This is a genomic window from Prevotella sp. E15-22, from assembly GCF_023204875.1.
GTDB lineage: Bacteria > Bacteroidota > Bacteroidia > Bacteroidales > Bacteroidaceae > Prevotella.
In genome coordinates this window covers 865,072-922,742 of sequence record NZ_CP096247.1, presented here as the reverse complement: position 1 = coordinate 922,742, position 57,671 = coordinate 865,072, and the positions used below count along the sequence as shown (strand labels likewise).

At 48.1% G+C, this 57,671-nt stretch carries 50 protein-coding genes, 1 other RNA gene and 1 pseudogene (2 of these 52 only partly in view); 25 read left to right on the top strand and 27 right to left on the bottom strand.

The genetic code is table 11. From position 1 onward, the window contains the following. From rfbC to M1D30_RS03440, 13 genes are all read right to left on the bottom strand, one after another. Positions 1-389: the 5' portion of a dTDP-4-dehydrorhamnose 3,5-epimerase gene (gene rfbC, locus M1D30_RS03500; protein ID WP_248506325.1), read on the bottom strand. The gene continues 184 nt to the left of window position 1, outside the view; 389 of the gene's 573 nt are visible here — the first part of the coding sequence; it begins with the start codon at positions 387-389; the stop codon falls past the left edge of the window. 78 nt (positions 390-467) lie between these two features. After that, on the bottom strand, positions 468-806 hold the full coding sequence (locus M1D30_RS03495) for a hypothetical protein (protein ID WP_248506324.1): 339 nt from the start codon (positions 804-806) through the stop codon (positions 468-470). 172 nt (positions 807-978) lie between these two features. Beyond that, a complete protein-coding gene (locus tag M1D30_RS03490) occupies positions 979-1,299 on the bottom strand; it encodes a hypothetical protein (protein WP_248506323.1) in 321 nt (106 codons plus the stop codon). A gap of 509 nt (positions 1,300-1,808) precedes the next feature. Continuing rightward, complete coding sequence (locus M1D30_RS03485) at positions 1,809-2,231, bottom strand: hypothetical protein (RefSeq protein ID WP_248506322.1); 423 nt, start codon at positions 2,229-2,231, stop codon at positions 1,809-1,811. Positions 2,232-2,289: 58 nt separating this feature from the next. After that, complete coding sequence (locus M1D30_RS03480; protein ID WP_248506321.1) at positions 2,290-2,715, bottom strand: hypothetical protein; 426 nt, start codon at positions 2,713-2,715, stop codon at positions 2,290-2,292. A 129-nt stretch (positions 2,716-2,844) separates the two neighbouring features. Beyond that, on the bottom strand, positions 2,845-3,345 hold the full coding sequence (locus M1D30_RS03475) for a hypothetical protein (protein WP_248506320.1): 501 nt from the start codon (positions 3,343-3,345) through the stop codon (positions 2,845-2,847). Between the two features lie 12 nt (positions 3,346-3,357). Then, positions 3,358-4,218 (bottom strand): ComEC/Rec2 family competence protein, encoded by an 861-nt coding sequence (locus M1D30_RS03470; protein WP_248506319.1) that lies wholly within the window; start codon positions 4,216-4,218, stop codon positions 3,358-3,360. Positions 4,219-4,241: 23 nt separating this feature from the next. Beyond that, positions 4,242-5,024: a hypothetical protein gene (locus M1D30_RS03465; protein WP_248506312.1), complete on the bottom strand. Its 783-nt coding sequence runs from the start codon at positions 5,022-5,024 to the stop codon at positions 4,242-4,244. After that, entirely contained in the window at positions 5,005-6,333 is a 1,329-nt protein-coding gene (locus tag M1D30_RS03460; RefSeq protein WP_248506310.1) for an AAA family ATPase, read from the bottom strand. The genes M1D30_RS03465 and M1D30_RS03460 overlap by 20 nt, the downstream gene beginning before the upstream one ends. 120 nt (positions 6,334-6,453) lie before the next feature. Further along, complete coding sequence (locus tag M1D30_RS03455; RefSeq protein WP_248506308.1) at positions 6,454-7,449, bottom strand: AbiH family protein; 996 nt, start codon at positions 7,447-7,449, stop codon at positions 6,454-6,456. Between the two features lie 35 nt (positions 7,450-7,484). Then, the gene (locus tag M1D30_RS03450) at positions 7,485-8,876 is read right to left on the bottom strand and encodes a UDP binding domain-containing protein (protein WP_248506306.1); all 1,392 of its coding nucleotides are present in this window, start codon (positions 8,874-8,876) and stop codon (positions 7,485-7,487) included. 17 nt (positions 8,877-8,893) lie between these two features. Next, complete coding sequence (locus tag M1D30_RS03445) at positions 8,894-9,769, bottom strand: FimB/Mfa2 family fimbrial subunit (protein ID WP_248506304.1); 876 nt, start codon at positions 9,767-9,769, stop codon at positions 8,894-8,896. A gap of 11 nt (positions 9,770-9,780) precedes the next feature. Continuing rightward, positions 9,781-10,308 carry a UpxY family transcription antiterminator gene (locus M1D30_RS03440; RefSeq protein WP_248506302.1) on the bottom strand — a complete coding sequence of 176 codons (528 nt, stop codon included), beginning with the start codon at positions 10,306-10,308 and terminating at the stop codon, positions 9,781-9,783. A gap of 382 nt (positions 10,309-10,690) precedes the next feature. Here M1D30_RS03440 and M1D30_RS03435 point away from each other — a divergent pair, with 382 nt between their 5' ends. After that, positions 10,691-10,996, top strand: coding sequence for a hypothetical protein (locus tag M1D30_RS03435; RefSeq protein WP_248506298.1), 306 nt, complete (start codon positions 10,691-10,693; stop codon positions 10,994-10,996). Here the strand turns inward: M1D30_RS03435 and M1D30_RS03430 are convergent. The 4 genes and pseudogenes from M1D30_RS03430 to ssrA all read right to left on the bottom strand — a co-directional run. Beyond that, positions 10,993-11,844, bottom strand: a pseudogene (locus M1D30_RS03430) (IS3 family transposase); the annotation flags it as partial. The gene M1D30_RS03435 and the pseudogene M1D30_RS03430 overlap by 4 nt on opposite strands. Then, positions 11,829-12,335 (bottom strand): helix-turn-helix domain-containing protein, encoded by a 507-nt coding sequence (locus tag M1D30_RS03425; RefSeq protein WP_371874186.1) that lies wholly within the window; start codon positions 12,333-12,335, stop codon positions 11,829-11,831. The gene M1D30_RS03425 and the pseudogene M1D30_RS03430, both read right to left, overlap by 16 nt. Before the next feature lie 451 nt (positions 12,336-12,786). Beyond that, positions 12,787-14,106 carry a FimB/Mfa2 family fimbrial subunit gene (locus M1D30_RS03420; protein WP_248506297.1) on the bottom strand — a complete coding sequence of 440 codons (1,320 nt, stop codon included), beginning with the start codon at positions 14,104-14,106 and terminating at the stop codon, positions 12,787-12,789. Positions 14,107-14,138: 32 nt separating this feature from the next. Next, positions 14,139-14,540: a transfer-messenger RNA gene (gene ssrA / locus M1D30_RS03415) on the bottom strand. A gap of 196 nt (positions 14,541-14,736) precedes the next feature. On the opposite strand from ssrA, the gene M1D30_RS03410 reads away from it, so the two are divergent. The 14 genes from M1D30_RS03410 to M1D30_RS03345 all read left to right on the top strand — a co-directional run bounded on the left by M1D30_RS03410 (position 14,737) and on the right by M1D30_RS03345 (position 32,665). After that, positions 14,737-17,343, top strand: a complete 2,607-nt coding sequence (locus M1D30_RS03410) for an SLBB domain-containing protein (RefSeq protein ID WP_248506296.1) — start codon at positions 14,737-14,739, stop codon at positions 17,341-17,343. Positions 17,344-17,402: 59 nt separating this feature from the next. Next, positions 17,403-18,461 carry a chain-length determining protein gene (locus M1D30_RS03405; RefSeq protein ID WP_248506295.1) on the top strand — a complete coding sequence of 353 codons (1,059 nt, stop codon included), beginning with the start codon at positions 17,403-17,405 and terminating at the stop codon, positions 18,459-18,461. Positions 18,462-18,474: 13 nt separating this feature from the next. Next, positions 18,475-19,689: an EpsG family protein gene (locus M1D30_RS03400; RefSeq protein ID WP_248506293.1), complete on the top strand. Its 1,215-nt coding sequence runs from the start codon at positions 18,475-18,477 to the stop codon at positions 19,687-19,689. Positions 19,690-19,699: 10 nt separating this feature from the next. Beyond that, positions 19,700-21,034 (top strand): lipopolysaccharide biosynthesis protein, encoded by a 1,335-nt coding sequence (locus M1D30_RS03395; protein WP_248506291.1) that lies wholly within the window; start codon positions 19,700-19,702, stop codon positions 21,032-21,034. Between the two features lie 12 nt (positions 21,035-21,046). Next, a complete protein-coding gene (locus M1D30_RS03390) occupies positions 21,047-21,892 on the top strand; it encodes a hypothetical protein (RefSeq protein ID WP_248506289.1) in 846 nt (281 codons plus the stop codon). Between the two features lie 5 nt (positions 21,893-21,897). Next, entirely contained in the window at positions 21,898-22,752 is an 855-nt protein-coding gene (locus tag M1D30_RS03385) for a glycosyltransferase (protein ID WP_248506287.1), read from the top strand. Between the two features lie 5 nt (positions 22,753-22,757). Further along, complete coding sequence (locus tag M1D30_RS03380; RefSeq protein WP_248506285.1) at positions 22,758-23,711, top strand: glycosyltransferase family 2 protein; 954 nt, start codon at positions 22,758-22,760, stop codon at positions 23,709-23,711. Between the two features lie 3 nt (positions 23,712-23,714). Beyond that, positions 23,715-25,937, top strand: coding sequence for a glycosyltransferase (locus M1D30_RS03375; RefSeq protein WP_248506283.1), 2,223 nt, complete (start codon positions 23,715-23,717; stop codon positions 25,935-25,937). A 69-nt stretch (positions 25,938-26,006) separates the two neighbouring features. Continuing rightward, positions 26,007-27,128 (top strand): glycosyltransferase family 4 protein, encoded by a 1,122-nt coding sequence (locus tag M1D30_RS03370; RefSeq protein ID WP_371874185.1) that lies wholly within the window; start codon positions 26,007-26,009, stop codon positions 27,126-27,128. Continuing rightward, positions 27,116-27,706 (top strand): sugar transferase, encoded by a 591-nt coding sequence (locus tag M1D30_RS03365; RefSeq protein WP_248506279.1) that lies wholly within the window; start codon positions 27,116-27,118, stop codon positions 27,704-27,706. The genes M1D30_RS03370 and M1D30_RS03365 overlap by 13 nt, the downstream gene beginning before the upstream one ends. 10 nt (positions 27,707-27,716) lie before the next feature. Then, positions 27,717-29,222, top strand: a complete 1,506-nt coding sequence (locus M1D30_RS03360; protein WP_248506277.1) for a capsule assembly Wzi family protein — start codon at positions 27,717-27,719, stop codon at positions 29,220-29,222. Then, positions 29,206-29,586, top strand: coding sequence for a hypothetical protein (locus M1D30_RS03355; RefSeq protein ID WP_248506275.1), 381 nt, complete (start codon positions 29,206-29,208; stop codon positions 29,584-29,586). Before M1D30_RS03360 ends, M1D30_RS03355 begins: the two co-directional genes overlap by 17 nt. Positions 29,587-29,722: 136 nt before the next feature. Continuing rightward, positions 29,723-31,645: a nucleoside-diphosphate sugar epimerase/dehydratase gene (locus M1D30_RS03350; RefSeq protein ID WP_248506273.1), complete on the top strand. Its 1,923-nt coding sequence runs from the start codon at positions 29,723-29,725 to the stop codon at positions 31,643-31,645. Positions 31,646-31,837: 192 nt separating this feature from the next. Continuing rightward, positions 31,838-32,665 (top strand): hypothetical protein, encoded by an 828-nt coding sequence (locus M1D30_RS03345; protein ID WP_248506271.1) that lies wholly within the window; start codon positions 31,838-31,840, stop codon positions 32,663-32,665. A gap of 33 nt (positions 32,666-32,698) precedes the next feature. On the opposite strand, the gene M1D30_RS03340 is transcribed toward M1D30_RS03345, so the two are convergent. Genes M1D30_RS03340 through M1D30_RS03330 form a run of 3 tightly spaced genes read right to left on the bottom strand, consistent with a single transcriptional unit; the run spans position 32,699 to position 34,874 of the window. Next, a complete protein-coding gene (locus tag M1D30_RS03340; RefSeq protein ID WP_248506269.1) occupies positions 32,699-33,214 on the bottom strand; it encodes a histidine phosphatase family protein in 516 nt (171 codons plus the stop codon). Then, on the bottom strand, positions 33,211-33,825 hold the full coding sequence (udk, locus tag M1D30_RS03335) for a uridine kinase (RefSeq protein ID WP_248506266.1): 615 nt from the start codon (positions 33,823-33,825) through the stop codon (positions 33,211-33,213). The genes M1D30_RS03340 and udk overlap by 4 nt, the downstream gene beginning before the upstream one ends. Continuing rightward, positions 33,825-34,874: an endonuclease/exonuclease/phosphatase family protein gene (locus M1D30_RS03330; RefSeq protein WP_248506257.1), complete on the bottom strand. Its 1,050-nt coding sequence runs from the start codon at positions 34,872-34,874 to the stop codon at positions 33,825-33,827. The genes udk and M1D30_RS03330 overlap by 1 nt, the downstream gene beginning before the upstream one ends. Positions 34,875-35,035: 161 nt before the next feature. Here M1D30_RS03330 and M1D30_RS03325 point away from each other — a divergent pair, with 161 nt between their 5' ends. The 3 genes from M1D30_RS03325 to M1D30_RS03315 are packed head-to-tail and all read left to right on the top strand — an operon-like array spanning position 35,036 to position 40,335. Continuing rightward, positions 35,036-37,603: a TonB-dependent receptor gene (locus M1D30_RS03325; RefSeq protein ID WP_248506255.1), complete on the top strand. Its 2,568-nt coding sequence runs from the start codon at positions 35,036-35,038 to the stop codon at positions 37,601-37,603. 22 nt (positions 37,604-37,625) lie between these two features. Beyond that, positions 37,626-38,537 (top strand): DUF5689 domain-containing protein, encoded by a 912-nt coding sequence (locus M1D30_RS03320; protein WP_248506253.1) that lies wholly within the window; start codon positions 37,626-37,628, stop codon positions 38,535-38,537. A gap of 31 nt (positions 38,538-38,568) precedes the next feature. Continuing rightward, a complete protein-coding gene (locus tag M1D30_RS03315; protein ID WP_248506252.1) occupies positions 38,569-40,335 on the top strand; it encodes a hypothetical protein in 1,767 nt (588 codons plus the stop codon). A 64-nt stretch (positions 40,336-40,399) separates the two neighbouring features. On the opposite strand, the gene M1D30_RS03310 is transcribed toward M1D30_RS03315, so the two are convergent. Continuing rightward, positions 40,400-41,395: a transposase gene (locus tag M1D30_RS03310; RefSeq protein WP_248506250.1), complete on the bottom strand. Its 996-nt coding sequence runs from the start codon at positions 41,393-41,395 to the stop codon at positions 40,400-40,402. A 475-nt stretch (positions 41,396-41,870) separates the two neighbouring features. Here M1D30_RS03310 and M1D30_RS03305 point away from each other — a divergent pair, with 475 nt between their 5' ends. The 5 genes from M1D30_RS03305 to M1D30_RS03285 all read left to right on the top strand — a co-directional run bounded on the left by M1D30_RS03305 (position 41,871) and on the right by M1D30_RS03285 (position 46,791). Beyond that, positions 41,871-42,125, top strand: coding sequence for a type B 50S ribosomal protein L31 (locus M1D30_RS03305; RefSeq protein WP_248506248.1), 255 nt, complete (start codon positions 41,871-41,873; stop codon positions 42,123-42,125). A 91-nt stretch (positions 42,126-42,216) separates the two neighbouring features. Next, positions 42,217-43,182, top strand: a complete 966-nt coding sequence (locus M1D30_RS03300; protein ID WP_248506246.1) for a DNA/RNA non-specific endonuclease — start codon at positions 42,217-42,219, stop codon at positions 43,180-43,182. A gap of 36 nt (positions 43,183-43,218) precedes the next feature. Next, complete coding sequence (locus M1D30_RS03295; protein WP_248506244.1) at positions 43,219-43,770, top strand: glutathione peroxidase; 552 nt, start codon at positions 43,219-43,221, stop codon at positions 43,768-43,770. A gap of 31 nt (positions 43,771-43,801) precedes the next feature. Further along, entirely contained in the window at positions 43,802-44,728 is a 927-nt protein-coding gene (trxB, locus tag M1D30_RS03290; RefSeq protein WP_248506242.1) for a thioredoxin-disulfide reductase, read from the top strand. A 392-nt stretch (positions 44,729-45,120) separates the two neighbouring features. Next, on the top strand, positions 45,121-46,791 hold the full coding sequence (locus M1D30_RS03285; RefSeq protein ID WP_248506240.1) for a response regulator: 1,671 nt from the start codon (positions 45,121-45,123) through the stop codon (positions 46,789-46,791). Here the strand turns inward: M1D30_RS03285 and M1D30_RS03280 are convergent. Continuing rightward, the gene (locus tag M1D30_RS03280; protein WP_248506239.1) at positions 46,733-48,193 is read right to left on the bottom strand and encodes a sodium:solute symporter; all 1,461 of its coding nucleotides are present in this window, start codon (positions 48,191-48,193) and stop codon (positions 46,733-46,735) included. The genes M1D30_RS03285 and M1D30_RS03280 overlap by 59 nt on opposite strands. Before the next feature lie 122 nt (positions 48,194-48,315). On the opposite strand from M1D30_RS03280, the gene M1D30_RS03275 reads away from it, so the two are divergent. Next, complete coding sequence (locus M1D30_RS03275; protein WP_248506237.1) at positions 48,316-49,677, top strand: TrpB-like pyridoxal phosphate-dependent enzyme; 1,362 nt, start codon at positions 48,316-48,318, stop codon at positions 49,675-49,677. Positions 49,678-49,741: 64 nt separating this feature from the next. On the opposite strand, the gene M1D30_RS03270 is transcribed toward M1D30_RS03275, so the two are convergent. Both M1D30_RS03270 and mscL read right to left on the bottom strand, forming a co-directional pair. Then, positions 49,742-50,167 (bottom strand): Hsp20/alpha crystallin family protein, encoded by a 426-nt coding sequence (locus M1D30_RS03270; RefSeq protein WP_248506235.1) that lies wholly within the window; start codon positions 50,165-50,167, stop codon positions 49,742-49,744. Between the two features lie 167 nt (positions 50,168-50,334). Continuing rightward, on the bottom strand, positions 50,335-50,733 hold the full coding sequence (gene mscL / locus M1D30_RS03265; protein ID WP_248506233.1) for a large-conductance mechanosensitive channel protein MscL: 399 nt from the start codon (positions 50,731-50,733) through the stop codon (positions 50,335-50,337). A gap of 245 nt (positions 50,734-50,978) precedes the next feature. Here mscL and gap point away from each other — a divergent pair, with 245 nt between their 5' ends. After that, complete coding sequence (gene gap, locus M1D30_RS03260) at positions 50,979-52,004, top strand: type I glyceraldehyde-3-phosphate dehydrogenase (RefSeq protein WP_013063865.1); 1,026 nt, start codon at positions 50,979-50,981, stop codon at positions 52,002-52,004. 210 nt (positions 52,005-52,214) lie between these two features. Here gap and M1D30_RS03255 read toward each other — a convergent pair whose 3' ends face one another. The 3 genes from M1D30_RS03255 to M1D30_RS03245 form a co-directional block, all read right to left on the bottom strand. Then, a complete protein-coding gene (locus tag M1D30_RS03255; protein WP_248506231.1) occupies positions 52,215-54,431 on the bottom strand; it encodes a glutamine synthetase III in 2,217 nt (738 codons plus the stop codon). Between the two features lie 102 nt (positions 54,432-54,533). Further along, positions 54,534-56,393, bottom strand: coding sequence for an amidophosphoribosyltransferase (locus tag M1D30_RS03250; protein ID WP_248506229.1), 1,860 nt, complete (start codon positions 56,391-56,393; stop codon positions 54,534-54,536). A 6-nt stretch (positions 56,394-56,399) separates the two neighbouring features. After that, positions 56,400-57,671: the 3' portion of a CTP synthase gene (locus tag M1D30_RS03245; protein WP_248506227.1), read on the bottom strand. Its footprint extends 324 nt past the window's final position; 1,272 of the gene's 1,596 nt are visible here — the last part of the coding sequence; its start codon lies beyond the right edge, outside the window — the gene reads right to left on this strand; it ends in the stop codon at positions 56,400-56,402.

The following is a 57,671-nucleotide window of genomic DNA, read 5'->3' as shown; positions in this document are numbered from 1 at the left end:
TGGAAAACTGCCGTTTCGCTCAGCACGGCAAAGCCGTGTGCAAAGCCCCTCGGTACAAAGAACTGACGGTGGTTATCCTCAGTAAGTTCTACAGCCACATGCTGACCATACGTAGAACTACCTTTACGAATGTCAACAGCAACATCAAGCACAGCACCTTTTACGCAACGAACCAACTTGCTCTGAGTAAAGGGGGGGCGTTGAAAATGCAGTCCACGCATTACTCCATAGGATGATTTACTCTCGTTGTCCTGTACAAAATTTACCCTCCCCACTTTCTCATCGAATTCACGCTGGGAGAATGACTCAAAGAAATACCCCCGGGCATCCTCGAAAATCTTTGGTTCGATGATTAGGACGCCTTCTATTGCTGTTTTTATTATGTTCATTTTAAAAGTTAGAAGACAAATGTTAAAAAACTATCTCTATATAGCAAACTATTTTCTATTATCAAATATATACGATATTCAAATATTTGCAAAGAACTGCTTAACCTTTGAAATCGAAGTTTGGTTATCGAAAGATTCTATCAGTTCGCCATTATGTCCACCCTCATGACATTCTATCTTACCCGTCTCGTGGTTAAACTTGAAGCAATATCTATTGTCACCCACATACATCCAAAGGATGTTTGCAGGCGCACCACCGTATTGCTTAACCTCAAAGTTTCCTTCTGCTCGCCAAATCACACCGCCAATCAATGCCAACACTATCTCGTTTACATCATCTGCATGATGGTCTGCTCTGTTCATCACGCCATTGAAATATTCCTTCAGTATTTCTATTTGATTTATCTGTATTGCCATAATTCTAAATGTTTTTGTTATTCAATACCTTATTTTTCTAATCACCCTAAACAAAGGAATTCTCTGAAAGTATACTTCTCCAGGTCTCCTCCTGTCAAAATGGAAATCTGACTCGTAGTTCTCTAAGATATGTATCAACCCTTCAGGTAATATCCTATTTAAAGTCTGCCTATTATCGACTGACAACATAAACATAGAATGGCGGAGTATCTGCCAAATTATCTCCTATGCTATGATCTCCATCTTTCTTATTGTCGCATTGAGGATCATCTATAAAAGTATTTATCAGTTCTGACTCAGCAAAACTGCACAATTCCTTACTATTTGATTCATATACTGGTTCAATCGAAGTATAATCATCTTTGTAATCAGGCTCATTGAGCCTCGATTCAAGAAGCATACCTGTTTTGCCAATCTTATATGACGTACAGCTCTGGCGTATCTCATTTATACGAGCAGCCGCCTTTTCTAATAGGTTGGTGAATATTGCCATATTATGTGTATTATCGATTTATGCAATTATAATTCAAACAAAACTTATTGGTTCCAATTGGCAGTATCGAACTGCATCGTTATGCGACCACCTGTGCAATCAGATATTTGTTTCAAGTCATTAGCCAGAAGTCAAACTCCTGTCATTTTACCACCGTCTTTGTTAGAGAATGTTTATTATTGTGAAATTTTGTTTTCTAGTTAAACAAGGGTCTTTTCAACTTCTCTCGGATTATCTCAGAGCAGTCCGAACCCTGATTTTTCTCGATTTTCTCTCATTTTCCCCTCAAACGCCCCTTTTGTCATCTCAACCAGTCTTTCTTAAATTAACATTTCTTTACTCTTAATGGATAAGAAATCTTAACGCTCTTGCGTATTCGGGTAAAAAGTAGTAATTTTGTATAGAAATGAGCGGAAAAGGCTCAATTTCCCGGATGTCTGATGAATGTCTGATGAAACAGGAAACGGTGTTTTCGTTTTACACTCAGTATCAGGCTGTTATGCGGAAGTTCACATTAGCTGGGAAATCTTGTTGCGGTATAGCTGAAAACGCTCAACCTCTTCGAACTCTTCTTTTTTTAGTGACGTAACGCTATGTTTCTTAAGGTGGTTCTTCAATTTTTCAAAGTCCTCAACCTTCAGCGTTTTGTTTTCGTAGTGGCGAATGATATCATCCTCCTTGAGTTCCTTCTGGGAGCTCTTAAGCACGCCCTTGATGCCATCCCTCCGAATCACCACAGCCCTTACTGCCAACTCCAGCGCAATCTGCAGTTCAGCACAAGTCAGCGTCAGCAATTCCTTGTCGATCTTGCCGTTCCCTTCCGCATCGCGCTCCAGCAAACGCCCCAGCGCCTCCTTCAAGAACAGGAACGCATTGTACGTCACCGCATCGTATATCTTCCGCTCAAAGTCAGTCATCTGGACTCGTGTCATGGACAGAGGGGACCTGTCCCCCCCGGTCCCTGGCATCGCACTTAACAACTCGTCTGGACTAGAAATCACCACTAATTCGTTCCTCTATCATATCTACAACGCGAGTAGCATATTTCTTGTTCAGTACCACTTGCATTGCTTCATCATCAGATTTGTCATTCTGGGCAAATATAACCTGGTAGCCATTATTTGCCAACCCATATACAGCATCGGTCGTATCTCCGTAAGACCGACAGGCGCACACAATGACATCACAACCCAATTCCACGAACTTCTCCAAAGAGTCAAATATACGAGAACCAGGATCGCCTTGACTCTCCAAACCTACCAGAACATCCCCAATCTTAATGGTTGCCATAATATCACCATAGTCAATATAGACATTTGCAGGATATTTGGCAGCAAGAATATTGAACACCTCTCGGATAGAAGATGTTTTCCCTTGCTCTTTAGAGCCTCTATTTGCTATTACAAGTTTCTGCATATCGATACAGCTATATTATTGCAATCTTCATCAATGTTCCGAGCATCAAATATCGCCTCATATTGTGGATTAAGTTGAATCATCGCTATTGGCAAATCTCTTCCATCTACCTTAGAATAGAAATTCGACTTACGACTGACTCTTTATTATATGTTCTACTCGCTTGCGTATAAAAGAAGACTGCTTGCGGTATGAAAACACAAATAGCATCAACATTAGGAAAATCATAACGACAACTGCCCATGGTGTCCTCAACCATCCTTTAACATTTGGAATCATGCAAATGCCAAATAGAATTAGCAAGAATAGAAACATCGCAACAAATGTGCGGAACATATTGCTTTCTGACAACAAAGTCGAAATCTTCGAATCCCTTGCTTCTGCATCAAGAAAATCCTTATATTGTGCATACTTTACTATCTTCCACTTCTTAAACCATGGTTCGATTATAACAGAGCCTACTCGACTCAAGACCATACCTGCAAAATAGCCTCCAAAAAGCATCAGCAATATATTTTTCTCCTCAATGGGCGCAATATCAAAGGCATCTACCAATACCAAGAATAGTACACCTGGGATGAGATAATTCAGTATGTTATAAGATGATAGCCTATCAAGTAAATTCTCCATGAGTCTATAGTACTAAGCATGAATAGTAACAGAAAGAACATTTTTAAAATTCGGGTCGTTACTCTCTCCAAACTCGATTTCAATATTTCCATCACTTCGAGTCGTTAAGCAATAACGTTTTTCATCCTTGCCTTTATTCTTATTATGAACATCCCAACCGCGACTCGCATTTGTATATTTTGTCTGAGCGGTTGTTGATGATTTAGATGTATCAGATATTATTGTCAAACGTGGGTTCACTTTGTCAACAAAATCCTTATAATAGCCAGTTTCGCGACCATGATGGGCCGCTACGAGAATATCCGCATCACTAACAGCGTCTGTAAAACCTGTTTGATTCATCAATTTTTCAAAAGAGGCCGTTTCATTGTCACCACATATAACAACTTTAATGCCACTCAAACAAACAATCGTTACTGGACTGAAATTATTAAAGTTTGATTTATCACAAAGCACTGTAGCATATTTAACTACTGTCATTCCATCAAAGGGAGTTTCAGTAGTTGGATCTTCATCCGAACTAATAGCGCGGCTAAACCTATCGTTAATTTCACAATACTTTTCAAACTTAGGCTTATCACAATCACGAACATCCTCCATCACCTCGTCATTTGTGATAGCAGTCGCTCTCCAAAGAACCGTAGGTGTATTATTGTCAAATTGAAGGATGTCATCTATATGGTCTAGATGTGGGTGTGTGATTATCATATAATGAATATCCTTATAGCGCAACAGTGACAAAGGGGATGTATTACCACTCTCCCAGTTGCCGGTACCCATGTCAATAACAAGGTATTTTCCATTAGGAGCCTTGATATGGATTGCCAACCCAAGTTGTACATCCCACACTTTCATAGTTGCCTGTTTTGCCATAACTGTATTTTGGGAAATCGTGTTTATTTCAGAACTGTTTCAATGTCTTCATCGACAATAAGAGCATTCAGTTCATCATCGTCATCAATAATCGGACAATTCGCACGAAAAGCACTCCACCACTTTGTTAGCGTTTCTTTAAGACTATCGTATTCATAGATATTACCATATCTCAATTCTCCTGCCAGTTTTATCCAAAACGACATCTTTTCACACAATTTATTCCAGGACTCATCATCAACCAACTTATTCAACTCTTCGGAAATTGAGTTTGGATTATATTGAGGGACATACGGTATATCATCAACAGACAATATATTATTATGAAATTCCTGCACTGAATATGCTTTGCAAAATCGAATCTCACCACCCTCATGTTTTTGGGATTCTACCCAATGACGTGCCTGAGGTGCTACCTTTTCTGAAAAAACAAATATGCTGTAAGTATCAACTGGCAATTCCGTGCCTAATAATTCCTTTGTATGCGTAACCTTGTTTTCCAGTTCATCTTTGCGTAAATTTTTAGGAGATTTAAAGTCTATTCGTAATTCAACTATCTGGAGACGATGACCACTTAACACCTTATTCTTGCAGGCGCTAATACCAATTACTGCATCAGCCGTACAACCGCGTTCTCCATGACTATGTTTACACTCATATGTATCAATATCTAAACATTCAATCTCCGGATTGAAATAGTTTTTTCCTGGGTAATCGCGTTCTGAAACAGTATTTAAGGTACTTAAACAACATTCTATCAAAGGGTGATGCCGTAGGAATTCGTTATTATAAACTACTGGTTCCATATGACTCAATTCTTGAAAGCGCTATATTGAAAGATTTAAAGATCTCACTCACATCTCCACCTAAATCCTTGTAATCATAACCATATGAGTTCTCTGAAGACTTTGCAATATAGAAATGTGTCTTATCAAGAACCTGCTCACGCTCAGCAATAGATTTTAGTGCAGCTACCATATCAGGATTATGTGTGGCAACCATAATCTTTAATCCCAGCTCTTTATGTAAAAGAACCAAGATACGAGCATACTCCACAATCCACTGAGGATGTAAATGAGCTTCAGGCTCATCAATCAACAGTAAACATTTATCACCGAGGAAGCCATTTTCCAATAGACGCTGAAGATATGTGAAAGTCTTAAATCCTGTGGCGGCCTTCTCAATTTCAATATTGACCTTACCATCATCACTTACAAATCTCAATTCTTCTTCATCAAAAGGAGAATCTACTTTAACCATTTTGGCTTCACCATGGAGAATATTTTTAATTCTACGTAGAAGTTTTTTCTCAGGAAGCCCCAATTCCTGCTTAGATTGTTGCACCAAGTTTCTCAATTCTCTCCAAAAAACATTTTCAGCATAGTCATTTGTCAATGCCATAGGAGTATCAACATAAATGGCACGTTGAAGACTAAATAGAGATGAAACTCTTCCGTCATCAATCAAATCAACATCATCCTCAAATAAATGCAAAGACTGTGGAGGATTATCATCTTCTTCATATTCATGACAAATATTCTTCATCAAACACTCAAAAGAACGTTTTTCCAAATCAACATATAACTGATCAGAAAATTTTCTTAATAGACGCAGATTTTTATCTACAAAGTTTTCTGCGACCTGATGCGAATCCATCATAGCTTCATTAGCATCGATCTTAAGGTACGCCAAAATACGATCACGGCGAACACCCGACTTTGTGTTATTCAGGAAATCTACGATTAAATCACTTAGATTATGAATAGACAGAGCAAAGTTCTCTTGACATTGCTGAATAATATCTTCATCAGAGTCCGAGGTTTTAAATTGCTTAACAGAATTATACGAAATATCGCTTATACTTCTATTTGAAGAAGTATCTCTACTCTGAATATAATAGCGCATTTCTCTTGCAGCCATTCTCTGCTGACGAATCAGTCGTTCAACTTTTTCCACGTAATCTTTAATTACGAGTCTATCAAATTGTTGAACTCCATTAACAAGATAATATAACCAACGAGATAGCGTTGATTTTCCACATCCATTTTCACCAGCCAAGATCGTAAGACCATCAACAACAATGTCCGCTGAACGGACTGCATGATAGTCTGACATCTTATATTTATAAGTACTCATAAAAGAATAGTTTACTTTTTTGCTTACAAAGATACAACTTTTCTATATAATCGTTTTAAAGCATGTAATTTTTAATATATTTTAACCGTAAAGTTCGTTTCATCGTGTCATTACAGTTTTTTGTGCATCCTTGCTGATATTAAACAGGCGTTTATTGAAAGCAACACAGATTCTGGAAGCTAATACTTTATCATCGAGCTGTATAGCGAACTTCTCCTTTATTTCGCGGACGCTTTGCATTACCCATCGTCTCAGGTGGTTGGGCTCTGCTGCTTGGTCTTTCTTTTCGTCATAAGGAAGGAACACCAATAAAGGATAGTTGTTTTCAAGACTCATTCTTTGCCCAATGAGCTTCCACCATTTTTCATCAGACTTACCTAAAGAGGTGCCATAAAGTACGATAAGATCTGCTTTACGGATAAGCGATTCGCATACTTTGTTTTTGTTATTCATGCAGGCATCGTTATACTCGGGTTTAACGAAATCTTCCATCACATCCTCATCTGTATTAAAAGATGTATTGGCAATCTGGTCGGAATCGTTCACCCCCATTACCATCATGTTGTCTAACACCCCATGTACATGTTGTATGGACTCTAACCATGTATTAGGAGCAAGTGCCTTAGCTCCACCGGAAAAATCAAACAACCATTCCAATGTAGACGTGTAATTAAATGTCATAATATTGACATCTAATCGCTTGTTTGATGCAAAACGACCTACATAATAATCATATCGGCTTTTGGGTTCTGGATCCAAGAAAGAACCCAGATTTAAGAAACTTGATGTAGACTTAAGCGAATACCCTGTGATTTTCTCGGATTCTTTCTGAAGGTATGTCTTTAGATTCGATTTAATATCTAACAAACATCTCAGAAACTCACCTTTGTTAATGCAATGGGATGAATATTGCCCCAGACCTATCTCTAAATCTGCCCAAGTCTCATATCGATGACTCTTGATATCATGCTTCATCGAATCGATTTTATAATCATCTGATGGAAGAGCAAGATAATATTTGAAGAAATCCTGATAGGACGTCTTCATATGATGGGCTATGTCTAAGCCATTACCTATGATGTACAGGATATTCATTAATTCTATTTATGCAATAAGATTCATAGATACTATTAGTCCCTCTTGAAAATATCACGAGTATACACTTTGTCGTGTACGTCGTCCAAGCAGGCATCGTAGCGATTGGCAATGATAGCCTTGCTAAGTGATTTGAATTTTTTCAAATCGTTCACCACCTGAGATCCGAAGAAGGTTGTTCCATCTTCGAGGGTTGGCTCGTAGATAATTATATTGGCTCCCTTGGCCTTGATGCGCTTCATGATGCCCTGGATGGCGCTTTGGCGGAAGTTGTCGGAGTTGCTCTTCATGGTGAGACGATAGACACCGATAGTGACGGGCTCCTTACTGCCATCGTACTGGTTATCAGTGCTGTAAGCGTACCAGCCGGCCTTACGAAGGACTTCGTCGGCAATGAAGTCCTTACGGGTGCGGTTACTCTCGACGATGGCGGTCATCATGTTCTGGGGCACATCGGCATAGTTAGCCAGGAGCTGTTTGGTGTCCTTGGGGAGGCAGTAGCCGCCATAACCAAAGCTGGGGTTGTTGTAGTGGGTGCCGATGCGGGGGTCGAGGCCCACGCCAGAGATGATAGCTTGGGAGTCGAGACCCTTGACCTCGGCATAGGTGTCGAGCTCGTTGAAGTAGCTGACACGCAGGGCAAGGTATGTATTAGCGAAGAGTTTCACGGCCTCTGCTTCCGTCATTCCCATGAACAGGGTGTCGATATTTTCTTTTATCGCACCCTGTTGAAGCAGGCTGGCGAAGGTCTTGGCCTTGGCTTCTGCCTCGGGATTGCCAATGGCGGCAATGGCGGCATTTTCCTCGTCCCACTTCTTATTTCTGTCGGCAGGCAGAACCTTGGGATAGCCCACGATGATACGAGAGGGATAGAGGTTATCGTAAAGGGCTTTGCTCTCGCGCAGGAACTCGGGGGAGAAAAGCAGATTGAACGTCTTTCCTTTCAATGCAGGGTCGGTCAGGAACTTCAAGGCGTACTTGACGTACAATGAGCGGCAATAGCCCACGGGGATGGTGCTCTTGATGACCATCACGGCATCGGGATTGACACTCAAGACGAGGTCGATGACATCCTCGATATGATGGGTGTCGAAGAAATTCTTTTGGGGGTCGTAGTTGGTGGGGGCCGCAATGACGACGAAGTCGGCATCCTTATAGGCTGAAGCGCCATCAAGGGTAGCTATTAAAGACCCTCTCCCGGCCTCTCCCTGTTGAGGGAGAGGAGTAGATGCCTCTCCTACGCAAGGAAGAATGAAGGTATCTTTTAGGTACTTTTCTATGTATTCGTCCTGAATGGGTGAGATGCGATTATTGATCTTCTCGACTTTCTCGGGAATGACATCCACGGCTGTGACGTGGTTGTGCTGTGCCAACAGAGTGGCGATACTCATACCGACATAGCCGGTGCCTGCTACTGCAATTTTCATATCTTTTGTTTTTGTTCTTACTGAAAGGTGACGTTGTATTCACCATCCCACTGGGTGTTGATGGTGATGCCCACAGAAAGGCTTTCATCGGTGGTGCCGCCTCCCCCATTGCCGCCAAAGAAGGGACCTGAGAACCTGGTGATCTGGCGTTGGGCCATGGGCACCTGGAACTGGCGCTGGTGGGCTATGATGCCGTTCTTGTCGATGGCTGTGACTTGAAGGTCGATGGTGTCTTCCTCACTGTGGAGAAAGGTATAGAGGTCGAACTCTTTGCGGTCTTTGGTGACTTCGACTTCCATGGCCTGACTGCTGTTCACACTGCCAAGGCCGGTATGGGCATCGAATGCGCCTGAGCCTCCGGTATAAAGAAAATGGAGCTTGGCAACATTCTGGGGATAGGTATCGGTGACGACAAACCGACAGAGGGAGACAATGCGCTGGGGACTGACATCAAGGGTCTGACTCTGGGTGGTTACTTCCACGGTATCGACGGCCAGAAAGGTGTCGGTATAGCCCTGGGCATTGGTGAACTGTATCTTGCCAAGGTTGGTCATCGTGGGGTTGCCATTACTGCTATGGGCCACCACTACCAACTGATAGGTGCCGGGGGTTAACAGGAAACGGGCTTGGCCATAGTCGGCATCGCCTGACTTCTGATTGATTTGCTTCACGCGCTCGCCTTCCATGTCGTAGGCGGCAAAACTGATGCGTGTGGGCATGTCCTGCTGGTTCCTGGTGAACTCGCTGAAGGGGGTCTGCTCTATCTGGAAGATGCTGACCGTGAGGTTGCTCTGCTTCTTGTCGTCTTGGTCGTCGGCTTCGTTCATCTGGGGTTTCTCGCAGGATGCGAAGAGCATCAGAAGCAGGAACAGAAGGGATGGGACAAGGCGCATGGACTATGGAGCTACTCTTCGATGGGCTGGAGCCAGACTGTGGGCACAAAGGTGATGGCTACGGCAGCCACGCCTTTGATCTCGACGACCACACGCTTGTTACTCTTGATGCGCTTGATGACGCCTTCGGCATCCTTGAAGTCGCCATCGGTGATGCGCACGCGCTTGCCGGGGGTCTTCAGATAATCGGCATTGGGGTCGAGGTAATACAGACGATCGTCCTGGACAGAGGCCACGCGGATGAAGTTGTTCATCTGGCGTTCGGGCACCGTGAGGAGATAATCGTCATCGCTATGGGAAAAGGGGTTGGTGATGTAGCGCAAAGGATGACAGGCCTTGTTGTACATCTTCAACTCGGTGATGCGCTCCTGGGAGGCATAGACAAAGATGAGATTGCGAATGGCGGGCTGAAGGTTTTCGTGGGGCTCGCCGGAGTCGTCGACCCAGCCGCGCAATCGCTGCATGGGGAGAAAGGTGCGCACGCCTAACTCATTTAAAACGTCGCGAATGGCCTCCTCACGACCATAGGTGACTCGCATGGGGTACCAAAAAATTTGCGCCCGACGGGGCGTCGGGGCATCATTGGACATCATACGAGAAAGACAAAAGGAGGGGGTCACCGCATAAGGATATTGCGGGGACGTTTAAGGGGTTAGTTTGTGAGCTTCTCATCTTATGCGCTGATTTCCAGCTACATGCATGATTTGCATATTATTACCTTAGCGGAAAAGGGCCTGTTTTCAGGTGCTTTGCCGATGCAAAGGTACAAAGAAATTTCCACATAATACAAGAAAAGTATAGAATTTTTTAAAACATCATTTGAGAGAGGGAAAAGAATGTGGGGCCAAGGCCCCTGAGAGATGGAAAAGAATTGGAAACAATGAGAAAGAATTGGGGCCAAGAATGGGAAAGAAATAATTATTGTTTTTAATTGTTGGGAAGAATTTTTTCCTATTCTTGCTTATTCTTTTCAAATCAGGAAAGAAGGGGGCCCTAAGGGCCCGAGAAGGAAAAGAATTGGAAAGAATTAGAAAAAATTGGGGCCAAGAATGGGAAAGAATTAATTATTATTTTTTATTGTTGGGAAGAATTTTTGCCTATTCTTGCTTATTCTTTTCAAATCAGGAAGGAAGGGGGCCCAAAGGGCCCGAGAAGGAAAAGAATTGGAAAGAATTAGAAAAAATTGGGGCCAAGAATGAAGTGAACCCCAAAGTTTGGACGAATTAAACAATCGAAGCAGTAAGCATCTTCCTGTATTGTACGGGCGACATGCCATTAAGCCTCAGTTTTATTCTCTCGTTATTATAATATTCCATGTATTCTACCAGGTCTTTGATGAAGGTGTCTGCTGATGTGTACTTTCCAGAATACAGCAGCTCTGACTTCATGAGACCAAAGAAATTCTCCATCATGGCGTTATCCAGACAATTTCCCTTGCGAGACATGCTTTGGATAATGCCATGTTTCTTTAGACTATTCTGGTAGGCTACGTGCTGGTAGTGCCATCCTTGGTCAGAGTGCAATACGACACCCTCAGGCAGCTTTATACGCCTGTACATCTGGTTGAGCATACCGAGTACCATTTCCATGTTTGGCTTCTCTGTGATTGAATATGCAAGAATCTCACCATCGCACATGTCAAGTATAGGTGACAGGTAAATCTTGCGTCCGCCTATCGTCATCTGGGTCACGTCTGTTGCAAGCTTCTGATAAGGTCTTTCAGCTGTAAAATCCCTGTCTATGATATTAGGCGCAGTCTTGCCAACTTCTCCTTTATAGGAGTGAAATTTCACCTTCCTCACCTCGCTCTTCAGTTCCATTTCGTCCATAAGCTTCTTGACTGTCTTGTGATTGATAGGACAGCCATCTTTACGGAGTTCCAGCGTTATACGCCTGTAGCCGTAACGACCTTTGTGCTTATGAAATACGGTGTATATCATATCTTTTACTTCCTTGTACCTGTCTTTCTTCTTGCCGTGCTTGAGGTGATAGTAGAACGTGCTACGCGCCATCTTCTTGAGCTCTAGCAGGACATCTAAGTCCGCATGCTCATTACGCCTTAGTTCTTCGATGGCTTGCGCCCAATCGCTCTGTTTTGGGTTTCTCTTTCCTCGACTAAGGCTCTCACTTTTTTTAGCAGGAGATTCTCCAGTCTTAAGCGTTCGTTCTCCTTGCGAAGACGCTCGTTCTCCTTTTCGTACTCTTCTTTTGGTAGTCGTTTAACCATATGCTCACCAGTTTGGAAATGCCTGGATCGTCGAGATTCCAGTGCTTCAAATCCATTTCGCTCAACCAATTTAACCCAATTGCCAATTATCGAGCTTGACAATTGATATTTGGCTGAAAGCTGGAACAAAGTTAATTCACTTTCCTGATAATCACGAACTATTTTGCATTTTTCTTCATATGAAAGCCTCTTTTTCTTCTTCGGCTTTAATTTTAGACCTTCAATGCCAAGGAGTTTGTAACTCTCTATCCACTCATATAGAATATGATGGCCTAAGTGGAGTCTACGGGACACAGAACGGGCTGACTCGCCTTGGAACACAAACCCAATTGCGGACATCTTTTCTTCTAAACTAAATTCTTTTTTCATTTGAACCTTTCTGTTGTGTCCAACTTTCTGGGTTCACTTCAGAATGGGAAAGAATTAATTATTATTTTTTATTGTTGGGAAGAATTTTTGCCTATTCTTGCTTATTCTTTTCAAATCAGGAAGGAAGGGGGCCCAAAGGGCCCGAGATGGAAAAGAATTGGAAAAAATGAGAAAGAATTAAGGCCAAGAATGGGAAAGAAATAATTATTATTTTTTATTGTTGGGAAGAATTTTTGCCTATTCTTGCTTATTCTTTTCTAATCAGGAAAGAAGGGGGGCCAAAGGGCCCGAGGAGGATGGAAAACAATTAGAAAGAATTAGAAAGAATTGGGGTCAAGAATTAGAAAAAATAAAAAAATAAAATTAAAAAAGCGGGACCTAAGGCCCCGCTGTGTGCATGTGTGTATTGTGTATAAGGTGACTAGTAGGTGATGTCGATGACGGGGCGAAGAGGTATTACGCTTCCGAAAGAAGGATTCTGTTCGTAATCGAATTCACCTGCCTTATTTAAGCCATAACGAATCCAGCCCAATGACTCTCCAATCATGCAAGCACATAGCACATATTTTGTGCTCAATGTGATAACTGAGGGATCTTGAACATATATTAAGGCCTCATCGATGGTTGGCACACGCCAACTGTCACAGGTAAGACCAGAGGGCTTCTCGAGTTTCGCTATAGCTGATTTTACAACCCTCAACCAACCCTCATTATTTGCATCGTTTTTAGCAGGCTCACTATACGTCAAATTATCCCTTGACAATAGAACAGCCTTATGATTGGTTTGATCTACTGATACGACATAGTAGTCGTGGTAGAACCGGCCCGGGACGGGAGTGACGGTGGGGTCGGAAGGGTTCGAATTATTATTGTCTGTGGGGGTGTCGAAGCCGAAGGTGATGGTGATGTTTTCACCCCACTTTTCTGAAAGAAGGACACCAGTGAGGGATACGCCTTGGTGGCCTTCGTAGGTGCCAGAGAGAATGACATGGTGATTGGCCTCAAGGGGTTGGTTGGTGGAGTATGAGTAACTCTGGGTGCCTTCGGAGGTAGTGAAGGAAATGGTGATAGTGGGAGTGTCTTTCGAGGGAAAGAGATAGGTTTTGGGTTCCGATTGCCAAAGGCCATCATCATCGCCTTTTTTCAGTTCGACAGTGCAGGACTTGGAACCAGAATAGGTTTCGGAGAGGGTGACACCGCTGTAGAGGGGAGAGAGGGTAACCTCGACGCTGGTGACGTCGGTGGGGACGTTGTTGATTTGAACCTGACTGAGGCATAGGACTTGGCGTTTGAGGTCGAGGGTGAGTTTGTTGGTGGCCTTGCGCTTGAGCTCGATGTTGGCTTTTTTCAGTAGGAGATCTCCCAGGGTTTTGCCTTCGGCACAGGTGATAATACTGGTGGGAGTAGCTTCTTCCTGGGTGGGGAGGACATAACGATCCAAATCGTCGGCACCAACGGCATAAAGGGTGTAGGCTCCGATGGGGAGTTCCGTTGAAAAAGTGCCTTCTTCTGCGGTTGTCGATAGAACCTCTACGCATTGATTTTGGGCATTAAAGACATACACACGACCTTGCGCCACGGCCTGCAATTGGCCATCGTCATCCACGGCACGGGTGGTGATACTGAGGCGGGAGGTTAACAACGATGTTTGTCCGTCATTTTCGCTGTTGTCCAGCAGCAATTCTTTCTCACAAGAGACAATGGTCATCATGAGGAGGATGACCCAGATAATTTTTTTCATGCTGTGTTTACGTTGATAGTAATTTAATTAAATAGTGGAGCTGGAGGGAGTCGAACCCTCGTCCGCACAAGGAAACCATACGCTTTCTACACGCTTATCTTGGACTTCGTTTTCGTGCAATGGCAAGACCCAAGCCACCAACCACTGCCTTATCTCCTAAATTTTCACCTGACAGTCGGAGCGCCCGACAGGCTATTTCCGATTTACCTGCGTTGCTTGACCCTCGGATTCGGAACAACATCCTTGGAGCAACGTCCCGTTCCCTCACCTTGTAAGGGAATTAAGCCGTTAATCTACTGTACTTCGATTAGGCAGCGAGAGCATACTCATTGTTGCCAATTAATTTTCCGACAGAAGAGATTAGGGAGCCTCCCATCGACCAGCTCCGCGTGCTTACGTACCATTTCATCTTGCCGTCAAATCCAGTCAACCCCAGATTGAATGACCAGGCAAAATGCCGGTATTGCGGCGCAAAGGTACAAAAAATTTATGAAACACCCAATTATTTTAAGATTTTGTTGTACCTTTGCAATAATTTTGCGGAAACGCAGTTATATATAAGGTGAGAAGGCAACGAATCGCCATTAAAATCGGTACTTAAATAACGAACTAAAATATAGATCTATAAATATGAGAAAAGTTTTCTTCCTCTTGGGGATGTTCTTTCTGACTTGTATGACCATCTCGGCACAGTCGACTCTGACTGACGAGCAGGTCATTAAGTTTGTTATGAAAGAACAAAAGGCTGGTTCTACACAGCAGGAGATTGCAGTGAAACTGGTGCAGAAGGGTGTGACCACCGACCAGATTAAACGTGTACAGAAAAAGGTGGAGCGCCTGAAGAACAATGAGGGCCTGGGCACCGTGAACGACAAGACACTGGGCACGGACAAACGCCAGCGTAAGGCTAATGGCGACCCGAAGAAGGACAACAACTCGACGCAGAAACTGAAGGATAAGAGTCCGAGGCGCATCGTGTCGCTGGACGATGAGGAGGAACAGGAGGAGACTGAGGATTACAAGGCCGGACTGCTGAAGAAGGACATGGATGAATTTATGCCCGACTCGTTTGACCTGTATGACCGCAAGGTGATTCAGGACTACCTGAAGGCGAAGGATGAATATGAGAAGAAGGCTCAGAAGAAGATCTTCGGTCATGACCTGTTTCAGAAGGAGGACCTGACGTTTGAGCCGCCTATGAACGTGGCCACGCCCCAGAACTATGTGCTGGGTCCTGGCGATGTGGTGTTTATTGACATCTATGGAGCTTCGCAGAAGAGTGTGGAGGCTACGATCACGCCTGATGGTCAGGCCATGGTGGAGGACTTTGGTCCTATTCAGATTGGTGGATTGACAGTGGCGCAGGCCAGTCAGCGTGTAAAGGCGCAACTGAAAACGCGCTATAGCAGTTCACAGATTATGTTCTCGGTGGGTCAGACACGCACCATCACGGTGAACGTGATGGGTGAGGTGACGACCCCTGGCTCTTATACGCTATCGGCTTTTGCCACGGTGTTTCATGCATTGTATATGGCTGGTGGTCCCAACGAGATTGGTACGTTGCGAAACATCAAGGTGTATCGCAACAACCGACTGATTTCTACGGTGGATGTGTATGACTATATCCTGAATGGTAACCTGAAGGGTAATGTGCGTCTGGCGGACAATGATGTGATCACGGTGGGCACATACGACTGCTTGGTGAGTGCCAACGGTAAGGTGAAGCGCCCGATGTACTACGAAATGAAGCGCAACGAGAGCATGAAGTCGCTGATTAACTATGCGGGCGACTTTGCCAGTGATGCGTATCGTAAGTCGGTACGTGTGATCCGTAAGATGGGCTCGCAGATGAGTGTATTCAACGTGAATGAGTTTGACATGAGCTCGTTTAAGATTGCTGATGGCGACTCGGTATTGGTGGACTCGATCCTGAACCGCTATGAGAATATGGTGGAGGTGAAGGGTGCTGTGTTCCGTCCGGGCATGTATCAGCTGGGTGGACAGATTAACAGTGTGAAGACCTTGATGGAGAACTGTGAGGGTGTGACGGAGGAGGCGTTTACGGCCCATGCTGTGATGCACCGCATGAAGAAGGACCGCACCCTGGAGGTGGTTCCCGTGGACTTGGCTGGCATCATGGATGGCTCGGCCAGTGACATCATGCTGCAGAACGAGGATGTGCTGTTTGTGCCCACACGACAGGATGTGCAGGAGGAACAGACGATCACGATTCATGGTGAGGTGCAGTATCCGGGTGTGTATCGCTATGCGGATAATGAGACGCTGGAGGACTTTGTATTGCAGGCTGGCGGACTGAAGGAGACTGCTGCCATGGTGAATGTGTTTGTGTCGCGCAGAATCATCAACCCGAAGGCTACGGAGACTGACTCGATCCTGGGTCATTCGTTCAGCTTTGCCTTGAAGGATGGGTTTGTGATTGACGGGGAACCGGGCTTCCACCTGCAACCGTTCGACGAGGTGTTTGTGCGTAAGAGTCCTGGTTATAAGATTCAGCAGAACGTGACGGTGGAGGGCGAGGTGCAATTCAGTGGTGACTACTCGCTGACGAAGCAGAACGAGCGCTTGAGTGACTTGATTAAAAAGGCTGGTGGCGTGACATCGATTGCCTATGTGGCTGGTGCCCGCCTGGAGCGTAAGATGAATGAGGCTGAGCGCATTCGCTATGAGGAATCGGTAAAGATGCAGCAACAGCAGAACGAGGCTGCGATGATGGAGCAGGCCTTGAAGAGTGGCCGCTCGGTGAGTGAGATGAAGGCTGCCAACCAGACAGCTCAGGAGAAGCTGAAGGTGCCTGAGACTTACTTCGTGGGCATCGAGCTGGACAAGGCTCTGGAAAAACCTGGCAGTGATGCTGACATCGTGCTGCGTGAGGGTGACCGACTGGTGGTGCCTGGACTGACAAGTACGGTGAAGATTAGTGGTGAGGTGATGTATCCCAACACGGTGGGCTTTGCGGCTGGCAAAAAGGCAAAATACTATATCAATCAGGCTGGTGGCTACAGTGCCAAGGCAAAGAAAAAGCGCACCTACATTATTTATATGAATGGTGATGTGGCTAAGGTGACGGGTCGCACCAAGGTGCGCCCTGGCTGCGAGATTGTGGTGCCCCAGAAGTCGATCAACAAGATGACTACGGCTGAGACCGTGACCCTGGGCTCTGGTATCGCCTCTATCGCCACCATGATTGCTACGCTTGCGAATATTCTGACGAAGTAAGAGGGATGATGTAAGATGGAAGATGGAAGAAGTAAGATGTAAGATGTAAGATGAAAGATATGGAGAACAAGAAGAAACTGAATATAGATATTCGTAAGATTTTCAATACCTGCATGAGCCGGAAATGGCTATTCTTCAAGGTATGGGGCATCACGTTTGTACTGGCTTGTGTATGGATATTTCCACAGCCTCGCTATTACACGGCTGAGGTGTCTATAGCCCCTGAAGGTTCGAACAACGAGGATGTGGGTAGTCTGGCCTCTCTGGCTTCGAGTTTTGGCGTGAGCCTTGGCAATGGCTCGGGTGATGCCATCTATCCGCAACTGTATCCTGACTTGTTCTCGTCGACACAGTTTATGGTGAACCTGATGGACATCCGGGTGAAGACCCTGGATGGTGAGGTGGAGACGGATTACTTCACTTACCTGAAGGAGCACCAGAAGCAGAATGTGCTGACTGCTCCTTTCCGATGGGTGGGTGATCAGGTGAAGTCGCTGTTTAAGAAGGAGGACAATCGTATTCCAGGAAAGGATGGACAACGTTTCAATCCGTTCCAATTGTCGAAAAAAGACTCGGAGATTTTCAGCAAGGCCATGGACAACATTGTGTGTACATACAGCCGTACCACAGATGTGGTGACCATCAACGTGACGGATCAGGATGCACTGGTGTGTGCTCTGATGGCTGATAGCGTGAAGGCTCATCTACAGGAATATATCACGGACTACAGAACGAAGAAATCGCGCATTGACTATGAGCACTATAAGACGCTGACCAACGAGGCTCGACAGGCCTATGACAAGGCGCGCATTGCCTATGCTTCGTATGCTGACTCGCATCAGGAGGTGTATCTGCTGAGTGCCAAGACGAAGATGGATGACTTGGAGAACGAGATGCAACTGAAGTACAACATCTATACGGCCATGAACACCCGACTGGAGGCTGCTCAGGCTAAGGTGCAGGAGAACACGCCTGTGTTCACCACACTGACCAACGCCACGGTTCCCGTGAAGCCTGCTGGCCCCAAGCGCATGATCTTCGTGGCTGCTATGCTGTTCTTGGCTACCTGCGGAACCGTCGTACATATCTTCCGCAAAGAGTTGAAGGAGTGGTTCTGAACGCGTGTAGTCTATGACGGTCTTCTATCTGATATTCATAGGACTAACCATCTATTTCTCTATCCGCTATGATGGGATAGAGGAATATGACTCGCACAAAGTGCACAGGATGTGGCTGATGTGCGGCTACTTGGTTTGTCTGTCGGGATTCAGCTATGGACTGGGGGCTGACAAGTTTACGTATATGGAGGAGTTTGAATACTACTCGAAGGACTTGTCGGAAACGGGTGACTTCATCCTGAAGGGACTGATGATCAGAGGACAGATGCCTTTTTGGACTATTCTGAACATGGTGTGCAAAACGGTGTTTGACTCGTTCTATGCCGTACAGTTTCTGGAAAGTATGGCTATTAATATCGCAGTGTGCTATTTCGTGATGAAATACACACACCGGTATTTTATTTTTCTGCTGATCTACTTCCTATCATTACAATATTTTATTTTCAATACGGAGGTGATGCGTGAGGGTTTTGCGCTGGCCTTGGTATTGGTGGGCATGAAGTTCTGGATGGACGGAAAGAGATGGGTGTTCTTCGTGATGCTGCTCTTGGCGCTGATGTTCCACCTCTCGGCTGCCATCGCCATTCTCTTTCCTTTCGCTTTCATCAGAATATCATGGAAGACACTGCTCTACGCGTTTCTGGCGGCTGCTATGGTGTGGCTCATCAGTGACGTGATTCTGGGACGACTGATACTGGCTGTTCTGGGTGGCTCTGAAGCTATGTCGACCAAGGTGATGTACTACTCGCTGCAGGCTACTTCGGTATTTGGATTCATCCGTCATGCTGCCAGATATTTGGTATTCCCGTTTGTCATCATGTATACGTCGGTGCAGTTTGAGCCTTCTGAGGAGCTGAAGAGGTGTAAGGAGCGGTTCACGGCTTATATGTGTATGCTGGCCATCTTCGCCAGTGCCATCCCTGGATTTATGCGTTTCTACAACTATGCGTATATCCTGTATTTCATTGCCTTTGCCGACTTTATCTTCTTGCTATTCCGTGTGAAGGAGCACCTCATCATCCGACTGGCCACCTTGGCGGGTAGTTTGTTCTTTGTGCTGGACTTATATACGGGACACTACAAAATAACCAACACGTATTTTTATGAGTTCTTCTACCCCTACACCTGTGTGCTGAACGAGGATGCGAACGTGGAGTTCCGTCCCATTGCGCACCAGGAGGCTACGATGCTGAAGGTGGAGGATAAGAGCATTCGAAACATTGAATAACAAAAGGGATATGGTTAATAAGAGAGACACCAAAAGATCTAAACTCCTGATAAGCAATGTGGCTGCCTCATTCGTGGTGAAGGGGTGGTCTGCCTTCATTGTGCTATGGATGGTGCCTCTCACCCTGACGTGTCTTGGCTCGTATAAGAATGGAGTGTGGCTCACCATCAGCAGCATCCTGGTGTGGATTGACCAGATGGATATTGGTTTGGGCAACGGACTCAGAAATAAGTTGGCCATCCACATGGCGCATCAGCAATACGAGGAGGCGCGACAGATTGTGAGTTCTACACTGGCTATGCTCATCTGTATCGTGGTTCCGCTGCTTCTGATTCTGTGGGCATTGATTGCCTATGGGGATGTGTATGGCATGCTCAACGTGGATCCGGAGTTGATTCCGGAACTGCGTACGGCTCTGACGGCTGCAGTGACTTTGGTATGCATGACGTTTGTGCTGAAGTTTATTGGCAATGTGTATATGGGCATGCAACTGCCGGCTGTGAGTAACCTGCTGCTAGCTTTGGGACAGACGGTGGCGTTGATTCTTACTGCCCTACTCTACTACACCGACCAAGCTTCGTTCACGGCCATCGTCATTGCTAACACGGCTGCACCACTGCTGGTTTATCTGATAGCCTATCCCTATACGTTCTTCAAGCAGTTTCCCATGCTCAGACCTTCGCTGAAATGGGTGAAGATGGGTGCTGCCATGGAACTGGGCAACCTTGGCGTAAAGTTTTTCTGGCTACAGGTGGCTGCCCTGATTCAGTTTGCCACGGCCAACATCCTGATATCACGCTTCTTCACACCCGAGATGGTGACACCTTATCAGATTGCCTATCGCTATGTGAGTATTGTGATGATTGCCTTTACGGTGATTTGCATGCCTTTCTGGAATGCTACAACGGATGCTTATGAACGGGGGGACATGGACTGGATTAGGCGCTCGAGCAGAAGGATGAACTGGATGACGATGATGATCTTAGGTCTGCTGGTGCTGATGGTCATCATCTCGCCATGGGTCTACGACATCTGGATTGGTGATCGTTGTGAGGTGCCTATGGGCATGACTGCCATGATGGCGCTCTACATTTTCCTGATGGTGCTGAGTCTGAGATACTCTTACTTCCTGAATGGTGTAGGAGCATTGAGACTGCAACTCTATATGACCGTGATGACGGTGGTGTTCATTCCTCTGGCATGGCTGGTGAGCAGAGAGACACACAACATTCTGTGTTTCATGGGTGTGATGTGTTTCTGCATTGCACCGAGTATTGTGGTGAACATGCTGCAGTTTAACAAAATTCTGAAAGGCAGGGCCACTGGCTGGTGGAGAATAAAATAAGGAGAGGCCAACATGAAGAATATGAAGTTTCTGGGACTTGTAACGCTCTATCATCCGAATATACAGGTGGCTACGGATAACATCAAACGTTATCTGGAGTACTTGGACCAGCTCATCATCTGGGACAACTCGCCCCTGAAGGACAAGGTGAAGGAACAGGTGATGGCAATCCTGACTGATGATGCTGACAGAATTGTTTGGCAGGGAAATGGAGAGAACAGATGCATTGCATCAGCAGTGAACTTTGCCTGGCACCATGCACAGGAGAATGGATTCGACATGCTGCTGATTATGGACCAGGACAGTGAGTGGCAGAACTTTGCTGACTACAAAAAAATGATTGAGGAACACTGGCGCATGGGACACGAATGGGTGTTTACGCCTTATTTTGCCGGTCAACCGAAACCTGCTGAACCAGTGGAGGTGCTTCGTCTGTTCATCAACTCGGGCACGGTGATTCCCATCAAGGTTCTTCAGGACATTGGAGGGGCTGACGAGCTGATGCCTCTGGATGCGCTGGACCACGATATGGCCATCAGAATTCAGAAGAAGGGTTATCGCATTGTGAAACTGGCGGACGCCATACTTAGTCATACGATTGGGGCACCTACGTTCTCGAAACATTTGCACCTGAAGACGAGTAACCACAACGCACAACGCACCTACTCGATGGCTCGAAGTCATATGATTTGCCTCAGGAAGCATCACGACTGGCTGACCTTTCAGGAGAAATGGATGATCATCAAGCGCTATTACTTGCGCCGACTAGTTCTCATCGTCCTGGACGAGGAGGATAAATGGAACCGCATCAAGATGCTGATTAAAGGAACGATTGAGGGACTAAGAACGCCCATCTGAAGGATATGAAGGAGCAAACGATTGCCATCTTGATGGCTACCTATAACGGGGAAAGGTTTCTCAGGGAGCAACTGGACTCGATCATGGTGCAGACGTGTCATGACTGGCACTTGTATGTCCATGATGATGGGTCAACAGATGCAACCATGGATATCCTCAAGGACTATGCCGGCCGTTTCCCCCAGCAGATTTCTTTGCTGGACTATGCGTCTCAGGGGGGCGCCTGCCGCAACTTCCTCAGCATGATGGAACGGGTGGATGCACCCTATTATATGTTTTGCGACCAGGATGATGTATGGGTATCTGAAAAGGTGGAAATTTCGCTGAAAGAGATGCAAGCATTAGAGGCCTCTCTGCAGGGGAAGGGCATTGTGGTGTTCTCGGACTTGTGCATCGTTGACGAGCATCTGAAGATGACGTATGAGTCGATGTGGCTACATACGGGTGTCTATCCGCAGTACCTCAGGACCTTTGATGATTTTGGAGGCCACACAGCCAATGTCACAGGCAGTACAATGCTGTTTAACAAGCAGGCAAAGCTTTGCTGCAGATATGACGCGAAAAAGGCTATTATGCACGACTGCTGGGTTTGTTTATGCACTCTGAAGGAGGGGGGACTGATTCATGGAATCAACCAGAAACTGGTGCTGTATAGGCAACATGGGAACAACTGTCTGGGTTCGGGTGATACGGAAGCAAAGGCCGTGAACTGGACTTACCGTTTGAGACATCTAACCAAGGTAATCAGGAGTAACCGCAACTACTATGCAATGCTGGCATCACTGGGGTATGGCTCCATCATCAAATATATCAAATTTAAACTGAAATATAAAAAGCGCATCAAACTGGGGCGCTATTAATGCATATGCAGGAAAAAGACATTAAACGTGTATTGGTTCTCTTGTCGTCGTATCAGGGAGAGAGATATATTGCTGAACAGCTGGACAGTCTGCTCGGTCAGTCATATCAGGCCTTGGATATTGTTGTGCGAGATGACTGCTCTACCGACGCAACACGGAGTATCTTACATGACTATGAACAGAAATCTGGGCGCATCACGGTGATTGAAGGTGATAACGTGGGGTGTGCCAGGAGTTTCTGGCTCTTGCTGCAATATGCGAAGGCACATCTGGAGGACTATGCTTACTTTGCTTTCTGCGATCAGGATGATTATTGGCTGGAAGACAAAGTGAGCAGGGCTGTAGCGCAACTGGAACAGGCTCAGGAGGAGGGACCTTGTCTGTACTGTTCGAACCTGACATACACGGATGCAGAGTTGCACACGCTGGGACTGAAACGCCAGGGACTGCCTGAGACGACGAATAAGGCGAAATCACTGGTTGAGAGCTTTGCCACAGGATGCACCATGGTGTTCAACAGGGCGTTACTGCAGGTGGCTACATCGTATGACGTCCAGCGATTGCACCTGCACGACCTGTGGCTGTTTCACTCGTGTATGTTTCTGGGAAAGATTATCTATGACCCGCAGCCATACATACTGTACAGACAGCACCGGAATAACGAAATCGGAGCGAAATCAACGTTCATCCAGCGTCTTCACAGTAAGATGAAGTCGTTCAAGACACTCAAGACGCAACACTTCAGGGAGATTGAGGCTCAGGAACTATTGAAGGCCTACGACACACTGCTCTCTGTGGACGACAGAAAGCTCATCTCGTTTGTGGCAACCTACAGACAGCATTGGTGGCTCAGACTCTCGTGGCTCTTGGGACTGCCTCACGCACCCAAAGGTATCAGGATGACCCGGGCCACAGATCAGTTTTTCTTAATGATTAGAATTCTCATCGGAAAAGTATAAAGCATGAAACAAGTATCCATATACCTTCAGAACGCTCACCTCACACCGTCAAGCTACTACAGGTTGACGCAATATTTCCTAGGCAGTGGTGCCAGACTGCACTCGGCTCTGCCCAATGGTGTCTATACATGGTGGCACAGTAGGAGCAAAAAGGGAAAGCTTTTGATGAAGGTGTTCCTGTATCTCTTCTATGTGGTGAGAACACTGGTTTCTTTGTTTCACGATGTGATGACACTCCATGGGGGAACGGTGATTATATCGAAGGTGGTGGTGCCTCATCACTTGCCTTTGTTGCATCGTTGCCTCATCAAAATACTAAGCAGGAGGAACCAACTGATATGGGACTTTGACGATAACATGCTCGAGACAAGGACCATCTCGAAGGCTGACTTCAACTTCATGGCACGAACGAGTCATAAGATTGTGGTGACGAACAGCTTTTTGATGTCATTGGTTGAGCCATGCTATCAGGAGAAGGTGACACTGCTCCCTACCACGGATGGGGATATGCTGACACTTGATGCTGCCATGATCCTGGCACGCAGAAAGGCTTTGTTTGAGCAAGAAATCAGGTTGGTTTGGGTGGCCACTGCCAATGGATTGGCGTATCTGAGTGCTATCATCAGTGATTTGGAGGTGACTGCTCGCGCCATCCGGAAGGAATGGGGCAAGAGGCTCTGTCTGCATGTGGTGTGCAACAAACCGCTGGAGATGGTATCGGAAGACCTGGAGATTGTGAACATTCCATGGGACAGGGAGAAGGCTAAGGAGGAGTTGGGTGAAGCTCACATCGGATTGATGCCACTACCTGACACGCCCTTCACCCGAGGTAAAGGGGCTTTTAAGTTGATTCAATATCTTTCTGCCAGCATGCCCGTTGTGGCCTCGCAGGTTGGATTCAACAAGGAGGTGGTGACCAAGGAGGTGGGCCATCTTATTCAGGAAGGCAACACAACCTTCTCATGGAAGGAGGCTATCATGGACCTAGCAAAGGACTGGGACAGTTATATAAAAAGGTGTGAGAAAGCGAAGGCTCATTACGACCAGCACTATTCGTTTGAGGGTAATAAGACGTTTTGGATGAAGATGGTGCAGAGTCCTACGAAACTTTATATGGTGGTGAACGAGGATCGCTTCTTCTTATCGCACCGCAAGGACATTGCCATCGAGGCCGTAAAGAACGGGTATGAGGTGTGCATTATCTGTAAGGACACTGGCAGGAAACAGGAGGTGCTGGACTTGGGACTTCCCATGATTGAACTGCCCATCAACCCTACTGGCAGTAATATCTTTGAGGAACTGAAGACATTCCGTTTCTTACTGAATTTATACAGGAAGGATCGCCCGGACATTGTGCATCATGTGGGTATTAAAAACATCCTCTGGGGTGGACTGGCTGCTCGACTGACACGCATCAAGGGAGTGGTGAATGCTGTGAGTGGACTGGGGGTGTTGTTTTCGGGCGAGCACTTTGGACTGATGACAAGGTGTGTGATGATGGTGATGCGCTTTTCAAGTAACAGAGAAAACGTGAAACAGATTTTCCAGAACAGTGAGGACCGTGAACTGTTCGTAAAGCATGGCATTGCCAAGGACGAGCAGTGTGAATTCATCAAAGGCTCTGGCGTGGATCTGACAAAGTTTGTGTATACGCCTGAACCGGATACGCAACCCATCAAGGTTATCCTGACGGCTCGCATGGTGAAGGAGAAAGGTATCTGCACACTCATTGAGGCTGCCGAGATGCTGCGCAGCGAGATGGAGGGAAAGGTGCAGTTCCTGCTCTGTGGCTGTTTGTCGAACAACCCTGAGGGTATTCAGGAGGAGGAACTGAGACAATGGTGTGATGGCAGTTATATCCAGTGGCTGGGTCATCGCAATGACATCATGGAACTGCTGATGGCCTCGCATATCGTGGTTTTGCCCAGTTATTACAGGGAGGGTGTGCCGCGCTCGCTCATCGAGGCTTGTGCCATTGGCAGACCCATCGTGACGACATTATCGATTGGTTGTAAGGACACAGTGGATGATGGCAAGAATGGCTTTCTGATTATGCCGAAAGATGCTAAGTCGCTGGCTGACAAGCTCATCACGCTCATCAACAACCCGCAGCTGAGAAAGGAAATGGGACTGCAAGGCAGGAAAAAAGCTGAGGAGGAATTCTCAGTTGTCCAAGTGGTGAAAAAGCACATGGAGATTTACGCGCAATTAATAGCAAAAAAATAATCGTTTTTTTTAGTCTGAGAATGCAATATATGAGCGTTTTTTCGGTTATATAGTAAACGAAACTTTATGATTGAAAATTATACCCTCTATCTTCTCATTGCATTCTTTGCCAGTGCGCTCTGCGGATTAGCATTCATCCCGTTGACTTTAAACTTCTGTAAGCAGAAAGGCTTATATGATTTACCCAACAGCAGAAAGATTCATAAAAGTGCTGTTCCCCGACTGGGAGGTATCAGTTTTATGCCGAGTATGCTTCTAGCAACCATCGTTGCTATCGTTGTTTATAATCACGAGGGAAATGATCAGCAGGTGACCTTCAGCCTTTGGTCGGTGGCATTCTTCTTCAGTCTGCTGCTGATCTATGGTGTTGGCATCGTTGACGATGTTGTGGGACTGGGGGCCAGAACGAAGTTCTCGATACAGGTAATTGCTGCAGCGGTGCTGCCGCTCTCGGGCTTATACATCAACAACCTTTATGGGTTCATGGGGATTCATGAGATTTCTGCCGGTGTGGGCAGTGTGCTCACGGTGTTTATCATCGTGTTCATCTGTAATGCCGTTAACCTGATTGATGGTATTGATGGTCTGTCGGCTGGGGTTTCGTTGGTGGCGCTGACGGGCTTTATGATTTGTTTCCTGAACGAGGGCATCATCGTTTATAGTATTCTAATTGCAGGACTGATTGGCATCCTGGTGCCTTTCTTGTATTACAACATCTTTGGCAGTCAGGAGAAGAACAGAAAGATTTTCATGGGCGATTCGGGCAGTTTGACGCTGGGCTTCATCCTGGGCTTCCTGTTCGTGAAGTTTTCGATGGATAACCCTCACGTGAAGCACTTCAACCTGGAGTCGATGATGCTGGCCTACACGTTGCTCATCGTGCCTTCATTCGATGTGGTACGTGTGTCGCTGGTGAGACTAAAGCATAAGGCGCACGTGTTCAAGGCCGACAAGAACCATATTCACCATAAGCTGATGAGGACAGGACTGGGACAGCATTGTGCGCTGATATTCATCCTGGCACTCACGCTGTGCTTCATCCTGATGAACCTGACGCTATGGCATATCTTCAACGTGAGAATGGGCTATATTGTGTTCACAAACATCGTCGTCTGGATCTTGGTGAACTTCGGAATCAACAAAGTGATTGAGAGTAAGGGACAAAAGGTTTATATTTCATGTCAGCAGTAACCATGGCAAAACGTTTGTTCGACATTACATTCTCTATCATAGGGCTTTTAATCTTCTCGCCCTTATATCTGATTATTTTCCTGGGTATCAAACTGAGTTGCGAGGGACCTGTTATCTTTAAGCAGGAACGTATTGGCAAGAACGGGAAACCGTTTTATATCTATAAGTTCCGCACGATGATTGTGAACAACGAGTTGGATGGTATTCCGCAGTTGGCTGAGCCGAACGACCAGCGTCTGACAAAGTTTGGAAAGTTCCTGAGATCACATCACCTGGACGAGTTGCCACAATTGTGGAACGTGTTGATAGGCGACATGTCGTTTATTGGCTATCGCCCAGAACGCAAATACTTCATCGACCAGATTATGGAGCATGACCCGCGCTATGTGGAACTCTATCAGATGCGCCCAGGCATCACGTCGTATGCCACACTCTATAATGGCTATACCGACACGATGGAGAAGATGCTGAGAAGACTGGAACTGGACCTGTATTACATGGAACACCAGTCGTGGGAACTGGACCTGAGCATCATCTTCAAGACGTTCACCAAGATTGCTTTTGGAAAGAAAATATAAATGTGAGTCTATGAATAACAAGCCTATTTCCTTGACTATTGCCTGTGTGCTGTGCGCCATGACATTACACGCACAGGACTCAACCAAGACGCACATCTCGTATGACCTGACAACAGAGGTAGCAATGGGTACTGGTGACTATACGGCCTATCAATTGGTGACCAACCGTCACCATGTGCTAGGCACCAGGGCCAACACGGGTTATACGCGTGGTGCCATCACCATTGAGCATCAGATAAACAAGGACTGGACGCTCTCGGGTGCTGTGGATGTGATTGGTTCGGTGCATGCTGACCATAAGGCGTATCTGCAGCAGTGCTACGCGAACCTGTCGTGGAAGGACTTCTTCCTGGAGGCTGGTGCGCGTGAGCTGAAGCCTGTGATTCGTGATGAGGACCTGTCGATTGGCTCGTTTGCCAAGGGCACGAACGCCAAACCGATTCCTCAGATTCACATAGGTACAAATGGCTACTGGACAGTGCCTTTCACCAATGGTTGGTTGGAGGTGAACTTCGACGGTGGCTATGGTAAATTCTTGGATGGCGACTATCGAAAGACCAGATACTATGAACAGCCTGACATCAACAGGGGATATGCATCGGATATCCTATATCACCAGAAACATTTCTATTTCAGAACGAACCCCAATAAGCGTTTCTTCTTTGTGGGTGGCATTGAACATGTGGTGCAGTTTGGAGGCACAATTATGTATCACGACGAGAAGAACAACCTGAGGACGAAAAACAAGGATACGAGTTTGAAGGCTTTCCTGGATGTGATCCTGCCGCTGGGCGACAAGAACTATTATCAGGATGATGCGCATGAGGACTGGATATTTGGTAACCACTTGGGGGAGATGACCGTACAATTGGGATGGAACATCAACAAGAACCACTTACTGCAAATCTATCTGGACGACCCCTTTGAGGATGGCTCGGGCATGCGCAAGAGTAATGGGTGTGATGGTACCTGGGGCTTGCAATACGACAACAGAACTGCTGGGGTGCAATATGTGAGAAAGGCTGTGGTGGAGTATTTCCAGACTACCAACCAATGTGGACCGCTGCACTTTGACGGTGGTGACTATCCTGAGCCTATCCGCAGTCAGATAAAAGATGTGGTGGTGGGTGCTGATGAGTATTACAACCACACGCGCTATGACAGTTATTCGCACTATGGCATGACGCCTGGTATTGCCCTAATCACCTCTCCTATATATAACAAGGATGGCTTTACGGCTTTTAGCGACAACCGTGTGAAGGCTTGGCACATGGGTATCAGTGGTGAAATCACCGACCGACTGAGCTATCTGGCCAAGGGCTCGTATCGCGAGGGATGGGGTACTTACAGTTTGCCACTTGCCGACAAACACCACTCGTTTGACATGATGCTGCAAGGCATCTACACCATGGGCCCGTGGCAGTTCTCGGGTGCCTTTGGCTTCGACAAGGGCAACATCTATGGTGATTGCTCTACGTTTAACATTAAAATTAATTATCATGCAAAAATTCTATAAGTATATACTTTTTTTCTTATTTATCTTTTTATCTCTCTCGTGTCAGGAAGGCAGGGAAGCAGGTGACCTTCTGGGACAATGGCGTATGCGTGGGTCTGACGTGAAGTATGTAAGCTTCTCGGGCTCTGTGGTTCTGTTCCGCTATATCCATAAAGGTGAGGTATTTGGGAAGTTCCAGCACCAGGGTGACAGTCTGTTTATCCAATGTTCCTCTATCAACAGTCTGGCAAAGGACACTTGTATTGTGGAGGACTCTTTCGAACTCAAGCCTTTCACGGATATCCGTCTGAAAATAGAGAACCTGGACGATGACAACCTGATACTCTCGAAGGGAACCCAGACATGGAGTTTGTACAAATATTAGGTACATGGTAAAAATAATTGGATATTCTTGTAAGATTATTCAAAAGAAATGATTACCTTTGCAGCCGGATTAGGTAACATAGATTGATTAATCCTCCATTTTTAGAGAGTAGATTGTCATATAGAAAACATAGAATATGGGTTACATCGGAAAAATTGCGAACTGGTACTTTAGCAGAAAAGCACTGCCCATTTGGGGTATCCTGCTTATCGACAATGCTATTGTGTTCGGCTCTATTGCCTTTATGTTCCTATTATATAATAGGGATGAGCGATCATTCCAAAACCTGGAGCTGGTGTTCATCAATGCTCTTATCTACATGGTTTTCTATAACATTGGCTTCAGAATCTTCAGAACCTATTCGGGCATCCTGCGCTATTCGTCGTTCATCGACCTGCAGCGCACAGGATTTGCCATGATGGTGGGCTGGGGTCTGTCAATGGCCACACACACGCTGTTCAGACATTTTGATGTAGTGGATCTGCAGATGATTACCTGCAGACAAATCTTTGCATCGTTCCTGATGGCCACCATCATCATCTGGATTGAGCGTATTGCCGTGAAGAGTCTGCACGACCTGCTGTTTGCCAACCAGCGAGCTAAGCGCACGTTTATCTTTGGTGTGCTGAGTGACGCTATCGCCATTGGTAAGCATATCCGCAGCGAGAAGCCTATGCGCTTCCACCTGAAGGGTTTCGCCACCATCGACAAGAAGATGGATGGGCATATCATGATGGGTGAGAAGGTGTATTATGTTGATGAGAACCTGATTGACATCCTGAAGAAGGAGAAGATTGAGGCTATCATCGTGTCGCCTCAGCGCATGAACGCATTCCGTCAGAAGCAGAACTTCCAGGAGGAACTGATTAACGCTGGTATCCGTCTGTATATCTCGCAACAGGAGAAAGAGGTGAAAGCCCCGGGCGATGTTATATCGTCGGCACCACAACTGCGCGAGATCAGTATTGAGGACTTGCTGCCACGTGATGAGATTCAGGTGGACATGAAATCGGTGGGTGAACAGTTGACAGGCAAATGCATCATGATTACTGGCTCTGCCGGTAGTATTGGTAGTGAGATGGTGCGCCAGATTGCCATCTATAAGCCCTCGGAACTGGTGCTGGTGGATGCTGCTGAGACGCCTCAGCATGATATCCGACTGATGATGCAGAACCAGTGGCCCGACATCAAGGCTCACACCATCGTGGCTAACATCTGTGAGAAGGACTATATGGAGTCGCTCTTCAAGCGCTACAAGCCGCATTATGTGTTCCATGCTGCTGCCTATAAGCACGTGCCCATGATGGAGGATAACCCCTCGGAGAGTGTGCGCAACAATATCATTGGCACGCGTGTGATTGCCGACCTGGCCGTGAAGTATCAGGTGAAGAAGTTCGTGATGATCTCTACGGACAAGGCTGTGAACCCCACCAACGTGATGGGATGCTCTAAACGTATCTGCGAGATTTATGTGCAGAGCTTGGACAAGGCTATCAAGGACAAGAAGATTGAGGGTGTGACGCAGTTTGTGACCACGCGCTTCGGCAATGTGCTGGGCTCTAACGGTTCGGTGATTCCCCTGTTTAAGGAACAGATCAAAAAGGGTGGTCCTCTCACAGTGACCGACCCGAACATCATCCGTTACTTCATGCTGATTCCTGAGGCTTGTAAGCTGGTGCTGGAGGCTGGTACGAAGGGTAATGGTGGTGAGATCTTCGTGTTTGACATGGGTCAGCCTGTGAAGATTGCCGACCTGGCCAAGCGCATGATTGCCCTGTCGGGTGCCACCAACGTGGAGATTAAGTTCACGGGCTTACGTCCTGGTGAGAAGCTCTATGAGGAGGTGCTGAACGAGAAGGAGACTACGAAGCCTTCGTTCCACGAGAAGATTCGCATTGCCACCGTACGTGAGTATGACTACGACGAGGTATGCCAGGACATTGACGAGCTCTATGAGATTGGTAAGCAGTTTGACGATATGAAGACTGTGGGCAAGATGAAGGAGATTGTGCCTGAGTATCGCAGTAACAACTCGATCTACAGCTCGCTCGACAAATAAATAACGAGAATTATAACTGATAATACCTTTATGCGGGATGGCATCTCAAGATCATTTGAGATGCCATCCTTTTTTGGTTTAGGGATTTTCCCCGTGGGTTTAGGGAAAATCCTTTTGCATGTTTTGTTTTTTACGTTACTTTTGCAGCAGAGATTAAGAAACAGAATGTAGAATCATCTAAAGAATACGACTATGAAGAAGATGTTGTTTACCCTAGTTGCCATGCTGACGATAGCAGTATCGGCCAACGCCATGTCATACGAGCAGGCTCGCAGAGAGGCGCTCTTCCTGACCGACAAGATGGCCTACGAGTTGAACCTGACGGATGCACAATATGAGGCTGCCTATGAGATCAACCTGGATTATCTGATGGGCGTCACTAGTTATAACGATGTGTTTGGTACTTACTGGGAGCGTCGCAACCTGGATATCAGCTATATCCTCTATAGCTGGCAGTGGGATCTGTTCCGAGCCGCTACCTACTTCTACCGCCCACTCTATTGGGAGGCTGGTGTTTGGCACTTTGGCATCTATGCCCGCTATCCGCATCGTGACTACTTCTACTTTGGTCGTCCACACTTCTACCTGACCTATCGTGGTGGACACAGCTGGCGCCATAATGGTGGCCGCAGCTATTACGAGGGTCGTCACGATCATTTCCGTCCGCACAGAACACGCGAGGAGCACTCTGGCATGCGTAACAGTTGGGACCGCGGTGACTATCGTGGCAACCATGGACGCAGCTCTACCAAGGTGACTGAGCGTCATGACAATCGTAATGGTCGTGAGATTGGCAGTGGACGAGATATCCGCAACAATGGCTCATTCAGCCGAGGCGCAGAGCCTGCTCGCAGCACTGGCTCGTTCAGCAGAAGTACTGAATCAACTCGCAGCACTGGCTCGTTCAGCCGAGGTAATTCTGCCCCCAGCCGCAGCAGTGGTTCGTTCAGCAGAAGTACTAGTGGATCTGTAAGAGGAAATGGAAGCAGCCCCAGAAGTGGTGGTGGCGGCAGAAGATAGAGAATTAATAAAACGAAAAATTCAACGAAAAATTCAGAGAGAAATGTCGAGGACGCGTACCTCGGCATTTTTCATTTTCTCGATCTCGTGCATCTCTTTATGGAAGAACACTGCCTGGATGGCTTTATTGATGATGCCATGGCCCACTGCCAGTACCGTCTGGTTGGGATAGGTAGTACGGATGAAATCAAGGAAGCGCCCTGCCCTAGCCTTCATGGCCTCCAGCGACTCGATATCATCGGGCCAGGGTTTGATGTCCTTCAAATCGGGGATAAAACGCCCTGTGAAACTGCCCCAGTCGCGCTCGCGCAACAAGGGTGTGGTCACTACCTCCAGGGCGTGAGGCTGGGCCACAATACGTGCTGTCTGCACCGAACGCCACAGGTCGCTGGCCACCACAGCATCAAAAGGGGCATCCGCCAACTGAAGACTCAGCTCTTCAGCCTGACAGATGCCATTATCGTTGAGTTCGCCAGGTGTCTGCCCCTGCATGATCTGGCGCTCGTTGTCATAGGTCTCGCCATGGCGAGCAAGATAGAGTGTGGTCATACCCCGGTGACGATGCCCTCGATATAGGTCTTGAGGATATGAATACCCGTCTTGTTCTCGCCTCCCGATGGGATAATCAGGTCGGCAAACTGCTTGGTGGGCTCGATAAACTGCTCGTGCATGGGCTTGAGCACCTTCTCGTAACGATCGAGCACCATCTCTACCGTACGGCCTCGCTCCACCACATCGCGACGGATGTTTCGGATGAGTCGCACATCGCTGTCGGTATCGACGAAGATCTTCAGGTCCATGATGTCGCGCAACTTTTTGCTGTGCAGGGCCATGATGCCCTCGATGATGATGACGGGCTTGGGCTCCACGTGGATGGTCTCCTTCTGACGGTTGCTCTCGATATACGAATAGGTGGGCTGCTCGATGGCCTCGCCACTCTTCAGTTTCTTGACATGCTCCGTCAGCAACTTCCAGTCGAAGGCATCAGGATGGTCGAAGTTGATGGCCTTACGCTCCTCGGGGGTCATGTTGGTGGTGTCGTTATAATATGAGTCGATGGGCACCACTGCCACACAATGAGGGGGCAAAGCCTTGGCAATATTCTTCACGACGGTGGTCTTGCCAGAACCTGTTCCGCCTGCTATTCCTATGATGGTCATTATTTTACTTGCTTGATGAGATAAACAACAGTGGGCAGGTGGTCGCTATAGCCATCGAGCCATACGCCGCCGGCATGGGTACGCAGGGTGTTGCCTTTATACTTACCCTCCTTCTGGAACAGATAGTCGCGACGGAAAATCTGATGGTTCCAGTATTTCAGGGTCTGATAATCCTTCTTGCCCTTCTGATCGAGGAGGGTCTGAGACAGGATAATCTGGTCGAAGAGGTTCCACTTGCCATCGTACTGCAGGGTACCTGCACCGTTGGCCAGCACATCCCACCAGGGGTTCCAAAGGCCACCCTTCTCAACGTCCTTCATCTTGCGCTGTGCACCCAGTGACACTGCCATTGACTTGTCCTGAGGATCGTCGTTCATATCACCCATGACGATGATCTTGGCGTTGGGATCTTCCTTGACCAACGAGTCCTTGACGATGCGCAACTGGCGACCGCCCTCCTCACGATAGAATGACTCGGCACCACGCGAAGGGAGGTGGTTGACAATGACCACTACATGCTCGCCAGCCAGTGTACCACTGACGGTGAGGAAGCCACGGGTGTTGCGCTTGCTGTCTTTCTCGAGGATATAGACATAGGGCACGAGTTTCACGTTGTTCACCTTGAACAGGCGGGGGTTATAGATCAGGGCGCAATCGACACCACGATAGTCAGGACCCTCGACATGCACGAACTTATAGCCACGGGCCTTCAGGGGCTCCTGTGCCACCAGGTCTTCCATGCACTTGGCATTCTCGACCTCCGACACGCCAATCAGCGCACAGCCAATGCCTGGCAACTTATCGGTGCCCAACTCGGCCAGCACTCGGGCCATATTGCGCAACTTATGGGTGTACTTCAGGCCTGTCCACTTATACTGCCCGTCGGGCAGGAACTGATAGTCGTTGTGACCCTCGTCATGACAGGTATCAAACAGGTTCTCCAAGTTGTAGAAACCAACGCCATAAAGCGAGAACTTCTTCTCGTCGGCAGAAGCGGTACTGACACCCCAGAGGAGCATCACCGCGAGAAATAAAAACGTCTTTTTCATAATTAGGCAGTTATAACTGCTGCAAAGATACAAAAAAAACTGATACCGCCTACGTTTTTCGCAACATATTTTGTGCCTTGCAAAACTTTTTTATTAATTACTTTGCCGTTCCATTTTTTTAATGTATCTTTGCGGTCAGTAACACATTAATCTTAAATTTTATGAATAAAAAACTGAAACTCGTGGTGATGGCACTATGCTGCACGCCTGCAATGATGGCCCAGGAGGTGGACTCTCTGGGGGTGCAGGAGGAGCAGGCCTTCACATTCACGGAAGCACAGTTGGGCGATGATGATGATATGTCGCAGAACGTGACAATCATCAACTCGAACTCGAACGCCTATGCCTCACAGGTGGGCTATCTGTTCAGTCCCATGCGTTTCCGCTACCGTGCTTTTAACCAAAAGTACAATGACATCTACATCAACGGTGTTCAGATGAACGACATGGAGACGGGACAGTTCCGCTATTCACTCGTGGGTGGTCTGAATCAGCAGACACGTGGCGTGGAAAACGCATTGCCTTTTGAGGACAACAACTTTGCCGTGAGCGGCATGGCTGGATCGAACAACTACAACTTCCGTCCTTCGGCCTTCGCCACAGGACAGCGCGTCACACTCTCGGGTGCCAACCGCAACTACACATTCCGCGGCATGTACACCTACAACACTGGTGTGATGGAGAATGGTTGGGCGCTGTCGGCCAACGTGACCTATCGCTGGGCTAGTCCTAAGACGGCTTACGTGGAGGGTACGTTCTACAACTCACTGAGCTATTTCTTCGGCGCTGAGAAGTTTATCAACGACCAGCACCACATCTCACTGGTGACCTGGGGTAACCCCACTGAGCGTGCCTCACAGGGTGCTGCTACCGACGAGATGTACTGGCTGGCCAACGACCGCTACTACAACCCTTACTGGGGCTATCAGAACGGTCACATCCGCAACTCGCGCGTAGTGAACGACTTTGCGCCTACGGCTCTGTTTACATGGGACTGGAAGATTAACGACCAGATGAAGTTGGTGACCACACTGACTGGTCGCTACTCGATGTATAAGAGCACCAAGCTGAACTATAACAACAGCGACAACCCTCAGCCTAACTACTGGAAGAACCTGCCCAGCAGCTATTTCGACGTTTGGTTTGAGCAGGATGCTGCCAACCGTACTGAGCAGGGTGCCAGCGACTGGCTGCGCGCCAAGACTTTCATGAGTGGCTACAAGGCTGACCGTCAGATTAACTTCGACCGTCTGTATCAGGCCAACAAGGGTGCTAATCTGCAGGGCGCTGATGCCATGTACTATATCCAGGCTAAGCACAACGACAACCTGAACCTGGCGCTGTCGTCAAACCTGAACTTCGACCTGAACAAGGACCAGCGTCTGAACCTGGGCATCCAGTTGGCCACCAACAAGGGCATGCACTATCAGACCATGGAGGACTTGATGGGTGCCAACAGTTTCCATAACATCAACACGTATGCATTGGGTACTTATGCTGCCAGCGATGATCGCGTGCAGTATGATGCTAACAACCGCAATGCCAGCGTGGGTGTAGGTGATCGCTTTGGCTACGACTACAACATCCTGGTTGACAAAGCCAGCGCATGGGCTACCTATGCTGCCAACGTGGGCAACACGCACGCCTTTATCAGTGGCCGCATTGGTGGTGTTGAGATGCAGCGCGACGGTAAGATGAAGAATGGTATGTTCCTCAACAATTCATACGGCAAGAGCAGCACTGCTCACTTTCTCGAAGGAGGTGGTAAGATGGGTGCTGCCGTTACCCTGGGTCATGGTCATGTGCTGACTGGCGGCTTTGGCGTTGACGTTCGCGCTCCTCAGGCTCAGGCTGCTTTCGTATCGCCCGAGATGAACAACGACTTCGTGGTTGACCTGAAGAACGAGAAGAACTACTCGGCCGAGATTGGCTATCAGATGCAGAACTCATGGCTCAAGGCTAACATCATGGTCTATGGCGCTATCGTAACGGATGCTACTGAATGGCAGAACTTCTACTTCGACGATATCAACTCATTCTCGTATGTTTCTATGACTGGCCAGTCGAAGGAATACTACGGCATTGAGTGGGGCTTGAACTTCAAGGTGACCGACGCTATCAGCATCAAGACACTGGGTACGGTGAGCGAGGCTCGCAACACAAACAACGCCCAGGTGTGGTACATGAGTTCTACGAAGGGTACCTTCAACGATGCTAACGACGGCAAACCCGAGATTTGCTACAACAAGAACATGCGTGAGGCTGGCACACCACTCACCGCCCTGAGCTTCATCCTGAGCTATCACAAGGGTGGCTGGTATATCGACCTCAATGGCAACTGGTACGACCGTATCTATCTGTCGTACTCTCCCTCTTATCGCTACCAGTCAACACTGGACAAGCGTAACCGTCTGGACTTCGAGCCCGTTTACGACAATGATGGCAACGTGCTCGAGAGTGCACTGGCTCAGGCCAAGGGTCACGGTGGCTTCATGCTCGACGCCTCTATCGGCCGCAGCCTGTATCTGAGTAAGGGTCGCTCTCTGAGCCTCAACCTCTCGATCACCAACCTGCTGAACAACCGGAACATCGTGACTGGTGGTTATGAGCAGAGTCGCTCAAGCTATACTGCCAGCGACAACGTACGTGCTTATCAGTTCCAGAAGAATCCGTTCAAGTACTATGCTTACGGTATTAACGGTATGCTGAACATCGCTTACAAGTTCTAATCAACATCAAAACAGAAAGGTTATGAAAAAGATACATTATTTATTATTAGCACTTGTATGCGGCATCTTTGCCAGCTGTGCCGACGGCAACTCAAACTTCTTCACGCAGGAGTGGGACGAGCCGGCTACAGACGCTACCCTCTATGGCAACAACGAGATCAAGGCCACCAACGTGGTGACCATCGATGCGCTGAAGACCAAGTTCAAGAACGAGATTGACAACGAGGGTCAGTACAAGCTCATCACCGAGGATATGCAGATCAAGGCCATCGTTACGGCTAACGATATCCAGGGAAACATGTATAACGAGATTTCTGTTCAGGACGAGACGGGCGCCATCTTCATTGGCATCGCTCAGGGTGGTATCTTCGGCTACCTGCCCGAGGGCACTGAGATCCTGGTTGACCTGAAGGGACTCTATATTGGTAACTATCGTAAGAGCGCCACCATCGGCACACCTTACACCAACTCTTCTGGCGACACCAGCGTGAGCCGCATGCCTCGCATGCTGTGGCAGCAGCACTTCAAACTCACTGGCAACCGCATGCCTCTGAAGCCTGAGGTATTTGCCGACGGCACCACCAAGACGACTTGGGACATCGCTAAGGATGCTGGTAAGCTGTGCGTGATTAAGAACGTGAGCTTCAAGAAGGGTGGCTACTATAACAGCGACACGAAGCAGTATGTGGACAACGTGCCCTTCGTTGCTGGCGAGTCTTCTTTCTCGGATCCTAACTACTCTACCTCATGGTACTTCAAGGAGCAGCCCGACGGTCAGACTGGTGGCGTGCAGATCTACACCAGCAACTATGCCGACTTCGCCGCTGTGAAGTTGCCTACTGGCAAAGTGAACATCACGGGTGTGGTGAAGCGCTATCGCGACCAGTGGGAAATCATCATCCGCTCTCTCGACGACATCGAGGAAGTGAAGTAAAACAACAACAATAATAGAAAATTTAAGACTTATGAAAAAGATATATTTTAGCATGATGGCACTGGCCATCGCAGCATTTACCTTCACCTCGTGTGAGGATGTGCCCGAGCCGTACAACAATCCATGGAGTTCATTTGAACCAGAAGAAGAAGTTACTCCACTTGATCCTGAGGGAGATGGAACCGAAGCAGCACCTTTCAATGTATCTGGAATAAATGAATATGCTACGAACCTTGGATTAGCATCCGGTTCTTCTGACACAAAGGAAGTCTATGTAAAAGGTATCATCTCTAACGTTGCCAATTTCCAAGAAAAATATGGAGAAATCGACTACTATGTTTCTGATGATAAAGATGGAAAAACTGGTCAATTCTATATCTACGGTGGATATGGACTGGATGGAGCAAAGTTTACTTCTTTGGCAGACCTGTCTGTAGGTGACACTGTACTCGTTTCTGGAACAATTAAGAATCACCAAGGAGGTATACAGTTCAACTACGGAAGCAAAATTCACTCTATTAAGAAGGGTGAAGGTGGTGGCGAGACGCCCAGCGCCGACGAGGTTGGTTCTAAGGACGCTCCTAAGAGTGTGACTGAGGCTCTGGCTGCCATCAACGCTATGGAGGATGGTGCTACCTCTACTGAGTTCTGGTATGTAAAGGGTAAGGTGGTGAAGGTTACTACCAACCAGGCCAGCTTCGACCAGTACAAGAACCTGAACTACCTCATCTCTGAGGATGGTACTGAGAGCAACACCATCACCGTTTATGCTGGTAATGGTCTGGACAACACTCAGTTCTCTGGCATCGACGCTCTGAAGCAGGGTGATGAGGTTGTGGTTTATGGTCACATCCAGAAGTACGTGAAGAACGACAAAATGACTCCTGAGATTGCCAAGGGCAACTACCTGGTGAAGTACACCGCTGGTGGTAATGGTGGTGGCAACACTGGCGATGCCGTTGGTACAAAGGACAATCCTAAGACTGTAGCCGAGGCTCTGGCAGCCGTTGACGCTCTGGCTAAGGGTGCTACCACAGAGCAGTTCTGGTATGTAAAGGGTAAGGTTAAGCAGGTGATCACTGCTGCCGACAAGATCTCTCAGTATAAGAACATCGACTACCTCATCACTGATGATGGTAACAACGAGATCAAGGTGTTCCGTGGCAAGAACCTCGACAACTCTGACTTCACTTCTGCCGACCAGTTGCAGGTTGGTGATGAGGTGGTTGTCTACGGTCAGCTGATGAAGTACGAGGATACCAAGAACAGCAAGATCGTTCCTGAGATTGCTCAGGGCAACTACCTAGTAAAGCGCACCGCTAACGGTAACGGTGGTGGCAATGGTGGTGGCAATGACGGTGGTGGCACCGTAGATGGCGCAAGCATCACTGTGGTTTATGGTGACTTAGGTCTCACTGACCTGAGCAGCGCTATCACACTGACCGATGGCACAACCCTCACCTTCTCACAGGAAGACGGTAAGAACCCTCCCATCTATCACGCTAACACTAGCATCATCCGCATTGATGCTCACAACTCTGTGACCATCAATGCCAAGAACAAGAAGATTGCTAAGGTGGTATTTGCCTACGACACATATCAGGGCACTGCCTATAAGGGCAATGAACAGATGTACGGTCAGGCTGGCAGCAACAAGATTACTCCCACCAAGGACGACAAGAACGTGACCTTCAGCAATGTGAACAACAGCACGCTGAAGGTGGTGAACGACTTTGATACCAACAGTGGTGGTACTCAGTTCCGTTGCACTGGCGTGACAATCACCTATGCCGAATAAGCTTTTAAGCATAAACAAAACACTAATCCGGGCTGCAATCACATGATTGCAGCCCGGATTGTTTTTACTCACAAATCCGCCTGGCCATCTCATTAAGCTGCAGACACTGATCGCGACGAATGACCAGTCGCTCGTTATGATGTTCCCACGGAGCTAATAAAAGCAACTGGCCACGGGCACAAGCATCAAAGCGCGCACCACCGGGCTTCGCCAGATCTGTAAAACCATTCTCCTGAAGAATAATCAAGGGATAACCAGCATCGAATGCTGCACGCATGATGGCCTTCTCGCCAGGCGATATGGCAGGCGATACAAGGACAGCACCCTGAGCTGCCGCCGACAGCAAATCGGCCTTTTTCTGTTCCAAAGCCTCGAGCGTCAGGCGTCGCGAACACTGCACCTGCAGTTTCACAGGATAATCAAGTAAGAAGCGATTACCAATGGCCGAGAAAGAAAGCTCCGCATACTGCAGATTGCGCTGCACACGAAAGAACTCTGGATGCTGGTGCTTCACCAAAAGGCGCCGAGGGTTATCACGGAGGTAGGCCTTCCAGCGGTCCAGCTGATAATAATTATAAAGGATGCGATCGTTGTAGCCCTTGCTCCACAGCAGGCCTGGGCCCTTTCGTCCTTCGATGGTTGGCTGCGACAATGTCGCAGCACACGAAGAAGGACGAGGCACACCAATACTGGCAGCACACGAGGAAGGAAAAAGCTCACGATAGGCGCGGTTGGTGGCAGCTTTGAAGCCACGGATGACATGCCCCAGATGCAAGCCATCGGTGCTCTCACGAAAGAAGAGGATGCCATGAAAATGGTCGGGCATCACTTGCTGGGCAATGACTGCCACCTGGGGATAATGACTACTGATGGCCTCCCAGGCCTCGCTCACCGCCTGCCCTAAGGGCGACAGATCCACAGCGGGAGCATCCGCAGCGCCAGGCCTGGCCTCTACCCTACCCGTCAGAACACCGAGCAAAGGCCGTCGGCCCTCAACGGTCATGGTCACCAGATAGAAGCATTTCCCTGTATAGTCGTGCGTGTCACTTCTGCGCAACATCGATGGATTTTTCTCTCCGGCTAATATTTTTCTTGTCTGCAATTGATCCTCGGTCATTATGGCTCATCTGATTTTACGAGTGCAAAGGTACAAATAAAAACACGAACAAATGGCCTTTCGTTTCTCTTTTTATGCTCCTTCAGCACTACCAATCTTTGGTATCATGACTACCGACCTTTGGTAGGGTGACTACCACGGCTTGGTAGGCAGGCTACCAACGCTTGGTAGTGTGGCTACCAACACTTGGTACGGACGCTACCAAGCGTTGGTACTGAGAGTACCAGAGGGCTTGGTACTGAAAATACCAAAGCGGTTGGTACTGAGAATACCAGAGGGGTTGGTACTAAAGAGCGGTGGTGATTTCCAAAAAAAAGAGCAAAAGTTTGCGAGATTCAAAAAAAGTTAGTACCTTTGCACCCTGATTGGCGCATTATGCGCATAGAATACATATTTATTATCAATTATAAGAAACAAAATGAAAAAAGGAATTCATCCCGAAAACTATCGCCCCGTCGTGTTCAAGGACATGTCCAACGGCGATATGTTCCTTACGAAGTCTACTGCTAAGACTAACGACACTGTAGAGTTCGAAGGCGAAACTTACCCCGTGGTAAAAGTTGAAATCTCAAGCAGCTCTCACCCCTTCTACACTGGTAAGAGCAAGCTCGTCGACACCGCTGGTCGCGTCGATAAGTTCATGAGCCGCTACGGTAAGGCTTCGAAGAAGTAAGATATTTCTAGGAAATGACACTTACAGAAGGTGCGTCCAGGGTAGTTGCATATGCCTTGTACGCACCTTCATTGTTTTAACACAGAAACAAATGAAGCTACTTAAAGTACTATCTCTTCTGGCCATGACCGCAGTGATTGCGGGTTGTGGCGACAATGGTGAAGAAAAAAGTCAGTACTCGGGCAATGCCAACAAGAACATTGACCGCTATGCTGGTTTGGAGTTTCCCCACATCAGTAGCGGGAACAGTAGCGTTGTGACCCACAGCACGCCAGAGTATGGCATCACCTATTCATTGGAATGGGACCACACACGAAAGGCCCAGCGCTGGACCTGCTATTACTTCACCAAGCAAAACAAGGTAAAGAACTGGAACCGCAACAACTGGAGAGGTGGCATCAACTGGGATGGCAAGAACTGGAATGGCGACCCCTTTCAGAAAGACCCCAAGATTCCCTATGCCGAGCAGCCCAACGTGACTGGCGAGTTTAGCGGTAGCAGTTATCCCGACAAGGGCTTTACGTACTTCCAGCGTGGCCATATCTGCGCCTCGGAAGACCGTGTGGCCTCGATGGATGCCAACGGTCAGACGTTCTACATGTCGAACATGTTTCCGCAGGGCGACAAGTTCAACACAGGCATATGGTCGACCATGGAATCGTTTGTGCGCAACGACTGGGGCCGCAACATCACGGGTGCCAACGACACCCTGTTTGTGGTGAAGGGTGGCACCATTGACCACGAGGACCAGATTCTGTGTCGCACCAAGAGCGGATTCATCGTGCCCCGCTATTTCTTCATGGCCCTGTTGCTGAAGCGCAATGGAAGCTATCAGGCCATGGGCTTCTGGATTGAGCACACCAACGAGAGTCGCGCCAACGCCAAGTTGAGCGATTATCTGGTGAACATCCGCACGCTGGAGGAGAAGAGCAAGAGTCGTACAGGCCGCAACGACGGCATCGACTTCTTCTGTAACCTGCCCGATGATATTGAGAATGCTGTAGAGACACAAGACATAGCCACCATTAAGCGACTATGGAACCTGTCGAACAAATAATAATCAAAATACAATCTAATAAACGCTAATTAAACAATGAAAACGGTTTATGAATTCTCTGTAAAAGACAGAAAAGGCAAAGACGTATCGCTGAAAGAGTATGCCAACGAGGTGTTGCTCATTGTGAACACTGCCACCAAGTGCGGATTCACCCCCCAGTATGATGAGCTGGAGAAACTGTACGAGCAGTATCACAGTCAGGGCTTCGAGATTCTGGACTTCCCCTGCAACCAGTTTGGTCAGCAGGCTCCTGGCACCGACGAGAGCATCCACGAGTTCTGCAAACTGAACTTCGGCACTGAGTTCCCTCGCTTTAAGAAGGTGAAGGTGAATGGCGACGACGCTGAGCCACTGTATAAATTCCTGCAAGAACAGAAGGGCTTTGCCGGATGGGATATGAGTCACCCCATTGCCCACATCCTGGACGACATGCTGAGCAAGGCCGATCCTAACTACAAGGAGAAGGCCGACATTAAGTGGAACTTCACCAAGTTCCTGATCAACAAGAAGGGACAGGTGATTGCCCGTTTCGAGCCCACCGAGAAGATTGAGAACATTGCCAAGCGCATTGAAGAGCTGCTGAAGTAAGTTCAAAGTTCATCATTTAAAGTTTATAGTTATGAAGACGAAATGTTTAATTATAGGTAGCGGTCCTGCGGGCTACACCGCAGCCATCTATGCCTCCAGAGCCAATCTGCAGCCCATCGAGTACTGCGGACTGCAACCTGGCGGCCAGTTGACCCAGACCACCGAGGTGGAGAACTTCCCTGGTTATCCAGAGGGTGTGGACGGCAACCAGATGATGATGGACCTGCGCCAGCAGGCCGAGCGCTTTGGTACCGACATCCGCGATGGTGAGATTGTGAAGGTGGACTTCTCGGAGCGCCCCTACAAGGCATGGGACGATGCTGGCGAGGAGATCGTGGCCGACACGGTGATTATTGCCACAGGCGCCTCGGCTAAGTATTTGGGACTGCCCGACGAGACGAAGTACAACGGCATGGGTGTGAGTGCCTGTGCCACCTGCGACGGCTTCTTCTATCGCAAGAAGACCGTGGCCGTGGTGGGCGGTGGTGATACTGCCTGCGAGGATGCCCTCTACCTGAGTGGCTTGTGCAAGAAGGTGTACCTCATTGTGCGCAAGAACTACCTGCGTGCCTCGAAGGTGATGCAGCAGCGCGTGATGGAGCGCGAGAACATCGAGATTCTGTTTGAACACAACACCGTGGGCCTGTTTGGCGAGGATGGTGTTGAGGGTGCACACCTGGTGAAGCGCAAGGGCGAGCCCGATGAGGAGCAGCTCGACATCCAGATTGACGGTTTCTTCCTGGCCATTGGCCACAAGCCCAACACCGATATCTTCAAGGAGTGGTTGGAGACCGACGAGGTGGGCTATCTGAAGAAGATTGACGGTACGCCCAAGACAAAGATTCCTGGTGTGTTTGTGGCTGGCGACTGCGCCGACCCCACCTACCGTCAGGCCATTAGTGCCGCTGGCACAGGTTGTCAGGCAGCCATCGAAGCAGAACGATTCCTGCTGGCTTAATCAACCACCAAAACAGATTAAGCCAAGCAAACGGATAAAAACAATAAAAGCCCAGGAAATCCTGGGCTTTTTTGTCAAAATAGAAAGTCTGGGCGCTCCCAAAAACCTTCTTGAAATGAAAAGCCGCGCTTCACAGCGAGGCTTTTCCAACTAAATTAATCAACCATAAACCTTAACCATTAAAAATCTTTTACGATGCAAAGGTAATACTTTTTTTTGAATTAGCGGTTCAATAATAGTTAAAATGGGTTTAAAAAACGTTATTTCTTGATTTTTCTACCCAAAATCACGAATTTTATACCCAAATAGACGATAAATGTAGAAATAATTTGCACGTTTCAAAAGAATTTCGTACCTTCGCTCACGATTAATAATTACCTAATACCAACCTAATGACAACAGTAATAAACACAATTATCTATATTATTTTGGCCCTTATTATCATTTACCTGGGTCGAAAACTCTATCAGCGTACGGAGCGAGCACGCACCAGACGCCAGATGGAGCACGTTTACATGAACATTTCGCACGAACTACTCACCCCTCTCACCGTGATAGCAGCCTCCATAGAACAATTACGCGAGCAGGAGCCCACCCACAGTAAGGACTACGCCCTGATGGACCTCAACGTGATTCGCATGACACGCCTGCTTCAACAAATTCTGGAAGCCAGCAAATCGCAGTCGGGCCAATTGAAGCTCAAGGTGACACAAGGCGATGTGATTGAGTTTATCCGTCAGACAGCCTTCTGCATAGAGCCGCTGATGCACAAAAAGGGACTCACCTTTTTGGTTCACTGCGAACCAGAGTCGATGATGGGATGGATAGACACCGACAAGGTGGACAAGATTATCTATAACCTATTGTCTAATGCCGCCAAATATGCGCGCACGCCAGGCACCGTTCAGTTGAAGGTGACGATGAGTAAGGACTTCGACCAAGTGATTATAAAGGTGACAGACAATGGCGTGGGCATTCCTGCCGACAGGATAAAAGACCTATTCAACCGCTATTATGATGGCGATTATCGATGGAAGAAAGTACACGCCACAGGACTGGGACTGGCCTTGACACGCGACCTGGTGTTTCTGCACAACGGAGACATCGACTGTCAGAGCATCAAAGACCAGAGTACTACGTTCACCGTGACACTGCCCATCAGGAAGGAAGACTATGCACCTGAGCAAGTGGACGAGGAGAAGACCATCGACATGGCCAAACCCCAGCACACCATCATCGACATGGAAGATATTGACTACCTAGTAAAACCTGAGACCATGACAGACAGAGCTGAAAATGAGAACCTTTATCGCATACTGATTGTAGAAGACAACGAGGAGTTGCTGATGCTGATGGGTTCGCTGCTATGCAACCATTTCTGCGTACTGACAGCCAACAACTGTGAGACAGCACTGAGGATGATTGCCAAAGAACCATTAGACCTCATCGTGTCGGACGTGGAGATGCCCGATATGGATGGTAACGAACTAACCAGGAAGATCAAGTCGACAAAGGCATTGAGTCACCTGCCCGTAATTCTGATTTCATCGAAAACCAGTGAGGACGACCGTAAGACCTCGATGCTGGCCGGCGCCGATGACTATATCACCAAGCCATTCCGATTGAGCGACCTAAAACTACGCATCAATAATATCATTGAAAACCGCATCCGCATTGTGGGCGAACGCACACCTGCAACAAAGGAGAACGAACAGCGTCCGCTTTCGGCCGACGAGGAGTTTCTGCAGCGAGCCAGGGATTGTGCCAAGAAGCACATGAACGATGCCGACTTTGACCGCGAAGCATTTGCACGCGAGATGGGTGCCTCGGAATCGACACTCTATAACAAGTTGCGCGCCATGACGGGCATGAACGTCACCAACTTTATCCAGGATATCCGCATGAAGGAAGCCATGCGACAGATAGAGAGTCAGCCCAACCTGAGAGTGAGCGACCTAGCCTATATGGTAGGCTTCAGAGACCCCAAGTATTTCGCCACGTGCTTTAAGAAGAAGTTTGGCACCCAGCCGAGCGAGCTAATAGCCTCAAGGCAACGAACGTGAGGAGTCCGTTAATCATCAGCAACTCATAGCCAAAATGATAGTTCCACTGCTGTTGTGCCCAACAATCGGCAGCATAACAGATGATAGGCGATGCCACACAGACCAGTGGCACCCAGCGGTCGTGCACCTGATGACGGGTGAACAAGCCAAAAGCGAAGAGTCCCAACAAGGGTCCATAGGTATACGACACGATGGTGTAGATGGCATCGATGAGCGACGTATGATTAAACTGGTGGAACAGCAGAATAAAGACTACAAACAAGGCACAGATGGCCAGATGAGCATGCTTACGCAGGCGCTCATCATCCACCCTACCCTTGATATCCACGCAATAGCTGGTGGTAAGTGACGTCAAGGCCGAGTCGGCACTGGAGAACGAGGCTGCCACGATGCCGAGGATAAAGAGGGCTGAGGTAAGATGGCTGAGGGATGAGGGAAGAAGGAAGAGTGAAGATGTATTCTCAACATAGAACGGCAGCAACTCATCACCCTTAGCAGGTATCGCCATACCCTGACGCTCGAAGAGTTGCGCCAGCAGGATACCCAAGGCCATGAACAGCATGTTGGCCGGCACAAAGGCCACGCCATAGGAGCACATATCCTTTTGCGCCTCACGCAAGGTGCGACAAGTGAGGTTTTTCTGCATCATATCCTGATCGAGACCCGTCATCACAATCACGATGAAGGCACCACTAAGGAACTGTTTCCAGAAATAATGAGGCGACTGCCACTGGTCCATCACAAAGATACGACTGCGTTCGTCGCTGGCCACCGACCTGACGGCATCCATCAAAGAGAAGTCCATCTGGCGCATCACCATAAATATAATAATAAGAAGGGCCGAGAAGAGGCAGAGGGTCTGGAACATATCGGTGAAGACCAGCGTGCGCACCCCACCCTGGCGAGTGTAGAGCCAGATGAGCAGTACCATGACGCTGACGGTCAACGCAAACGGCACCCCCAGAGCATCGCACACAAACTGCTGGAGAATCATGCAGACCACATAGAACTTGACCGAGGCGCCCACCATCTTGGACAACAGGAAGAACCACGCACCCGTATGGTATGACCGTTGGCCCAGACGCTGACCCAGATAGGCATAGATAGAGGTGAGGTTCAACTTATAATAGACCGGCAACAGCACAAAGGCCACAGCCAGATAGCCCACAATGAAACCCAAGCACACCTGCAGATAGGTCATCTGCGAGGTCAAGACCATGCCAGGCACACTGACAAACGTGACGCCCGAGATGGAGGCACCCACCATGCCGAAGGCCACCATATACCACGGCGACTGGCGATTGGCACGAAAGAAGGTGTCGTTCGTGGCACGACGCTGTGTCAGTCTGCTGATGGCAAGCAGAACTGCAAAATAAATTAATATAGTTGCAATTATCCACATAACAGTGTGCAAAGTTACGATTTTTATGTGGCAGTAGCAAACTTTTCACTTTCCACTTTCCACTTTTCGCGTTATATTTCGTATCTTTGCATCGCAAATACAAATCCAATAATTAAAAAAGTATGAGCAGACAAAAGAAATTCATTCTTCAGGAAAATGAGATTCCGACACAGTGGTATAACATTCAGGCCGACATGCCCAACAAGCCGCTGCCCCCCATCCATCCAGTCACAAAGCAACCTCTTGGCGTTGACGACCTGGCACACATCTTCCCCCGCGAGTGTTGCGTGCAGGAGTTGGACACTGAGCATCGCTGGATAGACATTCCTGAGGAAGTTCTCGACAAATATAAGTACTATCGCTCTACGCCGCTGGTGCGTGCCTACGCACTGGAGGAGGCTCTGGGCACACCCGCTCATATCTATTTCAAGAACGAGAGTACCAACCCACTGGGTTCACATAAGATTAACTCTGCCATTCCTCAGTGCTACTATGCCAAGCAGGAAGGCACAACAAACGTCACCACCGAGACTGGCGCCGGCCAGTGGGGCATGGCCTTGAGTTATGCCGCCAAACTCTACGGACTGGAATGCGCTGTCTATCAGGTGAAGATCACCATGCAGCAGAAGCCCTACCGCTCGAGCGTGATGCGTACCTTCGGCGCTGCCGTCACTGGCTCGCCCTCAATGTCGACCCGTGCTGGTAAGGACATCATCACCAAGGACCCCACACATCCTGGCTCACTGGGTACAGCCATCTCAGAAGCCGTTGAGCTGGCCACCACCACGCCCAACTGTAAATACACGCTGGGCTCCGTGCTGAACCACGTGGGTCTGCACCAGACCATCATCGGACTGGAGGCTGAGAAGCAGATGCAGATGGCTGGCGAGTATCCTGACATCGTGATTGGCTGCTTTGGCGGCGGATCAAACTTCGGTGGTATCTCGTTCCCCTTCATGCGCCACAACCTGAGCGGTGAGCGCCACACCGAGTTCATTGCTGCCGAGCCCGACAGCTGTCCTAAGCTGACGCGTGGTCAGTTCCGCTATGACTTCGGCGACGAGGCTGGCTACACACCCCTGCTCCCCATGTTCACCCTGGGCCATAACTTCAAGCCAAGCAACATCCATGCTGGTGGTCTGCGCTATCATGGTGCTGGCATGATTATCTCGCAGCTGATTAAGGACGGACTGATGCATGGTGTGGACATTCCTCAGCTGGAGACCTTCGAGGCTGGTATGCTCTTCGCACGCACTGAGGGTATCATCCCTGCACCTGAGAGCACCCACGCCATTGCCGCCACCATCCGCGAGGCTAAGAAATGCATTGAGACTGGCGAGGAGAAGGTGATCCTCTTCAACCTCTCTGGTCACGGACTCATCGATATGCCCAGCTACGAGTCGTATATCAACGGCGACCTGCAGAACTACACGGTGACCGACGAGATGATTGCTCAGAACCTGGCAGAACTTGATAAGAAATAAGTAATCAAATAAAAAAAAGTAAAACCCCACCAAATTGGCGGGGCTTTACTTTTGAATAATGTTTTTAAAGAATGTCTATCTGACGAGAGATTTTCGCCTTCTCTTCTACGATCTTTGGCAGTTCAACGGTTAATACGCCATTGTCCACCTTGGCCGAGATAGCATCCTTCTTAACATCGTCTGGCAATATCAGCGTCTGCTCGTACTTTGAGTAGCTGAACTCACGACGCAGATAACGCACAGACTTATCCTCCTCTTTTTTCTCGTTCTTCTGCTCCATCTTGATAATCAGGTTGCCTTCGTCGTTGATATGCACATTGAAGTCTTCCTTCTTCATGCCCGGAGCAGCCAACTCTACGGTATAGGCCTTATCCGATTCCTTTACGTTGATAGCGGGTGCGGTGCAATTAGCACGCGGCATATAGTCGGTGTCAAAGAAGTCGTTAAACACTGCAGGAATCCAGTTGTTTGTTCTCATCATTGGTGTCATAGTTTTGTCCTCCAAAATATTATTAATATTAAACATTTTAATCATTCTGAGCATCTTGCTCGACAACCATGATGCAACATCAATGCCAGTGCAAGAAAGTAAGACAAAATGTCAGAATGAGCAGACAAAATGACACCCGCACCCTTATATTAAATAAAAGGTGTGGCCTATTTCTGCTTCAGCAAGTCGCGAATCTCGGCCAGCAACTCTTCTTGGGTGGGACCCTTAGGAGCCTCAGGCTCGGAAGCAGGCTCTTCCTTCTTACGATTCAGTTTATTGATACCCTTCAGCATCAGGAAAATACAGAAGGCCACAATGATAAAATCAACAGTATTTTGGATGAAGTTACCATACTTCAGGACAGCAGCCTCTTCGCCCTCACCAATCTGGAACGCCAGACCTGTGAAATCAACATTGCCTGTAATCATACCAACCAGCGGCATCAGTACATCATCCACCAAGCTACTAACAATTTTGCCAAACGCAGCACCGATGATCACACCAACTGCCATGTCCATTACATTGCCCTTCATGGCAAACTCCTTGAATTCTTTAATAAATCCCATAGTCGTAAATTGTTTAAATGGTTAATATATAAATTGTAATCTATGTTTTGCAATCCAGTCCTTTCAAGCTTGACGAGAATCACTTTTCGGCCGTCATTTTAACTTTTCACTTTAATTAAGACTGATTCTGGGTGCAAATATAGGAATTTTTTTGTAACTTTGCACGCGAAACAAAGAAAAATTGCACAGAGAAAGCAAAAAAAAACTCGATTTTATATTATAACCCTTTAATAAATTAAAGTAAAATGACAAAAGTAGCAATTAACGGTTTTGGCCGTATTGGTCGTCTCGCATTCCGTCAGATGTTCGAGGCTGAAGGTTATGAAGTAGTAGCAATCAACGACTTGACAAGTCCTAAGATGCTGGCTCACTTGCTGAAGTACGATACCGCTCAGGGTGGTTTCTGTGGCAAGATTGGTGAGAACAAGCACACTGTAGAGGCTGGTGAGGATTACATCGTAGTTGATGGTCAGAAGATCACTATCTATGCTATTCCCAACGCTGCTGAGCTGCCTTGGGGTAAGCTGGACGTAGACGTTGTTCTGGAGTGCACAGGTTTCTACACATCTAAGGAGAAGGCTTCTGCTCACCTGACCGCTGGTGCTAAGAAGGTTGTTATCTCAGCTCCTGCTGGTAACGATCTGCCCACCATCGTTTACAACGTAAACCACAAGACTCTGACTCCTGCTGACACTGTTATCTCAGCTGCTTCTTGTACAACCAACTGCTTGGCTCCTATGACCAAGGCTCTGAACGACCTCGCTCCCATCCAGAGCGGTATCATGACCACTGTTCACGCTTACACTGGTGACCAGATGATCCTGGACGGTCCTCAGCGCAAGGGTGATGTTCAGCGCGCTCGTGCTGGTGCTCAGAACATCGTTCCTAACTCAACTGGTGCTGCTAAGGCTATCGGTCTCGTTATCCCCGAGCTGAACGGTAAGCTGATCGGTGCTGCTCAGCGCGTTCCAACTCCTACAGGTTCTACCACCATCCTGCACGCTGTTGTTAAGGGTGATGTAACTGTTGAGAGCATCAACGCTGCCATGAAGGCTGCTGCTAACGAGAGCTTCGGTTACACTGAGGAGAAGCTGGTTTCTAGCGACATCATCGGTATGAAGTTCGGTTCACTGTTCGACGCTAACCAGACCATGGTAAGCAAGATGGAGGACGGTAACTCACTCGTACAGGTTGTTTCTTGGTACGACAATGAGAACTCTTACACTTCTCAGATGGTTCGCACCATTAAGTACCTCGCTGAGCTGAAGTAATATTAGCCCAACAATATGAATAAAGCCGCCCAGATTCTGGACGGCTTTATTTTTTTATAGGAGTGCCTAGGAGAACCTAGGCAGTCCTAGGCAAACCTAGGATATCCTAGGATATCCTAGGGCCTCCTAGGAATAAGAAAGCCACCCTACTCGCTTGCAGGGTGGCTTATCTTTTCAATAAAAGAATCAGTATAATTAATATGCGTATGTTTAGCGAATGAACAGCAGTTCACGATACTTTGGCAGAGGCCAGAGGGCATCGTCAACGATGAGTTCGAGCTTGTCAATCTGATAGCGAATCTCGTCGAGATAGGGCTCCACCTTGTCGTGGTAGGCAATAGCCTTCTCGTGCTCATCAGCAATCTTATTGGCCTTCTTACGAGCCTCAACCAGTTCCTCAACGCCCTTCTCGATAGTAGAGGTACGCTCAGAAATCTCCTGGATAATCTTCTTGTTGCGAGCAGAGAGCTTGTCAGCAGTATCGATGGGGAACACCACAGCCATATGGTTCAGGTTAGAGAGCAGTTCACTCTGATAACGTGTAGCCACAGGAATAATGTGGTTCATGCTGAGGTCGCCCAGTACGCGAGCCTCAATCTGAATCTTCTTGGTGTAGGTCTCCCACTTCACCTCGTTACGAGCCTCGAGTTCCTTCTTGGTCATCACACCCAGACTCTCGAACATCTTGATGCTGGCCTCGTCGAGATAGCGCTCAAAAATCTTCGGGCAACTCTTCTCTACGTCAAGACCGCGCTTCTCAGCCTCAGCTACCCATTCGTCAGAATAACCGTTACCATCAAAGCGGATAGGCTTACAGGTCTTGATATCCTCGCGAAGCACGTCGATGATAGCGTGGAAGGTAGCGCTATGCTCTGTACCCTTCAGCTTCTCGGCAAACTCAGGAATACGAGCATCCACACGCTTCTTGAAGTCAACCAAAGCCTCGGCTACAGCACTGTTCAAGGCAATCATGGCGCTGGCACAGTTGGCCTCAGAACCTACGGCACGGAACTCAAAGCGGTTGCCAGTGAAGGCGAATGGAGAGGTACGGTTACGGTCGGTGTTGTCGATAAGAAGCTCAGGAATCTCAGGAATATCCATCTTCATGCCCTGCTTGCCAGCCATTGCCAGGAGGTCGTCCTTGTCGGCCTTCTCGATGTGGTCGAGCAACTCAGAGAGCTGTTTGCCGAGGAATGAAGAAACGATGGCAGGAGGTGCCTCGTTGGCGCCCAGACGGTGAGCGTTAGTAGCACTCATGATAGAAGCTTTCAACAAGCCGTTGTGGCGATAAACACCCATCAGGGTCTCAACGATGAATGTAGCGAAGCGCAGGTTAGCTTCAGGTGTCTTGCCAGGTGCATGCAGCAGTACGCCAGTATCAGTGCTCAAGCTCCAGTTGTTGTGCTTACCGCTACCGTTGATGCCTGCAAAAGGCTTTTCGTGCAGCAATACGCGGAAGCCGTGCTTACGAGCCACCTTCTTCATCACTGACATCAGCAGCATGTTGTGGTCGACAGCCAGGTTTGTCTCCTCAAAGATAGGAGCCAACTCAAACTGGTTAGGAGCCACCTCATTGTGACGTGTCTTACAAGGAATGCCCAGTTCCAGTGCCTCAATCTCCAGATCTTTCATGAAGGCCTGCACACGCTCAGGAATAGAACCAAAGTAGTGGTCGTCCATCTGCTGGTTCTTAGCAGAGTCGTGGCCCATCAGGGTGCGACCAGTGAGCAGCAAGTCAGGACGGGCAGCATAAAGACCCTCGTCAACGAGGAAGTACTCCTGCTCCCAACCCAGGTTAGAAGTAACCTTCTTCACAGCTGGATCAAAATAGTGGCAAACATCCACAGCAGCCACGTTGACAGCATGCAGGGCACGCAGCAGAGGAGCTTTATAGTCGAGTGCCTCACCGCTATAAGAAATAAATACGGTGGGAATACACAGGGTATCGTCGATGATGAATACAGGAGAGGTGGGATCCCAAGCAGAATAGCCGCGAGCCTCGAAGGTAGAACGGATGCCGCCAGAGGGGAAAGAAGAAGCATCAGGCTCCTGCTGAACGAGCAGTTTTCCGCTGAACTCCTCAACCATACCGCCCTTGCCGTCGTGCTCAATGAACGAGTCGTGCTTCTCGGCAGTACCCTCAGTCAGAGGCTGGAACCAGTGTGTATAGTGAGTGACGCCATTTTCGGTAGCCCACTGCTTCATGCCAGCAGCAACAGCATCGGCTACAGCTCTGTCAAGACGAACGCCATTGTCCATCACGTCAATCATCTTCTCGTACACGTCCTTGGGCAGGTACTTGTACATTTTCTCACGATTGAAGACCTTCTTGCCAAAATACTCGCTAGGTCTCTCACTTGGTGCTTTTACGTCGAGCGGCTTCTTTTTGAATGCCTCGCCGACAACCTGAAATCTTAATGCTTCCATCTTTTTACTTTTTGGTTACACTTTATTTTTTTACGGTTGCAAAGGTATATCGTTCTGTCAGATTGGTCTGCATTAATATTGCAACAAAAATCTAAAATCTTTTCACTTCTTACAATCTGAAAGTAAACACCCATCGTTTTCTTTCAAAGTGTAAGTTTTGTTAATGTAGTTCACAAACGCCTGGTTCACCAATTTCACGCCGCCTGGTGTGGGATAATGACCTGTGAAGTACCAGTCGCCAGGGTGATTAGGACAAGCCTCGTGCAATCCTTCGATGCTCTGGAACACCAGTTCGATGGGTGCCTTCATATCGGCAGGGCGCAACATCTCCACAATCTTCTGGTTGATCTCGTCGACGGTGAAAGGTGCATAGATAGCGCGCACGCAGTTCACCATCTCTTCCTTAGGTTTCTCCAACTCACGCTTACAAGCCAGATAGGTGTCGTTAATCAACTGCCACATGCCGCGTTCCTCAATCAGTGCCATTGTAGCACGGAAAGCGCAAAACTCCTCCAGGCGTGCCATATCGATGCCATAGTAATCAGGATAGCGGATCTGTGGCGAACTGCTCACCATTACAATCTTCTTGGGATGCAAACGGTCCAGAATCTTGAAGATACTCTCCTTCAGTGTGGTGCCACGTACGATGGAGTCGTCGATAATCACCAGGTTGTCCTTTCCTGCCTCCAGCGAACCATAGCTGATGTCATAGACGTGGGCAGCCAGGTCGTTGCGCTCACTGTTGTCGGCAATAAAGGTGCGCAGTTTGATGTCTTTCCACACCACTTTCTCTGTGCGCACCTCGCCATGTAGTTTGAACTTCGTTCGAACTTGCTCACGCTCGGGAATCTGAGCAAGCTCCGATTCCTCTCGCTCAATCGCAAGCTTGCGGAAACCGTCGGTCATGCCATAGAAGGCCACCTCGGCTGTGTTGGGAATATATGAAAATACTGTGTTGGTTACGTCAAAGTCGATAGCTTTGAGGATGGCTGGCGTCAACTGCTCTCCCAGTCGTTTGCGCTCCTGATAGATATCACAATCAGAACCGCGACTGAAGTAGATGCGCTCGAACGAGCAGGCACTCAACTTCTGGGCAGGCATAATCTGTTCCAGTCTACTCTCGCCACTCTTATGAATAATCAGAGCCTGACCAGGCAGCAACTCGTGCACATCCTCAGCCTGAATATCAAAAGTGGTCTGCAGCACAGGGCGCTCGCTGGCGATGGCAATCAGCTCATCGTCACGATAATAGAACGCCGGACGGATGCCCCACGGATCGCGTACAGAGAACATCTCGCCCGAGCCCGTCAGTCCACACATCACATAGCCACCGTCGTAATGCTCCATCGTAGAGCGCAGCACGTTGGCCATCTCCACATGTTCATCAATATAATTGGTGATGTCAGTGCCTTTCAGTCCTTGTGCCGTAGCCTCCTGGTAGAGTCGTTCCACCTCGCGGTCCAAGCGATGACCCATCAGCTCCAGCGTGATGTACGAGTCACCATAGATACGTGGACTCTGTCCCTGTTCTGTGAGGAAAGAGAAGACCTCGTCAATGTTCGTCATGTTGAAGTTGCCGCACAGGCAGAGGTTCTTGGCGCGCCAGTTGTTACGACGCAGGAAGGGATGAACAAATGTCAGTCCGCTCTTACCCGTGGTCGAATAGCGCAGATGTCCCATCAGCAACTCGCCCTTCATCTCCTCTGTCACTCTCGAGAAGATCTCCGTGATAGCGCCCTTGCCTTCGGCCTTCTCACGAAACATATATTCCGTGCCAGGCTCGTTGGTCAGACTCACCGATGCAATACCAGCACCCTCCTGTCCACGGTTGTGCTGTTTCTCCATCATCAGATAGAGCTTGTTGAAACCATAGGTCCAAGTACCGTATTTCTTCTCGTAATAATCCAGCGGCTTCAACAGGCGAATCATCGCCACGCCACACTCATGCTTCAGCTGTTCCATAGATGTTTATTTGCAGGCTTTAATAAAACTCATAAACAATGGATGGGGATGCAGCACCGTAGAAGAATATTCGGGATGGAACTGCGTGCCAATGTACCAGCGCTTCTCTGGAATCTCCACAATCTCGACCAGGTTGGCAGCAGGGTTGATACCCACGCATTTCATGCCCTTGGCCTCGTACTCCTCCTGATACTTGTTATTGAACTCATAGCGGTGGCGATGGCGCTCAGAAATCAATGTCTCGTCGCCATAGGCCTCGTAAACTTTACTGCCTTTTATCAGCTCACACTCATAGGCACCCAGTCGCATGGTACCGCCCATCTGCGTGATGGATTTCTGTTCCTCCATGATATCAATCACGTTATGTGGCGTCTTATCGTCCATCTCCGCACTATTTGCATCTTTGTAGCCCAGTACGTTGCGTGCAAACTCGATGACCATCATCTGCATGCCCAGGCAGATGCCAAATGTTGGGATATCGTGTGTACGAGTGTATTCCGCTGCCACGATCTTACCCTCGATGCCTCGCTGACCGAAGCCCGGACAGATCAGCACGCCCTGCATTCCCTTCAGTTTCTCGGCGATATTATCTTTTGTCACCTCCTCACTGTTAATAAAGTGAAGCTTGGCTTTTACATCATTATATATGCCAGCCAGGTTCAGACTCTCGCGGATACTCTTATACGCATCCTGCAGATCGTATTTACCAACGAGTCCGATGTGTACTTCCTTCGTAGCATTGCGCTGCTTGTCAAGGAAGTCGTGCCAAGGCTTCATTGCAGGCGTTTCGCCCACGGGGATGCCAATCTTGCGAAGGATGGCAGCGTCGAGCCCCTGATGCTGCATGCTGACGGGCACCTCATAGATAGAGGGCATATCCTCACTCTGCACCACGCACTCCAGATCCACATTACAGAACGATGCCACCTTCATTCTCATGCCATCATCCAGATGACGCTCTGTGCGCAGCACCAGAATATCGGGCTGGATACCCATGCCCTGCAACTCTTTGACAGAGTGCTGTGTAGGCTTGGTCTTCAACTCATCGGCAGCCTTCAGATAAGGTACGTAGGTGAGGTGCACACACACGGCGTTTCTGCCCAATTGCCAGCGCAACTGTCTGATGGCCTCCATAAAGGGTGCACTCTCAATATCGCCGATGGTGCCGCCCACCTCAGTAATCACGAAGTCTAGCTGTTCGCCCTCTTCGTCCTCTCGCAGCATTCTGCGCTTAATCTCATCCGTGATATGGGGCACCACCTGAATGGTCTTGCCCAG

What these genes read in the sequence shown, in the direction of transcription:
- M1D30_RS03495 (WP_248506324.1), bottom strand. Translation starts at nt 806, where the DNA reads ATGGCAATACAGATAAATCAAATAGAAATACTGAAGGAATATTTCAAT.
- M1D30_RS03490 (WP_248506323.1), bottom strand. Translation starts at nt 1,299, where the DNA reads ATGGCAATATTCACCAACCTATTAGAAAAGGCGGCTGCTCGTATAAAT.
- M1D30_RS03485 (WP_248506322.1), bottom strand. Translation starts at nt 2,231, where the DNA reads ATGACACGAGTCCAGATGACTGACTTTGAGCGGAAGATATACGATGCG.
- M1D30_RS03480 (WP_248506321.1), bottom strand. Translation starts at nt 2,715, where the DNA reads ATGCAGAAACTTGTAATAGCAAATAGAGGCTCTAAAGAGCAAGGGAAA.
- M1D30_RS03475 (WP_248506320.1), bottom strand. Translation starts at nt 3,345, where the DNA reads ATGGAGAATTTACTTGATAGGCTATCATCTTATAACATACTGAATTAT.
- M1D30_RS03470 (WP_248506319.1), bottom strand. Translation starts at nt 4,218, where the DNA reads ATGGCAAAACAGGCAACTATGAAAGTGTGGGATGTACAACTTGGGTTG.
- M1D30_RS03465 (WP_248506312.1), bottom strand. Translation starts at nt 5,024, where the DNA reads ATGGAACCAGTAGTTTATAATAACGAATTCCTACGGCATCACCCTTTG.
- M1D30_RS03460 (WP_248506310.1), bottom strand. Translation starts at nt 6,333, where the DNA reads ATGTCAGACTATCATGCAGTCCGTTCAGCGGACATTGTTGTTGATGGT.
- M1D30_RS03455 (WP_248506308.1), bottom strand. Translation starts at nt 7,449, where the DNA reads ATGAATATCCTGTACATCATAGGTAATGGCTTAGACATAGCCCATCAT.
- M1D30_RS03450 (WP_248506306.1), bottom strand. Translation starts at nt 8,876, where the DNA reads ATGAAAATTGCAGTAGCAGGCACCGGCTATGTCGGTATGAGTATCGCC.
- M1D30_RS03445 (WP_248506304.1), bottom strand. Translation starts at nt 9,769, where the DNA reads ATGCGCCTTGTCCCATCCCTTCTGTTCCTGCTTCTGATGCTCTTCGCA.
- M1D30_RS03440 (WP_248506302.1), bottom strand. Translation starts at nt 10,308, where the DNA reads ATGCGAGTCACCTATGGTCGTGAGGAGGCCATTCGCGACGTTTTAAAT.
- M1D30_RS03425 (WP_371874186.1), bottom strand. Translation starts at nt 12,335, where the DNA reads ATGTCCGCAATTGGGTTTGTGTTCCAAGGCGAGTCAGCCCGTTCTGTG.
- M1D30_RS03420 (WP_248506297.1), bottom strand. Translation starts at nt 14,106, where the DNA reads ATGAAAAAAATTATCTGGGTCATCCTCCTCATGATGACCATTGTCTCT.
- M1D30_RS03410 (WP_248506296.1), top strand. Translation starts at nt 14,737, where the DNA reads ATGAGAAAAGTTTTCTTCCTCTTGGGGATGTTCTTTCTGACTTGTATG.
- M1D30_RS03405 (WP_248506295.1), top strand. Translation starts at nt 17,403, where the DNA reads ATGGAGAACAAGAAGAAACTGAATATAGATATTCGTAAGATTTTCAAT.
- M1D30_RS03400 (WP_248506293.1), top strand. Translation starts at nt 18,475, where the DNA reads ATGACGGTCTTCTATCTGATATTCATAGGACTAACCATCTATTTCTCT.
- M1D30_RS03395 (WP_248506291.1), top strand. Translation starts at nt 19,700, where the DNA reads ATGGTTAATAAGAGAGACACCAAAAGATCTAAACTCCTGATAAGCAAT.
- M1D30_RS03390 (WP_248506289.1), top strand. Translation starts at nt 21,047, where the DNA reads ATGAAGAATATGAAGTTTCTGGGACTTGTAACGCTCTATCATCCGAAT.
- M1D30_RS03385 (WP_248506287.1), top strand. Translation starts at nt 21,898, where the DNA reads ATGAAGGAGCAAACGATTGCCATCTTGATGGCTACCTATAACGGGGAA.
- M1D30_RS03380 (WP_248506285.1), top strand. Translation starts at nt 22,758, where the DNA reads ATGCAGGAAAAAGACATTAAACGTGTATTGGTTCTCTTGTCGTCGTAT.
- M1D30_RS03375 (WP_248506283.1), top strand. Translation starts at nt 23,715, where the DNA reads ATGAAACAAGTATCCATATACCTTCAGAACGCTCACCTCACACCGTCA.
- M1D30_RS03365 (WP_248506279.1), top strand. Translation starts at nt 27,116, where the DNA reads ATGTCAGCAGTAACCATGGCAAAACGTTTGTTCGACATTACATTCTCT.
- M1D30_RS03360 (WP_248506277.1), top strand. Translation starts at nt 27,717, where the DNA reads ATGAATAACAAGCCTATTTCCTTGACTATTGCCTGTGTGCTGTGCGCC.
- M1D30_RS03355 (WP_248506275.1), top strand. Translation starts at nt 29,206, where the DNA reads ATGCAAAAATTCTATAAGTATATACTTTTTTTCTTATTTATCTTTTTA.
- M1D30_RS03350 (WP_248506273.1), top strand. Translation starts at nt 29,723, where the DNA reads ATGGGTTACATCGGAAAAATTGCGAACTGGTACTTTAGCAGAAAAGCA.
- M1D30_RS03345 (WP_248506271.1), top strand. Translation starts at nt 31,838, where the DNA reads ATGAAGAAGATGTTGTTTACCCTAGTTGCCATGCTGACGATAGCAGTA.
- M1D30_RS03340 (WP_248506269.1), bottom strand. Translation starts at nt 33,214, where the DNA reads ATGACCACACTCTATCTTGCTCGCCATGGCGAGACCTATGACAACGAG.
- udk (WP_248506266.1), bottom strand. Translation starts at nt 33,825, where the DNA reads ATGACCATCATAGGAATAGCAGGCGGAACAGGTTCTGGCAAGACCACC.
- M1D30_RS03330 (WP_248506257.1), bottom strand. Translation starts at nt 34,874, where the DNA reads ATGAAAAAGACGTTTTTATTTCTCGCGGTGATGCTCCTCTGGGGTGTC.
- M1D30_RS03325 (WP_248506255.1), top strand. Translation starts at nt 35,036, where the DNA reads ATGAATAAAAAACTGAAACTCGTGGTGATGGCACTATGCTGCACGCCT.
- M1D30_RS03320 (WP_248506253.1), top strand. Translation starts at nt 37,626, where the DNA reads ATGAAAAAGATACATTATTTATTATTAGCACTTGTATGCGGCATCTTT.
- M1D30_RS03315 (WP_248506252.1), top strand. Translation starts at nt 38,569, where the DNA reads ATGAAAAAGATATATTTTAGCATGATGGCACTGGCCATCGCAGCATTT.
- M1D30_RS03310 (WP_248506250.1), bottom strand. Translation starts at nt 41,395, where the DNA reads ATGTTGCGCAGAAGTGACACGCACGACTATACAGGGAAATGCTTCTAT.
- M1D30_RS03305 (WP_248506248.1), top strand. Translation starts at nt 41,871, where the DNA reads ATGAAAAAAGGAATTCATCCCGAAAACTATCGCCCCGTCGTGTTCAAG.
- M1D30_RS03300 (WP_248506246.1), top strand. Translation starts at nt 42,217, where the DNA reads ATGAAGCTACTTAAAGTACTATCTCTTCTGGCCATGACCGCAGTGATT.
- M1D30_RS03295 (WP_248506244.1), top strand. Translation starts at nt 43,219, where the DNA reads ATGAAAACGGTTTATGAATTCTCTGTAAAAGACAGAAAAGGCAAAGAC.
- trxB (WP_248506242.1), top strand. Translation starts at nt 43,802, where the DNA reads ATGAAGACGAAATGTTTAATTATAGGTAGCGGTCCTGCGGGCTACACC.
- M1D30_RS03285 (WP_248506240.1), top strand. Translation starts at nt 45,121, where the DNA reads ATGACAACAGTAATAAACACAATTATCTATATTATTTTGGCCCTTATT.
- M1D30_RS03280 (WP_248506239.1), bottom strand. Translation starts at nt 48,193, where the DNA reads ATGTGGATAATTGCAACTATATTAATTTATTTTGCAGTTCTGCTTGCC.
- M1D30_RS03275 (WP_248506237.1), top strand. Translation starts at nt 48,316, where the DNA reads ATGAGCAGACAAAAGAAATTCATTCTTCAGGAAAATGAGATTCCGACA.
- M1D30_RS03270 (WP_248506235.1), bottom strand. Translation starts at nt 50,167, where the DNA reads ATGACACCAATGATGAGAACAAACAACTGGATTCCTGCAGTGTTTAAC.
- mscL (WP_248506233.1), bottom strand. Translation starts at nt 50,733, where the DNA reads ATGGGATTTATTAAAGAATTCAAGGAGTTTGCCATGAAGGGCAATGTA.
- gap (WP_013063865.1), top strand. Translation starts at nt 50,979, where the DNA reads ATGACAAAAGTAGCAATTAACGGTTTTGGCCGTATTGGTCGTCTCGCA.
- M1D30_RS03255 (WP_248506231.1), bottom strand. Translation starts at nt 54,431, where the DNA reads ATGGAAGCATTAAGATTTCAGGTTGTCGGCGAGGCATTCAAAAAGAAG.
- M1D30_RS03250 (WP_248506229.1), bottom strand. Translation starts at nt 56,393, where the DNA reads ATGGAACAGCTGAAGCATGAGTGTGGCGTGGCGATGATTCGCCTGTTG.